The sequence below is a fragment of the uncultured Campylobacter sp. genome (assembly GCF_938045205.1).
In the GTDB taxonomy this organism is placed as follows: domain Bacteria; phylum Campylobacterota; class Campylobacteria; order Campylobacterales; family Campylobacteraceae; genus Campylobacter_B.
Genome location: NZ_CALIMY010000026.1, coordinates 1 through 41,716, shown reverse-complemented (window position 1 = coordinate 41,716; position 41,716 = coordinate 1). Strand labels below are relative to the sequence as shown.

Annotated in this window: 43 protein-coding genes; 14 read left to right on the top strand and 29 right to left on the bottom strand. The window is 46.6% G+C overall.

The genetic code is table 11. The annotated features are described in order from the left end of the window. Positions 1–181: hypothetical protein (locus tag Q0198_RS01555; RefSeq protein ID WP_297894234.1), on the top strand; the 181-nt coding region annotated here is incomplete at its 5' end. A gap of 41 nt (positions 182–222) precedes the next feature. Here the strand turns inward: Q0198_RS01555 and polA are convergent. Continuing rightward, the gene (polA, locus tag Q0198_RS01550; RefSeq protein ID WP_297894233.1) at positions 223–3,039 is read right to left on the bottom strand and encodes a DNA polymerase I; all 2,817 of its coding nucleotides are present in this window, start codon (positions 3,037–3,039) and stop codon (positions 223–225) included. Positions 3,040–3,183: 144 nt separating this feature from the next. On the opposite strand from polA, the gene Q0198_RS01545 reads away from it, so the two are divergent. From Q0198_RS01545 to Q0198_RS01530, 4 genes are all read left to right on the top strand, one after another. Continuing rightward, on the top strand, positions 3,184–3,528 hold the full coding sequence (locus tag Q0198_RS01545) for a hypothetical protein (protein WP_297894225.1): 345 nt from the start codon (positions 3,184–3,186) through the stop codon (positions 3,526–3,528). A gap of 17 nt (positions 3,529–3,545) precedes the next feature. Beyond that, complete coding sequence (locus Q0198_RS01540; RefSeq protein ID WP_297894223.1) at positions 3,546–4,721, top strand: peptidase M50; 1,176 nt, start codon at positions 3,546–3,548, stop codon at positions 4,719–4,721. Then, on the top strand, positions 4,718–5,023 hold the full coding sequence (locus Q0198_RS01535; RefSeq protein ID WP_297879927.1) for a metal-sulfur cluster assembly factor: 306 nt from the start codon (positions 4,718–4,720) through the stop codon (positions 5,021–5,023). Before Q0198_RS01540 ends, Q0198_RS01535 begins: the two co-directional genes overlap by 4 nt. 133 nt (positions 5,024–5,156) lie before the next feature. Next, complete coding sequence (locus Q0198_RS01530; protein WP_297894218.1) at positions 5,157–6,188, top strand: hypothetical protein; 1,032 nt, start codon at positions 5,157–5,159, stop codon at positions 6,186–6,188. A gap of 96 nt (positions 6,189–6,284) precedes the next feature. On the opposite strand, the gene Q0198_RS01525 is transcribed toward Q0198_RS01530, so the two are convergent. From Q0198_RS01525 to Q0198_RS01495, 7 genes are all read right to left on the bottom strand, one after another. Next, complete coding sequence (locus Q0198_RS01525; protein ID WP_297894216.1) at positions 6,285–7,727, bottom strand: Ppx/GppA phosphatase family protein; 1,443 nt, start codon at positions 7,725–7,727, stop codon at positions 6,285–6,287. Beyond that, positions 7,728–7,973: a YfhL family 4Fe-4S dicluster ferredoxin gene (locus tag Q0198_RS01520; protein ID WP_005871264.1), complete on the bottom strand. Its 246-nt coding sequence runs from the start codon at positions 7,971–7,973 to the stop codon at positions 7,728–7,730. Between the two features lie 49 nt (positions 7,974–8,022). Continuing rightward, the gene (locus tag Q0198_RS01515) at positions 8,023–9,270 is read right to left on the bottom strand and encodes a HAMP domain-containing sensor histidine kinase (protein WP_297894213.1); all 1,248 of its coding nucleotides are present in this window, start codon (positions 9,268–9,270) and stop codon (positions 8,023–8,025) included. Between the two features lie 38 nt (positions 9,271–9,308). Then, positions 9,309–9,980, bottom strand: a complete 672-nt coding sequence (gene hsrA / locus Q0198_RS01510) for a homeostatic response regulator transcription factor HsrA (protein WP_005871260.1) — start codon at positions 9,978–9,980, stop codon at positions 9,309–9,311. A gap of 76 nt (positions 9,981–10,056) precedes the next feature. Further along, positions 10,057–10,374 (bottom strand): dihydroneopterin aldolase, encoded by a 318-nt coding sequence (locus Q0198_RS01505; protein ID WP_297894211.1) that lies wholly within the window; start codon positions 10,372–10,374, stop codon positions 10,057–10,059. Continuing rightward, complete coding sequence (gene plsY / locus Q0198_RS01500) at positions 10,371–11,027, bottom strand: glycerol-3-phosphate 1-O-acyltransferase PlsY (protein ID WP_297894210.1); 657 nt, start codon at positions 11,025–11,027, stop codon at positions 10,371–10,373. The genes Q0198_RS01505 and plsY overlap by 4 nt, the downstream gene beginning before the upstream one ends. Positions 11,028–11,036: 9 nt before the next feature. Continuing rightward, positions 11,037–13,328, bottom strand: a complete 2,292-nt coding sequence (locus Q0198_RS01495; RefSeq protein WP_297894206.1) for a DUF87 domain-containing protein — start codon at positions 13,326–13,328, stop codon at positions 11,037–11,039. 94 nt (positions 13,329–13,422) lie between these two features. On the opposite strand from Q0198_RS01495, the gene Q0198_RS01490 reads away from it, so the two are divergent. Then, the gene (locus tag Q0198_RS01490) at positions 13,423–14,346 is read left to right on the top strand and encodes a methylenetetrahydrofolate reductase (RefSeq protein WP_297894203.1); all 924 of its coding nucleotides are present in this window, start codon (positions 13,423–13,425) and stop codon (positions 14,344–14,346) included. Positions 14,347–15,311: 965 nt separating this feature from the next. On the opposite strand, the gene Q0198_RS01485 is transcribed toward Q0198_RS01490, so the two are convergent. The 6 genes from Q0198_RS01485 to Q0198_RS01460 form a co-directional block, all read right to left on the bottom strand. Continuing rightward, positions 15,312–16,310 (bottom strand): beta-ketoacyl-ACP synthase III, encoded by a 999-nt coding sequence (locus Q0198_RS01485; RefSeq protein WP_297894200.1) that lies wholly within the window; start codon positions 16,308–16,310, stop codon positions 15,312–15,314. Continuing rightward, positions 16,307–17,305 carry a phosphate acyltransferase PlsX gene (plsX, locus tag Q0198_RS01480; RefSeq protein WP_297894197.1) on the bottom strand — a complete coding sequence of 333 codons (999 nt, stop codon included), beginning with the start codon at positions 17,303–17,305 and terminating at the stop codon, positions 16,307–16,309. Before plsX ends, Q0198_RS01485 begins: the two co-directional genes overlap by 4 nt. Before the next feature lie 4 nt (positions 17,306–17,309). Next, positions 17,310–17,456: a 50S ribosomal protein L32 gene (rpmF, locus tag Q0198_RS01475; protein WP_005871250.1), complete on the bottom strand. Its 147-nt coding sequence runs from the start codon at positions 17,454–17,456 to the stop codon at positions 17,310–17,312. An 18-nt stretch (positions 17,457–17,474) separates the two neighbouring features. Next, a complete protein-coding gene (locus tag Q0198_RS01470) occupies positions 17,475–17,828 on the bottom strand; it encodes a hypothetical protein (protein WP_297894195.1) in 354 nt (117 codons plus the stop codon). Between the two features lie 9 nt (positions 17,829–17,837). Further along, complete coding sequence (gene ndk / locus Q0198_RS01465) at positions 17,838–18,251, bottom strand: nucleoside-diphosphate kinase (RefSeq protein ID WP_297894192.1); 414 nt, start codon at positions 18,249–18,251, stop codon at positions 17,838–17,840. A 107-nt stretch (positions 18,252–18,358) separates the two neighbouring features. After that, positions 18,359–18,643: a 4Fe-4S dicluster domain-containing protein gene (locus Q0198_RS01460; RefSeq protein WP_005871245.1), complete on the bottom strand. Its 285-nt coding sequence runs from the start codon at positions 18,641–18,643 to the stop codon at positions 18,359–18,361. 181 nt (positions 18,644–18,824) lie between these two features. Here Q0198_RS01460 and Q0198_RS01455 point away from each other — a divergent pair, with 181 nt between their 5' ends. Continuing rightward, the gene (locus Q0198_RS01455) at positions 18,825–19,421 is read left to right on the top strand and encodes a peroxiredoxin (protein WP_297894189.1); all 597 of its coding nucleotides are present in this window, start codon (positions 18,825–18,827) and stop codon (positions 19,419–19,421) included. A 77-nt stretch (positions 19,422–19,498) separates the two neighbouring features. On the opposite strand, the gene Q0198_RS01450 is transcribed toward Q0198_RS01455, so the two are convergent. Then, positions 19,499–19,663 carry a hypothetical protein gene (locus tag Q0198_RS01450; RefSeq protein WP_297894184.1) on the bottom strand — a complete coding sequence of 55 codons (165 nt, stop codon included), beginning with the start codon at positions 19,661–19,663 and terminating at the stop codon, positions 19,499–19,501. Positions 19,664–19,735: 72 nt separating this feature from the next. On the opposite strand from Q0198_RS01450, the gene Q0198_RS01445 reads away from it, so the two are divergent. Then, positions 19,736–22,504, top strand: coding sequence for a M16 family metallopeptidase (locus tag Q0198_RS01445; protein ID WP_297894182.1), 2,769 nt, complete (start codon positions 19,736–19,738; stop codon positions 22,502–22,504). Positions 22,505–22,513: 9 nt separating this feature from the next. Further along, positions 22,514–23,482, top strand: coding sequence for a putative transporter (locus tag Q0198_RS01440; RefSeq protein ID WP_297894180.1), 969 nt, complete (start codon positions 22,514–22,516; stop codon positions 23,480–23,482). A 342-nt stretch (positions 23,483–23,824) separates the two neighbouring features. On the opposite strand, the gene cydB is transcribed toward Q0198_RS01440, so the two are convergent. From cydB to gatC, 11 genes are all read right to left on the bottom strand, one after another. Beyond that, positions 23,825–24,931 (bottom strand): cytochrome d ubiquinol oxidase subunit II, encoded by a 1,107-nt coding sequence (cydB, locus tag Q0198_RS01435; RefSeq protein WP_297894177.1) that lies wholly within the window; start codon positions 24,929–24,931, stop codon positions 23,825–23,827. 1 nt (position 24,932) lies between these two features. After that, complete coding sequence (locus Q0198_RS01430) at positions 24,933–26,456, bottom strand: cytochrome ubiquinol oxidase subunit I (protein WP_297894174.1); 1,524 nt, start codon at positions 26,454–26,456, stop codon at positions 24,933–24,935. A 2-nt stretch (positions 26,457–26,458) separates the two neighbouring features. Continuing rightward, positions 26,459–26,665, bottom strand: coding sequence for a DUF4492 domain-containing protein (locus Q0198_RS01425; RefSeq protein WP_297894172.1), 207 nt, complete (start codon positions 26,663–26,665; stop codon positions 26,459–26,461). Between the two features lie 479 nt (positions 26,666–27,144). Then, positions 27,145–27,930: a shikimate dehydrogenase gene (locus Q0198_RS01420; protein WP_297894169.1), complete on the bottom strand. Its 786-nt coding sequence runs from the start codon at positions 27,928–27,930 to the stop codon at positions 27,145–27,147. Further along, entirely contained in the window at positions 27,930–28,961 is a 1,032-nt protein-coding gene (locus tag Q0198_RS01415) for a hypothetical protein (RefSeq protein ID WP_297894167.1), read from the bottom strand. Before Q0198_RS01415 ends, Q0198_RS01420 begins: the two co-directional genes overlap by 1 nt. Positions 28,962–29,055: 94 nt before the next feature. Beyond that, a complete protein-coding gene (locus Q0198_RS01410; RefSeq protein ID WP_297894164.1) occupies positions 29,056–30,303 on the bottom strand; it encodes a serine hydroxymethyltransferase in 1,248 nt (415 codons plus the stop codon). 2 nt (positions 30,304–30,305) lie between these two features. Next, complete coding sequence (gene lysS / locus Q0198_RS01405) at positions 30,306–31,799, bottom strand: lysine--tRNA ligase (RefSeq protein ID WP_297894161.1); 1,494 nt, start codon at positions 31,797–31,799, stop codon at positions 30,306–30,308. A 1-nt stretch (position 31,800) separates the two neighbouring features. Continuing rightward, positions 31,801–32,268: a Fur family transcriptional regulator gene (locus Q0198_RS01400; RefSeq protein ID WP_005871221.1), complete on the bottom strand. Its 468-nt coding sequence runs from the start codon at positions 32,266–32,268 to the stop codon at positions 31,801–31,803. Continuing rightward, positions 32,265–32,942: a CvpA family protein gene (locus Q0198_RS01395; RefSeq protein ID WP_100067315.1), complete on the bottom strand. Its 678-nt coding sequence runs from the start codon at positions 32,940–32,942 to the stop codon at positions 32,265–32,267. Before Q0198_RS01395 ends, Q0198_RS01400 begins: the two co-directional genes overlap by 4 nt. Then, positions 32,942–34,024, bottom strand: a complete 1,083-nt coding sequence (locus tag Q0198_RS01390; protein ID WP_005871218.1) for a type IV pilus twitching motility protein PilT — start codon at positions 34,022–34,024, stop codon at positions 32,942–32,944. Before Q0198_RS01390 ends, Q0198_RS01395 begins: the two co-directional genes overlap by 1 nt. A gap of 10 nt (positions 34,025–34,034) precedes the next feature. After that, positions 34,035–34,322, bottom strand: a complete 288-nt coding sequence (gene gatC / locus Q0198_RS01385) for an Asp-tRNA(Asn)/Glu-tRNA(Gln) amidotransferase subunit GatC (protein ID WP_291939991.1) — start codon at positions 34,320–34,322, stop codon at positions 34,035–34,037. 116 nt (positions 34,323–34,438) lie between these two features. On the opposite strand from gatC, the gene Q0198_RS01380 reads away from it, so the two are divergent. Genes Q0198_RS01380 through hisG form a run of 5 tightly spaced genes read left to right on the top strand, consistent with a single transcriptional unit; the run spans position 34,439 to position 37,540 of the window. After that, on the top strand, positions 34,439–34,990 hold the full coding sequence (locus Q0198_RS01380) for a hypothetical protein (RefSeq protein ID WP_297894158.1): 552 nt from the start codon (positions 34,439–34,441) through the stop codon (positions 34,988–34,990). Next, positions 34,990–36,003, top strand: coding sequence for an L-seryl-tRNA selenium transferase (locus tag Q0198_RS01375; protein WP_297894156.1), 1,014 nt, complete (start codon positions 34,990–34,992; stop codon positions 36,001–36,003). Before Q0198_RS01380 ends, Q0198_RS01375 begins: the two co-directional genes overlap by 1 nt. Beyond that, positions 35,990–36,325 carry a hypothetical protein gene (locus tag Q0198_RS01370; RefSeq protein ID WP_297894154.1) on the top strand — a complete coding sequence of 112 codons (336 nt, stop codon included), beginning with the start codon at positions 35,990–35,992 and terminating at the stop codon, positions 36,323–36,325. Before Q0198_RS01375 ends, Q0198_RS01370 begins: the two co-directional genes overlap by 14 nt. Continuing rightward, a complete protein-coding gene (locus Q0198_RS01365) occupies positions 36,312–36,932 on the top strand; it encodes a type III pantothenate kinase (protein ID WP_297894153.1) in 621 nt (206 codons plus the stop codon). The genes Q0198_RS01370 and Q0198_RS01365 overlap by 14 nt, the downstream gene beginning before the upstream one ends. Next, the gene (gene hisG / locus Q0198_RS01360) at positions 36,929–37,540 is read left to right on the top strand and encodes an ATP phosphoribosyltransferase (protein ID WP_297894150.1); all 612 of its coding nucleotides are present in this window, start codon (positions 36,929–36,931) and stop codon (positions 37,538–37,540) included. The genes Q0198_RS01365 and hisG overlap by 4 nt, the downstream gene beginning before the upstream one ends. A 466-nt stretch (positions 37,541–38,006) precedes the next feature. Here the strand turns inward: hisG and Q0198_RS01355 are convergent, their stop codons facing one another. From Q0198_RS01355 to Q0198_RS01345, 3 genes are all read right to left on the bottom strand, one after another. After that, positions 38,007–38,237: a hypothetical protein gene (locus tag Q0198_RS01355; protein WP_297894147.1), complete on the bottom strand. Its 231-nt coding sequence runs from the start codon at positions 38,235–38,237 to the stop codon at positions 38,007–38,009. Between the two features lie 721 nt (positions 38,238–38,958). Beyond that, positions 38,959–41,352 carry a hypothetical protein gene (locus Q0198_RS01350; protein WP_297894144.1) on the bottom strand — a complete coding sequence of 798 codons (2,394 nt, stop codon included), beginning with the start codon at positions 41,350–41,352 and terminating at the stop codon, positions 38,959–38,961. Positions 41,353–41,436: 84 nt separating this feature from the next. After that, the coding region (locus Q0198_RS01345; protein ID WP_297894143.1) for a hypothetical protein at positions 41,437–41,716 on the bottom strand (280 nt) is incomplete at its 5' end.

The following is a 41,716-nucleotide window of genomic DNA, read 5'->3' as shown; positions in this document are numbered from 1 at the left end:
CCGTTTGATATTGCCGAGTGGGGAGCTTAAATTTAATCAAAATTTTAAAGACGGCGGCGGATCTGTGCCCCACCGCGCCAGCTATTTGCAATCGCTCGGTTTAAAATTTGATGAGCCAAATTTTAAACTGGACAAATTTAAGCCCCGTCCTGCTCAAAATTTAAAATTTCGCGCCGTTTAAATTTCGCTTAAAATTTTAGCCGCGTTTTAAATTTAGCGTAGCTACTTCAGCTCGCCCCAGCGCTTGGCGATGTTTAGGCTCGTCTTTAAGGGCACGTTCAGGCTCGCCGCACTTTGCATAATCTCTTGCGCGCGCTCGCCGAAGCTCTGCGCCGCCTCGTCCCGCACCTCGAAAATCAGCTCATCGTGGATCTGCAATATCAGCCGCGCTTCGCCACTTAGCAGCGGCGAAATCTCAACCATCGCCTTTTTGATGATGTCGGCGGCGGAGCCTTGAAATTTCGTATTCACCGCCTCGCGCTCGTAACTCGCATAGACCATGTTGTTGCGCGCGTTTGCGAAGTCGAAATAGCGCCTGCGCCCAAAAAGCGTGCTTACGTAGCCGTCCTCTTTCGCGTCTGATTTTATGCTTTGCAAAAAATCCTTGATCGTAGAAAACGCCGCGAAATAGCGCTCGATATAGCCCTTCGCCTCGGCGCGCGCGATGCCTAGGCTGTCGCTTAGCTTGCCCGCGCCCATGCCGTAGATGAGGCCGAAATTTATACTCTTTGCGATCGTGCGGTGCGCGGGCTGCGCGTCGCCGAAAATACTGATCGCGGTGCGCGCGTGAATGTCCTCATCCGCCCTAAACGCCGCCAAAAGCGCAGGATCGCGCGAAAAGTGCGCGAGCAGGCGCAGCTCGATCTGCGAGTAATCAAGCGAGATCAGCGAGTAGCCTTCGTCTGCTAGGAAGCAGTCTCGCACGTCCTTCGCAAAGGTGCCGCGCGCAGGGATATTTTGCAGGTTCGGATTTTTGCTCGCTAGCCGCCCGGTAGCCGTGCCGGTCTGCAAGAAATTCGATCTGACGCGGTTTTGCGGATCGGCAAGAGCAAGCTGTAGCAGCGGCTCGCAGTAGGTGCTTTGCAGCTTAAACAGCTCGCGGTAGTCTAAAATTTTATCCACCGCGGGATGTAGCGCGGTAAGATCCTTCAGCACGCTTTCGTCGGTGCTATAGCCCGTCTTTGTGCGCTTCGCCGCAGGAAGCCCGAGCCGCTCAAAAAGCACGACGCCGAGCTGAGCGGGAGAGTTGATATTAAACTGCTCGCCGCAAAGCTCATAAATTTCATCCGTGAGCGCTCGTAGGGACTTTTCGTTGCGCCCGATTAGGCGCTTTATCATCTCCGCGTCGATCTTGATGCCGCATCTTTGCATCTGCCAAAGCACCCGCACGAACGGAAACTCAAGCTCCTGCGCGAGCTTAAAAAGCGCGGGTTCGAGCAGCTGTTTGAGCTTAAAATACAACCTCAGCGTCACCCACGCATCCTCGCTCGCATAGATCGTAGCGGCGTCCAGCTCCACGGAGGCGAAGGTCTCGCCCTTTTTGACGACGTCGCCGAAATGCACGGTCTCATACCCAAGATACCGCGGCGAGATAGAGTCCATCCCCACGGCGTTTGCGGGATCGAGCAGCCACGCTAGCACCATCGTATCGGCAAAACGCGCAGGCGGTTCGATATTAAAATTATTTTTCACGATCTCAAAATCGTATTTTAAATTTTGCCCCACGACATATCCGCGAAACAGCGAGCCTATCGCAGCCTTTGCCGCGTCCGAAGAAATTTGAGCAGGAGCGCCCAAATAGCTGTGCGCGAGCGGGACATAATAAGCGCGCTCCTCATTAAACGCAAACGAAAAGCCCACGATCTTGGCGCTCTTGCTATCGACGCTAGTGGTTTCCGTATCGAAGCTCACCAAGGTCTCGGCGCTGACGCCTTCGCACAGCCTTGCAAGCTCCGCGGCATCGGTAATGCAAATGGGCTCAAAGGGCGTTTTAAAAGCGCTCTCGGAATTTTGTCCGATTGAAGAGGAGCCGCCTGAGATAGAATTTTGCCCGTCTAGCCCCCCTACTGCAGCGTCCAAGATAGAGCCGCCGCGAGACGGCTCTGCGCCGGAGCCTTTGCCGCCCGCGCCCAAAACGGAGCTTTTTGCGCCCATGCCTTTGCCCTCGCTCCAAAGATCAAGCCCGTTTTGCTCCTGCAAGCTTAACGCCGAAAGAAGCCTATTTAGCGCGTAGTCTTTTAAAATTTCGCGGATTTTAAAAAGCGGATTTTGCTGCGGAAATTTCGCATCATCCAAAGGCGGGATTTCCAGCTCGTCGTAAAGCGTAGCCAGGCGCTTGCTTATGTAGGCGCTCTGCTTACCTTCTATCAGATACTCGCGCTGTTTGTTCTGCGGCAGGCGATCTAAATTTGAATAGATCCCATCAAGCGAGCCCCATTCGTCTAAAAGCTTCTTCGCCCCCTTATCGCCGATGCCGCGCACGCCCGGGATATTATCGGCGCTATCGCCGCAGATCGCTAAGAAATCCACGATCTGCTCGGGATAGACGCCGTAGCGCTGCAAGCACTCCTCCCTTCCGTAAAGCATCTTTTTGCCGTGGCTGTAAATTTTAACGTTTTCGCCGATGAGCTGATACAAGTCCTTGTCGGAGGTAACGATGTTGATTTTATGCGTGGCGCCGTGCTTTTTGACGACGCTTGCGATGAGATCGTCCGCTTCGTAGCCCTCGCGTCCGAGCGAGTAAAGCCCCATCTTTTCGATCATCTCGATGCAGACCGGCAGCTGCTGCAAAAGCGCGGGCGGCGGGGCTTGGCGGTTGGTTTTGTAGTTGGGATCGATATCCGAGCGGAAGGTCTTACCCTTGCTATCCAGAGCGAAAATTATATAATCGCTCTTAAATTCTTTCGAAAGATTTGCGATGAAGCTCGCAAATCCGCTCACCATGCCGCTGGGTTTGCCGTCTTTGGTCTTAAGCCCGCTCATAGCGTAGTAGAGCCTGAAAAAAAAGCCGAACGTGTCGATGATCGTGATGGTCTGCATAATGGTCCTCGGATTTAGAATTTTAACGCGTAGTGTATTAAAATTCGGCTAAATTTACAAATTCCAAATAGGACTTGATCTGCCTCATTTCAAAATTTTAAAATTTGCTATATAATCGCGCGAAATTTTAAAAAAGGATCTAGTATGGATTTTTTCACAGACTGGCAAGAGTTCGACGCGGCGGGCGCTACGGTGAAATTTTATAAAAAATCGCAGGGCGGCGTAGAATACATCGGCTTTGATTCGCGCAAATGCGTTCCGCCAGAGCCTATGGTAAATGCGCTGGTGGCGCTAAATTTCGTAAAAGACGAAACCAAAAAGGTCGTCATGCTCAATCATAAATTCCCAATGGGGCTGATCCCAAAAATCGAGTCTAAATTTGACATAGCACGCGAAGATCTAGACGGCGATGCGGTCAAGCTCACCATTAGCCTAAAGCCTGGCGCAGTCAATGAGGGCTTCGATACCGACGCGAAGTGCCACGGCTAAAGGGCTTTAAAATTTAGATGAATATCACGACCTTTTCGCCGCCGTTTCGCATCGTAGGCGGCTATTTCATCTGCGGCTTTATCTTTTTGCTGCTAAGCGCGGCGAGCTTTTTAAAGGCGGATTTCGGCGCGATCCAGGCGCCGCAGACGGCGAGCTTTTTTCACGTATTTTTGCTGGGATTTGTAATCAGCATAATCATCGGAGCGCTCTATCAGCTCACCTCCGTCATTATCCAAAAGGAATTTTTCACCGTCAAATTTGCGTTTTTAAATCTCCTCGCCTACGGCGCGGGCGTGGCTCTGCTAAGCGCGGGATTGCTGCTTTCAAGCATCCCTTTGATGCACGCAGGCGGCGCCGTTTTGCTGCTTAGCCTATTTTATTTTACGATCTGCTACGCGCTAAGCTTCATCGGCACGCCCAAATGGAGCTTCCCCGCCGTAGCGCTTGCGATCTCGGCTGCGTTTTTAGCCGTAGGGATCAGCCTCGGCTTTGCGCTCGTGCTAGCGCTTAGCGGCGTGGAGATTTTCGGAGTGTATTTTTCAGAAATTTTATCCTATCACATATACTTCGTGCTGGGCTTCGTGTTTTTCGTCATCGTAGGCGCTGCGTGCGTGCTGCTGCCGATGTTTAGCCTGGCGCACGATCTAAGCTTCGCGCTAGCAAAAGCTTCGCTGGCGCTGTATCTGCTCGCGGGGCCGTTTTTACTAAAAGATTTTGGAATTTTCATCGCCTTTGCTGCGCTTGCGAGCTTTGCGGCTCAGGCGATCTATATCCTGGCTAGGCGCGTGCGAAAAGCGATTGATTATTGGAATTTAAACGTCTACATCTCGCTGGTGGCCTTGGGATTTAGCGCGGCGTTTTGGCTCGCAGGTCGCGCGGATTTGGCGGCGTTTTGGCTGCTATACGGCTTTTTGTTCGCCTTCATCGTCGCGCACCTTTATAAAATCGCACCCTTTCTCATCTGGTACCACTACGTCTCGCCCTTCGTCGGCAAGCGCAAAATCCCTATGCTCGAGGATATGATAATCAAAAAGATCGCCTACGCAGCCTGCGTACCAAATGTCTTAGCACTTGCGTGCGCGAGCCTTGGAACGCTAACGCCTGCGGTGATCTTGCAAGCGGCAAGCATAATTTTGGTGCTAATCAACATCGTAAATATCTTTAACTACATAAAATTCGGAGAGGAAAAATGAAAGTAACGAAGGAGCAAATTTACGACGCGCTTCGCGCCGTGGTGGACCCCGAGGTGGGCTTTGACGTCGTGTCGCTGGGGCTCATCTACGACGTAGCGGTAGATGAGGCAAACAACGCCAAAGTCACGATGACGCTATCGACTCAGTCGTGCCCGCTGCATGAGATGATGGTGGAATGGGTGCGCGCGGGTGCCGAGAGCGTGGAGGGCATCGGCGAGGTAGAGATTGATCTGGTTTTTGAGCCGATGTGGAATATCGATATGGCAGAGGATCACGTCAAAGAAGCGCTCGGTAGATTTTAAACAGCTTTGCCGCGCCCAGTAGTTTAAGCTTTGAAATTCTAAAATTAGATTTCAAATTTATACCTAGGGGCTGCTATGAAAAAAATTTACCGATGGCGAGAAAGAGATCCTGCTTCAAACACAAGGGCTTAGTTTGATTTCAAAGGCGCTACAAAACGGCAAAGAAAGGCTGAGCTCTAAAGAATTCGTAAACCACGATGCTCTGCAAAAAGCTTTCGTAAAAAAGCAAGTTAATGCCCTAAAAAAGGGCTTCATCTACGAAAACAAAAAAGCAAAATTCGGCGAAGCAATAGCGCATGCCTATATCGGCGGCGGATACAGCGGAGCGCTTGGATTTGCCGAGTTTGAGGATAAATTTTACGTCTATAAATGTAATTTTGACGAGCACGGCTGCGATTATTTAATCGTGCTGGACGGCGAACTAAGAACTCTTGCGCAAATTGAACTACCAAAAATTTTAGCGTGGAAAATGACCGCTACCAAAAAAGCCTTAGTGCTTGATTTGGATCACGAATTCTTTCTTTTTGACGGAGAGAAATTCAGCAGGCTTTTTGAAGCCTGGGGTATCATAGGAGGAGGCTTTAGTTCTGCTCTAAGCGGCAACGGCGAAATTCTAGCCTGCGGCACAGATGAAATTTTAGCTTTCGGAAGCGGCAAGAAGCTAAATTTTAAAACGGGATTTTCGGCAAAAGCAATAGGCTTCGGCAATAAAATTTGCGTAGCCTGTGGGGATGAAGGCGGCAAAAATATCGCCAGGCTCTACCGCCTAAAAGACTTCGCCGAGCTTTGCTGTATCGAATGCGACGTGGGCTATATCCACTCCCTAAACGTGGGGCTCATCAAAAATGACGCGATTTTGGTCGTAAATAACGGCTTTGATGAGCTGTATTTTTGGAACGTAGCAAGCAAAAAGCGTCTAAGCGCACCAAAAAGCTTGTCAAGAAGCGTAATGAGGTTTGCCGCAAACGATCAAATTTTTCTTGCGTATTTTTATGGCAGGTTTAAGGCATTCAGCTTGGAGGATTTTCGCCTCTTAGGCGAGTTTGAGTGCGAGCACTGCGTCAAAACAGCTGCTATTGAAATCGCAGGCGAGCGCCTTTACGTCCGCACCGACTACGGATTTTTTAGCATTTATTCTTTAGCCGAGAATGGAATTAAAATTTAAAAAGCGCTATTGATAGGGATTTATCGCCCGCTTCAAGCTCCTAAAATTAAACGAACTCCGCCCGCCTTAAACTTGCGCGACAAGTAGGGGCGCTATTTAAAGGAATTTTATCGCAAAAATTGCGGGTTTCGCGAGCTTTTTAAGGCTTCCTTTAAGCATTATCAAATTATCGGCGCCGGAGATTTTAAGAGTGGAATTTTCAAAGCTAAATTCTAAATTTTTCAGCGCGTTTTCGCTTAGGAGGCGTGCAAGCTCCAAAATATAGCTGAGCCACGCTAGCTTGGCGGCATCGGGCAAAATCGCGCTCAAAGGCGCGAACGTAGCGCCCAGCTCGCGCTTGCCGTGCATCGAGATGATCGCGGCTATGAGCGCTTTTTCTTTGTGCGTCGTGCGGTAGTTCAGCCCGCCGAGCACCATATCTGCACTGGTTTCATGCTTAGCGTAAAAGCCGATCGCACGCCCGATCTCGCAAAGCGATGCTGCAGTTTGCAGAATTTTAATATATTTTTCGCTCAGGCCGTGCATCGGCGATAGCGCGCAAAACAGCGCCTTCGCGAACTTCGGAGCCTCGCTCGGCTCGGAAGCGAAGCGATCTTTGAGGCTTCTTAGGCTCGGATTAAAGCTTCTAGGTAGGTTTGCGCCGCGCAGAATCGAGCTTAAAAACGCCCCCTCTCGCACCCCTACGCCGCTGGTGATGATCTTTTTCGCCCCCAGGCGCCTTACGATCTTATCAAAGATGATGGCGCCCTCTCTAATCGTGTCGTAGCGGTCCTTTTTGATCGGGAATTTCGCCAAATCAAGCGTCTTTGCGCTCATCAGCTTGGCAAAAAACGGTGCATATTTTTCATAATCGTAGCTGAAATTATGCACGATCTTTAGCGGGTGGTTTTGCAGGCTCATCACGGCGCCGGAAAGCGCTCGCGCGGAGCCGCCCATTACGATTAAATTTTGCGTACGAAACTCGGCGCCGAGCTGCGAGATTGCGCTGTTTATGTATTTCTCCAGCCCCTTCGTGTCGCCGCGGTCGAAAAACAGCTCCTTTAGCCGCACCGTGCCTAAATTTAGAGAAATTTTATTTTCTATCCTGCCGTTTTTTATGTAAGCAAGTTCGGTCGAGCCGCCGCCGATGTCCAGCGTAACGCCCTCGGAAAAGTCGCTAAGCAAATTCTGCGCCGCATAAGCGCCCAAATACGCCTCCGTCTGCCCGTCTATCTTGCGGATCGTAATGCCCGTTTGCTTGCGGACGAGATTTATAAACTCGGCACCGTTTGGCGCATCGCGAAGCGCGGATGTACCGATGCAAAGCACGCGCTTGGCCTTGTAATTGCATACGAGGGTTTTAAATTTTTTAAACGCGAGTAGGCATTTTTGCATCGCTTCGGAAGTTAAAATTCCGCCGTTTTCGTAAGTGCCTTCGCCTAGGCGGATCTTGATCTTGTGCTCGGCCAAAATGAAAAATCCGAGCCTGCTCGTGCGCTCGAAAATCACGGCTCTGGCGGAATTTGAGCCCAGATCTATGACGGTGACGCGCTTGGGCATTTAAATTTCCATATGGACGTGTTTGTATTTCAGCTCGTCCGCCGTCTCGATATTATCGGGATCGGTGATGATACACTCGACAGGACAAACCACGATGCAAGCGGGCTCAGAGTAATCATCTACGCACTCACAGCATCGATCGGCGTCTATGATGTATATCGGCTCATCCTCAAAAATCGCTTCATTAGGGCATTCCTCGCGGCAAGCGTCGCAACTGATGCATTCTTTTGTAATCAACAATGACATATAATTTTACCTTACGAAAAAATTTATGGCGTTTATACCATAAAAAGCTTCATTTTGTTTTAAAATAGCGGAATTTCGGGCTATTTCTTAAATTTTTTAGCGGAAGTTTGAAAATCGCGACAATTAGCGAGCGCCCTTTATCGTTTTTAAGATCCACTTGCGCGCCCATCGCTTGAGCAGCATTTTTGGCTAAAAATAGCCCGAGCCCGGCTCCCGGTTTGCCGCCATAGCGCTTAAAAGGGGCGAAATAATCGATCTCTTCGTTAAGCGGCTCGCCCTTATTTGCGACCCGCACGATGAAATTTCCGTCCGAAATTTCGCTCTCGATCAGTACCTTTTCGCCGTCCGGAGAAAATTTTATGGCGTTTTGGACGAAATTTTGAATCACGTGCATAAAAAGGCTTTTCTGCACCGAAATTTCAAGCTGTTCAGGCTTAAGATCCATCGTCAAGTCCTTGCCTGCCGTACGCGCTAAAATTTTAAAGCCCACGCATAGCTCCCGTAGATACGCGATCATATCGGTCTGCTCAGGCGCCTCAAACTGCGCCCCCTCCTGCCGCCCGATCTCTAGGATGGAGCTGATCATCTTATTCATACTATCGATCGAATCATTATTGTTTTTAAGCGCCTCGATATATTTCTCTCTCTCGCGCGGCTTGATGAGAGTAACTTCGTTTTTGGTTTTCATCACCGCCAGCGGAGTCTTAAGCTCGTGCGCGATGCCGATAAAAAGCTCTTTTTGATACAAAATGAAGGTTTCAATGCGCTCAAGCAGGCGGTTTATGCTGTTTGAAAGCATATTAAATTCGCTCGGGATTTCGGCCCCGTCAATCGGCTTTAGAAATTTTTCATCCACCGAAGCGAGCCTTTGGCTGATCAGCTTAATCGGCATCAGCAGCATGCGCGAGAGAAACATCGCGTAAAATACCACTAAAAATATCATAGTCAAATTTACCAAAATGATGTCGATGAGTATTTGATTTACGATGTTTGCATAGACGCTCACGTCGGCTCGGATACTTAAAATTTTATCCTTACCATAAGGGTAGTGCAGCTGTAAATAGCTCCTGCCGCCCTCGGAGCTTTCGATAAATTTAGGTTTATTGATACTTTCGTTTTCGATGATTTTGCTTTCGTATTCACCGGATGCGTCTTGTAAAAAAGATGAAATTTTCTCAGGCGCCACGGAGGCTTCTACGATTTTTTGTGCTCTTTGGATTAAATTTTGAACGGGAGTTTCGAAGATGGTAATTCTCATATAATTATAGAGCATTACCGAAAAAATGACAATTAGCATCAACGAAGCGGATGCTAATTGTATTACAAAGCGGACTCTTAGGCTTTTTGTGGAAAGCAAAATCTATATCCGCGTCTGCGAACGGTCTCGATCGTAGAGATATTTAGAGGCTTATCCATTTTCTGGCGAATTTGATTGATCGCGACTTCGATGACGTTTGGCGTAACAAGCTCAGGCTCCTCCCAGATGGCATCTAATAGCTGCTCTTTGCTTACGATCTGATCGCTGTGGCGCGCCAAGTGAGTTAGCACCTCAAACGGCTTACCCTTAAGCTCGATCTCTTGACCTAGATATGTGATCTTTTCCTCATCCGGATCGATGATAAGATCGTCGATTTTGATGATATTTGAGCCACCGAAGCGAAGTCTAGCCTCAAGGCGTGCTACTAAAACATCAAAGTCGAAAGGTTTTTTGATAAAATCGTCCGCGCCCGCACGAAGCGCTTTGATCTCGCTTTCTTTATCGTCTTTTGCAGATAGCACGACGACGGAGGTGCGCGCGGATTTTTGCTTAACTAATGCGATGAGATCGATGCCGTTGCCGTCAGCTAGCATCCAATCGGTTAGCACCAAATCATAATTTCTAATGCCGATATAATACTCTGCGTCCTTAAAACTCTCGGAAGTATCCGTCTGATAGCCGAACTCCATCAAGCCCTCCGCTATCGTCTTGTTTAAAGTCACCTCGTCCTCGACTATTAAAATTCTCATTTAATTTCCTTGCCTTAAAATTTTGCGGCGATTTTAACATATTTTAAGCAAAATTTCAAGATTTTTTAAAGAAATTTTAAAATTTTATCTCTATTTCTGCGCCGACGATCGCGTCTTGTAAAATTTCGGGCTTTAAAATTTTCATATAAAAATAATCCATCGATCGAAATTTTGAGTGAAACTCCTGCGCAAAGTATCTTAGCGCGTCCTCCACGAGGCGAAATTTTTTTTCGCGAAGCTCCGCTTTGATATATTCGCAAACCCGCGCATAGTCGATAAATTCCTCCGCTCCGAACTTCGCCCACACCCAGACGCGCTGCTCGCGCTTGCGCTCAAAATCCAGCGTCCCGATTATCGCGCCAAATTCCAGCTTTTCGATTAAAATTTTAATCATACTACGCGCTTTTCCTCGCCCTTAAGTAGCCTGGCGATATTCGGCGCGTGTTTGTAAAATACTATGAAAACTATCAGAAAGATCGGCGCATGAGTGTTGATCGCTGGCATCTGCGGATGGATCACGTAGCTAGCGATAACTAGCGCAAGCGCCGCTGCAAGCGATGCTACGGATGAAATTTTAACCGTCTTGCCGACTACAAACCAAACGGCAAGCGCGATGATAAGCTCGATAGGGATGAAGCAAGCAAGCACGCCGGCTCCCGTCGCAATGCCCTTGCCGCCGTTAAATTTCAGATACGGGCTGAAGCAGTGTCCTAGTACTGCAAAGACAGCCATGCTCCATAGCACGTTTTCATCAAAGCCTAAAGCCCGCGCGATCAGTATCGGCAGGACGCCCTTTAGCGCGTCGCAGGCAACCGTGAGGATCGCGAGCTTTTTTGCTTTTTGCGGATCGCGAGTTTTTAAGACGCGAAGGACGTTGGTGGCGCCTATGGAGCCGCTACCCTCGCTTTTGATATCCACGCCGCCTAGGTATCTGCCGATCAAAAGCCCAAAGGGGATCGCAGCAATCAGATACGCCGCGACGTAGCACCAAAAATTCGGCGCCGTAACGATGCTAAGTAAAAATTCTAAAATTCCCGATTTTTTCATAAAATCCCTTTAACTCTTCCAAAGTAGCGAAATTTTCTCGTCGTAGATGTCGGTTTTCTTCGGCGAGATTTCCTTTGTTTCAAGCTTGATATTTTTTAGATCCAGGCTCTGTTTTAGCGCGTCCACTTCAGCCTCAAATTTCTGCGTAAGCACCTCCAGCTCCTCTTGTAGCGCGCTTAGGCTATTTTCGGCATTTTTGGCTTCGCTTCGTTCGTTTAAAATTTTATGCGCGCTCTTTGCACCGCTGATCGCTTTGGAGATGGTACCGGCGCTACGCGAGCGGCCCAAAAACGCGCCCAAGATCGCTCCGCCTATGCTTAGTGCGGTATCTACGCCGCGGCTTAGCACGTCGCTTTTTTCCTTCTCATATTTTTCGCTAGCACGCGAAATTTTATCCTCAAGGCGCGCCTTTTCCTTCTCAAATTTAGCCGTAATCTCATCAGTTTTAGCCTCTAGAGCTTCATTTGCCTTATCGCCTAGGCGCACGAAAAATTCCTCCCTGCTCTCGCCCGGTTTTGAGAGCAGATCAAGCGCGCTAAAAAGTTCTAACTTTTCGTTGCGGTAGATCCACTCCTTAAAGCTTTTAAGCTGAGCGCTTAAATTTTTCGCTCCCGCGATGAAGCTAGGAAGCGCGCCGTAGAGCGAGCCTGCCTGCTCCTGTCCGCTTAAATTTGCGACCTCTCGCGTGCTAGCTTCGTTCCAATCTATTTCGTCCCCGTCCGAAAGCGACAGCAAAAAGGAGCGCTGCTGCGTAAAATCGACTCCCTTGTCGCAAAATCGCATCTTTGCGCTTGCATACAGATATGGGCTTAGCTCAAGGCTCGCGCCGTAGCTGTAAAGCTGCGAAATTTCAGCAGAAACTACGGGTTTGGCGGCACCAGCGGATTTGACGCCTTGCGCGGCGCCCGACACGGACGAAATTTCAGCCTTTTTGTCTTTCATTAAATTTGAAATTTGCTCGTTACTTAAAGGGCCTTTTAAATAGCTTAGTGCGAAGCGCGTCTCGATTACCCGCAGCACGTCCTCGTTGATGTTTTTTACCAAAAAATTTCGCTTTTTGAGATTTGAAATTTTCTCCATAAGCACGCTTTTGTCGATCGGATTTGAGCCGATACCGCTTAAGCCGCTGATGACGCGCTCCTTATCCTGCGCGGTCTGCAAGCGCCCGATAAACCACGTACCGATATTGCTAAGCCCCTTATAATCGAGATCGACCGGGTTTTGTGTCGATAGAACGCAGCCAAGTCCGAATGCGCGAGCCTGCTTTAGCAGCGTAAGCATTGGAGTTTTGCTCGGCGGATTGCCGTTTGGCGGGAAGAAGCCGTAAATTTCATCCATATAAAGTACTGCGCGCAAGGAACTCGTACCACTGGTGGTGCGCATCCATTTGATCATCTCGCCTAAAAGCAGCGTGACGAAAAACATCCTCTCATCGTCGTTTAGATGCGCGATAGAAAATATATTCGCTCTCGCCCTGCCGTTTTCATCAAAGAGCATCTTGGCGATATTTAGCCGCTCGCCCTCGCACCAAAGTTTAAAACTCGGGCTTGCGATGAGCGCGTTAATCTTCATCGCAAGCGCCATTCGCTTATCGCTCGGAAAAAAGGTATTAACATCGAAAACGCCGATTTTATCGAAAGGCGGGTTGCCGATCTGCGCGATGAGATCCACCACGCTCACCCCCTCGCCTTTGTTAAAATGATAGGTCAGAATTTGGCTGATCAGCAAAAATTCCGGTGAGCTGAGATTATCGCTGCTAATCCCCGCGAGGCTTAGCACGCTAGTGGCGATACCGCCGACGTAGTTATTCAAATCCTCTTCGTTTAAGCCTTTCGGCGCTTCAAAGTCGCTTAGTAGACTGATGCCAAGCCCTGCGCTTGATTTGGGCGTATAAATTCTAAAATCGGCGCTGTTTTTCAAAAGCTCCACCCGCGCCAGGTCTTGATATGAGCCCTCGATCCCCTCGCGCCAAGTATTTGCGGTCTGCTCGGCATACTCGCGCACGCTAAGGCCTTTGTTTTGCGCCTCGGTCTCGTCGATATAGGGCTCAAAATCCTCAGCCCTCATCTGAGGAAAGGTGAGAGCTAAATTTGTTAGATCGCCCTTTGGATCGATGATGATGGATGGGATATTATCGATCGCGGCTTCCTCTAGCAGCGTGATACCAAGTCCAGTTTTACCGCTGCCGGTCATTCCGATAATAAGCGCGTGGGTCGTCAGATCCTTGTTTTTATACAAAAACGGCTCGCTGTTTTCGAGCCCCAGATAAAAAAGCTTTAAATTTTCTTGAAGCGTTTTCATTGCGTTCCTTAAATTTGCAATTTGCTCGGCATTATATCATTTAAATTTTTAAATTTAAATTTGCTAAAATGCGCGAAAAATCAAGGAATGGCAAGTGTTAAAAGAAAAAATTAGAAACGGAAAAAGCGGAATTTTGCTCTATGGCATCGTTCCGCCTAAAATCACGTCCTCTCAAGACGAGCTCGAACGCCTAGGTACGGCGTGGTCGCAGCGCCTAGGCGAATGCGAATGCGACGGCATCGTCATCTACGATCTACAAGATGAAAGCGCGCGCACGAAAGATGAGCGGACCTTTCCTTTTGTGCATACGATCGATCCTGCGCGCTATTACACGCAGTATCTACACACTGATAAAGAAGCGATCATCTACCGCGCGGTAGGCAAATACGATGAAGCGGAATTTTGCGAAATTCTAAGACATGCCGCAAGCGGACTGGGTGTTTTCGTGGGGGCGAGCTCTAAAAACGAAGAATGCAAACTGCATCTAAGCCACGCCTATGAGATCAAGCGACTCGTGGCACCGCATCTTTGCCTAGGCGGCATCTGCATTCCTGAACGCCATGAAAAGAGCCGCGACGAGCACCTAAAAATCGCGGAGAAGACTGCGGACGGGTGCGAATTTTTTATCACTCAGGCGGTTTATAATGTACAAAACGCCAAAGATTTCATCGACGATTACGCTGCTTTGGAGTGCAAAAAGGTGCCGATAATCTTTACTTTTACGCCGTGCGGTAGCCTAAAGACGCTTGAGTTTATGAAATGGCTTGGCATCTCGGTGCCAGATTTTTTGCAGCAACGGCTGCAAAGCAGCGTCGATATCTTGCAAAGTTCAACAGCGCTGTGCGCAGAGATGTTTGATTTCATCTATAAATACGCCCTCGCAAAAGGTATAAGCGTAGGCGCAAACGTCGAGAGCGTAAGCACCCGCCGCGTCGAAATCGAAGCCTCGCTCAGCTTACTAAAAGAGATCAGAAAAATTATCCTTAAACACGAGAATTTGGGATTTTACGTTATTTAAAATTTTAAACCGAGCGCACGAGCAAAACTCTAGATAGTCCAAGCTAGCGGAGGAATTTTAGATAATTTCGGATCACTTTCTAAAAAATAATCGAAATTTTATCCGAACGGAATTTGAACTTAAAATTTATAAAAAATTGCCTTAATAATATGCTTTAATACTTGTCGTCCATCACTGCAAGATGATATTTCGTGCGAAATTTTTCAATGTTTACAATAGCATTAAGCTAGGCCTACCATCAAAACCTATAAACTGCTGTAGCTTTCGCACTAAAACTAAATGCATTGACCGTTTCAGTCTGCAGCTTACGCGACCGCACCTTCCGGCTCGCCGCTATCTATATAGAGATAACTAATTTCCTATCTCTTTTTTAGAGTATATTGTATAACGAGGGATAGCTGTAGAGGGCAAACGAAACCAATATTAGATACGACGCCTCTGCACTCATGGCATGGCATCCTTTATCGCCCCGTTTGTGGTATTTGATTAAATTTACTAGCGTTTATGCTAAATTTCAAATCTAAGGCAATTTGATGCTTGCTGTTGTGAGCATTTTGGTATTTGAATTTTATTCTACAGCCTATGTGTAGGTCACTCAAAAGATCCACATACGCCACCGTAAAAATACTTGTCGAGCTTTGCAGCTAATTACAAGCCGTTAATGTATAGAATCAGCTGAAATTAACACTCATTTAAGCTATTGCATATTTGATTTCTTTTATATTCTAAAAGCCCGTCACCAAAAAGCAGCAGACCTAAGACTAACGTCGTTTTACTATCTCACGCAGAAGCCGATATGCAAACTGCGCAAGATTATAATATGATTTCAATCGCAAACGCTTCATTTTAAAATTTTGAAACCTAACTCGGAATAAATATAAATTTGAAATTAGTTTTGTAAATAAGCTTGGAATTTTAACTCTTAAATATGGCGAAATTCAAAGATTAATGAAATTTAAAAAATGCTAGTTTATGCTCTTGCCGCCGAATTTCAAAAGCGCGCTACCCCACGTAAAGCCGCCGCCGAACGCATCCAAAAGCATAAGCGAGCCGTTTTTGAGCCTGCCGCTCTCATAAGCGTCATTTATCGCCATCGGGATAGACGCCGAGCTCGTGTTGCCGTATTTGCCGATCGTAAGCACGCACTGTTCGTCGCTAAATTCCAGTCTAGCCTTGACTGCCTCGATAATGCGTAAATTTGCCTGATGCGGGATAAAAAGATCGACCTGCTCGGGCGAAATTTTATTTTTCGCCAAAATCTCCACGACGTCGTTACTAAGCGTCGGTACTGCAATTTTAAAGACCTCGCGCCCCGCCATCTGCATGAAGCCTAGCTTTTCGTCGATGATTTTTTGGCTGAGTGGATTTACGCTACCCGGAGCGGGCGTGATGAGCAGGTTGCCCTTGCTGCCGTCGCTAGCGGTATGAATGTCGATGATTTCGTTTTCGTCTGCAGGCGCGATGACCGCAGCGCCTGCGCCGTCGCCGAAAAGTATGCACGTAGCGCGGTCGCTCCAATCGACTATCGAGCTTAGCTTTTCCGTGCCGATTATCAACACGTGTTTTTTGGCACCGCTTTCGATGAGAGATTTTGCGAGCTCCAAAAGATAGATGAAGCCCGTACAGGCGGCATTTATATCAAATGCCGTGATGCCGAAATTTAAGCCCAGTTTATCTGCGATGACGCACGCGGTCGAGGGCATACAGAAATAATCGGGCGAGATCGTGGCGCAAATTATCGCATTGATCTCGTTTTTTTGTAAGCCGCTACGCTCGATCGCCTTTAACGCCGCTTTCGCGCCTAGATCACTAGTACTCTCGCCCTTCGCGATACGGCGCTCATGAATGCCTGTTCGCTTGACGATCCATTCATCGCTCGTTTCAACCATTTTTTCAAGATCGAAATTGGTTAAAATTTGACTCGGCGCGTATGCTGCGATCGAGATCATCGAGGCTTTTTTCATTTTTGCTCGTTTGAAGAAATTTCGCTTTCTATCGCGGAGTTGATTTTAGAATCTGCAAATTTAAGCGCTTGAAAGATCGCGTTTTTAACGGCTTTCGGGGTACTTTTGCCGTGGCTTATGATGACGCACTCTTTGACGCCCAAAAGCGGCGCGCCGCCGTATTCGTCGTAGTCCGTGCTTTTTTTGATTATCCTAAAGACGCGCTTCATCAAAATGGAGCCAGCGATAGCAATCGGAGATTTTTTTGTTTCGTTTTTGATAAGTTTGCCGATAGCGCTTGCGACACCTTCGCTGGATTTTAGCATAATGTTGCCAATAAATCCATCGCACACGACCACGTCTACCGAGCCGTCAAAAATTTGATTGCCTTCGACATTACCAATAAAATTTTGCATCTTCTTAAGCATATGAAAGGTTTCTTTTGTTACCTCGTTGCCTTTACTATCCTCCTCGCCGTTGGATAATAAGCCGATGCGTGGTGCGTTTAAACCCATAATCTCCTTGGCATATGCTTCGCCCATAATCGCGAATTGAAACAAATTCTCAGGCTTACAATCCACATAAGCGCCCACATCCAGCACGAGCGTGCGACCGCCTATGGAATTTGGCATCAGCGTAGCAATCGCCGGGCGCAAGATACCTTTGAGCCTTCCTATGCGAAGCGTAGCAAGGCTCATCGTAGCGCCGCTATGTCCTGCTGATACCACGGCTTTGCAAGTGCCGTCTTTTACTAGATCGACCGCTTTAAAGATGCTACTCTCTTTGCGTTTAAGAGCGTCGGTTGCGCCCTCTTTCATCTCGAAAACTTCGCTTGCAGCTACGTAAGTGATATATTTCTCAAAGCCTTGATCTTGTGGAACAAAAGGCTTGATTTGCGCTTCGTCGCCTACCAAAAACGCATTAAATTTACGCTCTCGCAGCGCATCTACGACTCCGTTTATTATCGGCTCACAGCCGAAATCACCGCCCATCGCGTCTATAGCAACGGAAATCATCGGATTAATATTCGCCCGTAGTTTTGTTTATTCTATGCGGAATTTTCCAGCTTCCGTCTTTATCTTTGACGGGGATCGGAAGGGTCACTTTGTAGTGAGTGCGTCTTTTCGCCGCACGAGTTTTACTAACTCTTCGCTTTGGAACTGCCATTTTTTCTCCTTTATAAATTTAGTTCTTGCATTCTTCGCAATAAAAATAGTCGCTTTTAAAAGCTTCCGTTTCGCTTCTTAAAATTTCATCCACATCAACTTCGGCGCCGAAAAACTCCATAACATCCAAGCTTTCGTGCCTTTCGTCGTTAAAAACGCCCTCGCTTAAAAGCAAATTTATGCTCTCGTTTACGTCAAGATTAAATTCTTTGCCGCAGCGATCGCAAATGTATGGAATTTTACCCTTAATTTCGCCCTTGCACTCGATAAACTTAGAGTCTTTTCCTTTTAAATTTCCGCTAAACTTAAGTCCGTCTCGCGAAATTTCAAATGGCACGGGTGATGCGGAAATTTTAGCAAAAGCGATCTTCACGCGGCACTCTTAGCAAATTTCTCTTTTTGCAAAGAAAAATGCGATCTCGGTTTTTGCGTTTTCTAGGCTGTCGCTGCCGTGAACGGCGTTAGCGTCGATGCTATCCGCAAAGTCCGCTCTGATAGTGCCTTTATCTGCTTTTTTCGGATCGGTAGCGCCCATTAGCGCGCGATTTTTAGCTACGGCATCATCGCCTTCTAGCACCATTACGACCACCGGACCGCTAGTCATAAACTCAATCAGATCCTTATAAAAAGGGCGATCCTTGTGAATTTCATAAAATTTACCCGCATCTTCGACGCTTAGGCATAATTTTTTAGCCGCTGCGATTCTTAGTCCGTGGCTTTCGAAACGATCGATAATTTTGCCGATAACGCCCTTTTTAACGGCATCAGGCTTAATAATAGAAAGCGTTTGCTGCATATAATCTCCTTGAAATGAAAGGCGGATTGTATCGAAAAATAGGTTAAAATTTATTTAAGGATTGAATGAATTAAAATTCCGCGCATTTGATCGCGGAATTTTATCTGCTAAGCAAATACCGGGGTATCTCCGCTGCGTAGATCCGCGCCTATACTATCCCTGCTAGGTTGGCCAGCTACGATGTCGCTCCAGACGATACAGCCGTCGGTCGGACAGGCGCTAGCGCAAGCTGGCTCGTCGTTGTAACCCACGCATTCGACGCATTTATCCGCGTATACGTAGTAGCTATCCTCGCCGCTTGGGTTATCGCTATCGTCCACGATCGCATTTACCGGGCACTCGTCGATGCATGAGCCGCAGCTAATGCAAATATCGGTGATTTTTACAGCCATTTTTTCTCCTTTATCAAAAAATGTGGAGTAATGATAACATACTAAATTTAAAAAATGATAAAATCTAATATTATCAAGTAAATAAAATTTATTATATAAAAATTTTCATCAAATTTCAGCAAATCTAAAGGTTTAAAATGTATAATCGCCATCATAAATTTTATTAACAAGGAGAAATAACATGGTAGTAACCAATAAAGCCGTTGATTTTACGGCAAGCGCTGTTTTAGGCAACAACGAGATAGTCGAGGATTTCAACCTCTATAAAAATATCGGTGAAAAAGGCGCAGTAGTATTCTTTTATCCAAAAGATTTTACCTTCGTCTGCCCAAGCGAGATCATTGCATTCGATCACAGATATCAAGATTTCAAATCTAAAGGTATCGAAGTTATCGGCGTTAGCTGCGATAGCGAGTTTACCCACCTTGCATGGAAAAACACTCCGGTAAACACAGGTGGTATCGGCAAAGTGCAGTTCCCACTCGTCTCAGACATCACGAAGGACATCGCGCGCAGTTTCGACGTGCTGTTCGGCAACGCCGTAGCGCTTCGCGGCAGCTTCCTACTCGATAAAGACGGCACCGTCCGCCACGCCGTTATCAACGACCTACCGCTCGGCCGCAATATCGACGAGATGCTAAGAATGGTCGATACGATGCTATTTACAAACGAGCACGGCGAGGTCTGCCCTGCAGGCTGGCACAAAGGCGACGCAGGAATGAAAGCGGATCCTAAGGGCGTCGCAGAGTATCTAGACAAAAATGCGAGCAAACTATAAGTTGTAAAATTCTTCGCGCTGGCGTATAAATTCTAACTGCGTAAAGTTTAAATTTAGCCTTGCGCGGGCTATTAAAGCTAGTAAAGCTTTCTAAATTCCGCTGCCAAAATTTTGAGTCGCGGCGGCGGAATTCCAAAAATTCCAAAAATTCCAAAAATTCCAAAAATTCCAAAAATTCCAAAAATTCCGTTTCTTGAAATTTTGCAAGTAAAATCCCAAATCCTTGGCAAAATTTTACCCATAACAAAGCTCGTAAAATCATACTTTAAACTAGCTTTTGTTACAATCGCAAGTTTTTAAATCCAAGGACAATTATGAAAAAGCTTATATTTTTTATCTCCGCCCTGCTTTGCTCTTTGAGCCTTTACTCCGCAGATACCAACCCGGACGCGCCACTTAAGCTCGATCCTAGTGTAGTGCACGGAAAGCTGGCAAATGGCGTGAAATTTTATATCCTCAAAAACGACGTGCCAAAAAATAGCGCGCTTTTTTACCTCAACGTAGCCGCAGGTAGTGTTGATGAAAATGACGACGAGCAGGGCTTAGCGCACTTCGTTGAACACATGGCGTTCAACGGCAGCGAACATTTTGATAAAAATGAACTAGTCCACACTCTGCAGCGCCTAGGGGTGAAATTCGGCGCCGATCTCAATGCACAGACTGGCTTTGAAAACACCACCTACAACATCCAAGCCCAAGTGAGCGACGAGACGCTAAAGGACGTATTTTTGGTACTGCGCGATTATGCAGGCGGCGTAAAATTTGACGAGAACGAAACGCAAAAGGAAAAGGGCGTCATCTTAGAGGAAGCAAAAAAAGGCTTTGAGAGGCGTTTTTACGAAAAGCGCGCCACATATTTATACCCTAATTCCATATTTTCCAGACGCTTTCCGATCGGACAAAATGAAATCATCAAAGGCGCCACTGGCGAGCAACTAAAAAAATTCTACGCGCGCAACTACCTTCCTAGCGCCATTAGCATCATAGTCGTAGGCGACGTAAACATTGAGCAGATTAAAAACCTAATCAAGCAAAATTTTAACTCTCTTTCTGCGCACGGCGAAAAAATCCCGCGTGATCTTAGTCTGCGCCCATTTGAAGGCGGGCTAGCAAGCACCGTAGAGCCCGAGCTCGGCGCCAATGTCGCTAGCGTGCTTTACGCAGGCAAATATGAGCCGCTAAGAAGCTACGGCGCACTTAAAAATGAGTGGCTGCAAGCCTACGTATCGAGGCTGATGGAGCTTGGATACGACGCGATGAATGTGAATGCTAAAATTCCGCTTAAAGCCTATTTCGGCTCGGACGATCTGTTTAAAAACCGCAGACTATACAGCATAAGCGCAAATATTTTTAATTTCGACGCCAATACCACGCTAAGCAGTCTTTTTAGCGCGATCAAAGGGGTACGCGAACACGGATTTAACAATGACGATTTTGATAGCGTTAAAGCAGAATTTAAACATCAAGTGCAAGCCGATCTGCTTAAAAACGATACACAAAGTGCGCAAATAGGAGCACTACTTGATTTCGTACAAAACGGCAATGTAAAGCTTAGTAAGCAAGACGAGCATGATCTAAGCCTCAAGGCGTTAGAAGAAATAACGCTAGCAGATGTTAATAAATTTTTCTCTCAGATAACGGATGGAGCGAGATTTACGGAGATTATCTCGGCAAAGGATTTGGGCATTAGCCAAAAAGACGCGGAGCTGCTCTACGAAAAAGCGGTGCCGTTTAATTTCGCTGCTTCGAAGCTTGCTTCCAAGCAACTTGCGGGAGCAGATTTAAAAGAAGCGGAATTTAAAGCGCAAAAAGGCGCTAGCGGCACTGAAATTTTGGTGTTTAAAAACGGCGCTCGCGTAATTTTAAAACCCCTTAAAAGCGAGAAAAATAAAATCACCCTCGCAGCCGTTAAAAAAGGTGGCTACGCGCATTTTGGCAAGGCTCGTGGCGAAATTCTAACCGCGCTGCTAAACTCGGGCACCATAGGCGAGCTAAACGAATACGAGGCGGGACGCTTGACCTCAAAATTTGATTATAAGCTAAGATTTAGGATGGACGACGCAGACTGCGGTTTTAGAGGCGCAGGAGCGGATCTGGAGGCGATGACACACGAGCTTTACGCAAGATTTAGCGAGCCGCTAATTCATGCAAGCTCGCTTACAAAATACAAAACCGACGCGCTTTCGGCGATCGCGCTGCGAAACGAGACGGCGGAATTTAAATTCGGCGAGCAAATTTTAAAATCTCTATATTCGGGAGATATGGCTCGCAAGCAGCCGCTTAGTGCAGATGACGTAAAGAGCGCAAATCTTGCCGATTTACAGCGCGATGCGGATGAAATTTTTTCAGGTGCTGGAGATTTTATCTTCGTGCTTAGCGGCGATTTTGAGCCTGTGCGCGCGAAACAAATCCTAGCCAAATATATCGGCAATCTAAAGTCCGGCACAAGCAGCGCTACACCTAAAACTTTGATGCTAAATACTTCTAGCGGAGAGATTGTGCAAGATTACGGCGATAGTGATAAAAGCGAAGTTCGGATGATTTTTTCAAACTATGAGCTGCAAAATTTTGACTTTTCAGACACTTATAAATTTCAAGCGTTAAAAAGCGTGCTAAGCAATCGCATCGTCGAGCAGATCCGCGAGGCGCGCGGACAAATTTACTCGGCGATGGTGCATAGCGCCTATGTGCGTGAGCCACAAATCGTAGCGAGCTTGAACGTATCGTTTTCTACCGAGCCGAAAGATGCCCGTGCCGTTGCAGCAAGCGTGAGTGAAATTTTAAAACAGATCGAAAGCTCCGGTGCGAAAGATAGCGAGCTTTCAAATTTCAAAAAAGCGCAAATTTTATCGACCAAAAGAGCTGCGCAGACGAATGATTTTTGGCTTGCTAATATCACTGCGCACGAGCTTTACGGCTATCCGCTCTATGACGAAAAAAGCTATGCGGCAAGCATAAACGCAGTAAAAAGCGCGGATGTGCAAGAAGCGGCGCAGATGCTTCGCGAGCATCTATTTACGGCAATCTTAAATCCAAAACCAAGCAGCGATACAAAGCCGCAAGAAACACAACCGAAAGAATAAAGGAATTTAATGTTTTCATCGTTTTTTAAGAGCAAAAAATACGCATTCTTTGCTTATTCGGGTCTAATTTTTATTATTTTGGTGCAAATTTTTGAAGTGGATCTGATGGTGCAATACAATAAATGGAACCGCTCCTTTTACGATCTGGCTCAAGATGCCAAAAACCACACTATAGAAGATTTTTGGAACCAGATGTTTATATTTTTGTGGATCGCTATCCCTTTAGTTTTAGTGGGCGTTCTTGAGAGGTACGTCGTTAGGCTCTGGGTGTTTCAATGGCGCGAGGCAATTACGTTTTCATATTTTAAATATTGGAAAAATATCAAACGCGACGTAGAGGGAAGCTCGCAGCGTATCCAAGAGGACGCCCTTCGCTTTGCGCGCATCTTAGAAGATATCGGTTCGCGAGTGCTGTCTGCGATTTTAACGCTAATCGCGTTCATACCTGTGCTTTGGGAGCTTAGCGCAAAGGTCAAGATACCTTTTTTAAACGAAACACCGGGCTCTCTCGTATGGATCGCACTGGGGGTCAGCATCGGCGGACTTATTATTTCGTGGTTAGTGGGCTGGTACCTGCCGCGTCTGGAATACGATAACCAAAAGGTAGAAGCGGCTTTTCGTAAAGAGCTAGTCTTAGCCGAGGACGACAAGATCAACTATGGAGGGCAGGAGCAAGTTGAGGGGCTGTTTGCGAAGCTAAAGCATAACTATTACAAGTTATATTTGCATCTTTGTTATTTCGATCTATGGCTTCGCTCTTTTTCTCAAATTTTAATTTTAGTGCCTTACTTTTTGGTAGGTCCTGGTATCTTTACTCAGGCGATCACTTTGGGTGTGTTGGTTCAGGTAAGCAACGCTTTTAATCAGGTGCGCGGTAGTTTTAGTATTTTTATGAATAACTGGACGACGATCACGGAGCTTCGCTCAATCCATATGCGACTTAAAGAATTCGAAAAAAATATCGACTACAAGGGCTAGATAAAATTTCGCCCGTATCTTGCGGCTATAGATTTCGCTTTCTAAATTTAAAGCAAAATCCCGGACCGCAAGCTTTTAAAATTTCTACGCTTCTACTGCTCTCTTTTTTCTTGATGAGTAATATTTAGCTTTATAAATTTATAGCTTCCTACGAGCAAGATCATCCAAATAGCGATGAAAACTAAAGATTTGATCATTTTTAATCCTTAAAATTTTTATAATGCGGCGCGCAAAAAGCGCCGCCGATATGAAATTTAACTAAGCGCAAAAGCACGCAGTGCCGCGCACGTGAGCAGCTTCTCGCCGCCACACGGCGCGCGGAAGCCGCACTAGAGCGGGTGCCTAATAATGCTCGTTTGAAAGCCCCTCTTTATCGAGCTTTTTAGCATCCATCGCGCGCCAAACATAGCTGATATAACCCAGCACAAAAGGCACCAGAAACGACACGTAAAACATCGTCTTAAGCGTATAGAGGCTTGAGCTTGCATTTGCCAAAGTAAGAGAGCTTTGCAAATCAAAATTTGACGGATAAAACGCCGTGTGATTTAGTCCTAGGATTAAAAATACGCTCGTTACCGCGCATACGACGCCCACGCCGTAGGAAAATACTCCGCGCACGCTGCTTGTAAATGCGCCTTTGAATATCCCCACCAGCACCAGCACTACGCCCAGCAGCAGCAAGATTAGCGCTGCAGGTAGGCTTAGGTAATTGTGCAGATACTTAAAGCTCTCGAGGCTTACGACGCCGCCGGCGCCGACTGCATAGCCCTGCTTTAGCAAGACCCACGCCAAAAACGCGATGAAAAATATCAAAAACGCGCTAGCGTTAAATTTAAGCGAAGCTTTGAGCTTAGCGATCATTTCGGGCTCAGCAATATTATTCATTAAGTATAAATTTGCTCCCGTCCTAGCGCAGAAAAATAGCGCAACTCCCAAGATGTAATTAAACGGATTTGCTAGCGCCTCAAGTCCGCGAGCGGGATTTTTCCACTGCACGAAATTATTATCGCCCAGCGCAAACTCGCTGCCGCTAAAAAGCGTCGAGACGATGATGCCAAGCAGGATCGTGCCCAGCGAGCCGTTTATGAAAAGAAAGGCTTCATAAGTTTTAGCGCCCAAGAAATTATCGGGCTTTTTTCTGTATTCGTAAGCGACGGCTTGGATTATGAAACAAAAAAGCAGAGCCATCCACGCCCAATACGCCCCGCCGAAGCTGGTCGCATAAAATAGCGGAAACGCCGCAAAGCACGCTCCGCCGAACATAACGAGCGTAGTAAATGTAAGCTCCCATTTCTTGCCGATGGAATTTATTATAAAATCCTTCTCGGTCTCATTTTTCGCCAGCGTAAAAAGCAGCGTCTGACCGCCCTGCACGAAGAGCATAAAAACTAAAATTCCGCCCAGAAGCGAAACCACGCACCACCAATAAATTTGAAAAATTTCGTGCATCTTAAAATCCTATCTTTATCTGTTTTAGCATGATCTTTATCTCGGCTATGAATAAAACCGTAAATAAAACCGCAAAGAGCGCAAACGAGATCATTATGTTCGTTCCCGCCAGGCTCGTAGCCGCGACGCCCACCGGCATGAGATCTTGTATCGCCCACGGCTGGCGCCCTACTTCGGCCACGATCCAGCCCGCCTCGCACGCGACGTATCCCAGAGGAATGCTAAAGACGCAAAGCCATAGAATTTTCTTGTATTCGGCGAGATTCTTTCGCATCGCCAAAAATAGCGTTACGAAAAATAGCAAGATAAAATAGCTTCCCAGAGCCACCATCACGTGGAAACTATAAAATGTAAGCGCCACGGGAGGGACGATCTGCTTCGCATCGTCAAGGTAGCCGTAGCCTAGATTTTGCATATTTTGTTTGCCGAATAAAATTTCGCGCGCCTGCTGCATCGCAGCGGTGTCATTCGCGTCTTTGGCGAGCTTGTAATCCTTCAGTGCTTGCAGGGCGATTTTGCCTTTTTCGATCTTTTTATCGGCGCCCTCGATGCCGAATTTTTCATTTCCGAATACCAAATCATCGATGCCCGGCGTGAAATTATCAAGCCCTCTCGTAGCCATCAGCCCTAGCGCATAAGGCGCCTTGATCTCAAATAAAAACGGCTGTTTATCGTCTCCCGCGGTTTTGCTCGGATTTAAAACTCCCGCCGCGACGATGCCTGCATTTACTTCGCCCTTATACAGACCCTCCATCGCCGCAAGCTTCATCGGCTGCTTTTGCGCGACCTGATAGGCGCTCTCGTCGCCGCTAAATAGCACGAAAAGCGAGCTTAGCATACCGAAGCTTGCCGCTACGATGAAGCTTTTTTTAGCAAGCGCGAAGTCTTTGTTTTTTAACATATAAAACGCCGAAATTCCAAGTACGAAAAGCGCCGCGGTAATATAGCCGCCGCCGACGGTATGTAAAAATTTAGCCACTCCGAAGTGAGATAGCGCGATATCTAAAAAATTGCTCATCTCGTTGCGCATCGTATCAGGATTAAAGCTCGTGCCTACCGGATTTTGCATCCAGGCGTTTGCGATTAGGATCCAATATGCGCTTAAATTTGATCCGATCGCCACGAGCCAGGTCGAGAGAAGGTGAAATTTTTTACTTACGCGGTCCCATCCGAAGAACATTACCGCAAAAAAGGTAGCCTCCAAGAAAAACGCTAGCAAGCCCTCGATCGCAAGCGGCGCGCCGAAGATATCGCCCACGAACCAGCTGTAATTCGCCCAGTTGGTGCCGAACTCAAACTCCATTATGATGCCGGTCGCGACGCCGATGGCAAAATTTATACCGAAAAGGCACAGCCAAAATTTAGTGATCTTGAGCCACTCCTGCTTACCGGTCGCGATATATAGGCTCTCCATAAACGCCACGATAAAGCTAAGCCCCAGCGTTAGGGGCACGAAAAGAAAGTGATAAAGCGCCGTGAGCGCAAACTGCGCCCTCGACCAATCCACGCTAGCAAGCTCTTGCATTCCTACTCCTTAGTCAAATTTTTATAAATGAAATCAATTTTTTCTTGATCGGTTTCAAATTTAGAATCCAAGTTTTCGTCGAAAATGAAAAATTTAAGTAGCACAAAAATTATAAATAGCTTGATCAAAATTACCGCCCACAGCGTTTTGCCAAGCTTCATCGAAGCAAATCCGTGCGCGTAAAATTTTAAAATTTTGCCGAAAAACATCGAATTTTAACCTTTAGCAATTATTAGTTTATATTTTTTATTGTATAACAATTAATTAAAATTTAGCTTTAAATTTTGAAATTTTGGTAGCAATTTTATCTTTTTAATAAATGAGTTTTTGCGCCACCACACTTAAATAAAGTCTCTACCGCATAATTCGCAACCGATCGCATTTTACTTAAACTGCACAAAATTTTAGTTTAGATTCGTCGTAAAATTTTAAAATAGAACATATCAAGAAGCAAGTAGAAAAATATGCGAGGTTTTGCCAAGCATCTTTGTGCCTAATTCGTAGCGATTTTTAATAGAATTTTTTACAGGCAAATTAACACGGTTCAGCTGAAAGCAAACCGTAAGAATTTTAAAATCAAACGCCCAAAGCTACACGATATAAAATTTAAGAACGTATAATTAACTCGACGCAAAATTTAAAGCATTTCATTAGACTGGGCGGATAATTGAAAAGCCTAAGAGCCGATTTAGCGTAAATTTGCAGCACGGCTCATTAGCGCTACAATCTCTGCTAAGTCGAATTTGCCGCCGAAAAAGAGATTGAAAGCAAGCGCGCCCTGATTTATCAGCATCTCCTTGCCGTCTTTTGCAGGCAAATTTTTTGCGCGCGCGGCTTGCAAAAACGGAGTCTGCTTACCGTAGATAGCGTCAAAGGCAAATTTTGCGCGGGATAAAATTTCATCTATCACCCCCTCGGGCGCAGGCAGCGCATCATCTTTTAGCCCCGCGCCAGTGGCATTGACGATAAGATCGTAGTCTTTGGATCTGAAATTTTCATAGGTAAAAAATTCCTCGCAGCCGAAGTCAAAATCTTTTACGCTGCGATTTAGGATGTCAAATTTCACGCCGTTTTCGCCTAGCGCGTAGCCGATCGCTCGCGTCGTGCCGCCCGCACCTAAAATAAGCGCATTGCGAATCTCACCAAAGCCCAAGATAGCGCAGAAAAAGCCTTGCGCGTCGGTATTAAAGCCGTGCAGCGCACCGCCTTTTAGCACCAGCGTATTTACCGAGCCTATCTTCTGCGCCGCCTCGCTTAGGATGTCGCATGCTTTAAATGCGTCAAGTTTAAAAGGCACGGTTATGTTCGCACCCGCAAGCCCTAAAGTTTCAAATTTAGCTCGCAGCTCCTCGCCGCGCTGCAGCAAAACCCGCCCGTAGTAGGCGTCCAGCTTCAAAAATTTTATAGCGTAATTATGAAGTAGCGGCGAGAGTGAGTGGGCGATCGGGTTGCCGAAAACCGCGAATCTGTCCACTATTTCACTCGGTAGATATACGCTCCGCTATTGATGCTGCGCATATCGCTAAGTGCCTTTTGTAGCGCCTCGCCCTCAAAAGGTCCAACTAAAATTTTAGTCACGCTCTTGCTGCCGACGTGAGTTTGCAAAGCGATCGGATTATAGCCTTTTTTGGTAATTTTTTTGGTATCAGACCCGTTTGGATCGTAGGCATTGGATGCGAAAACCTGCACATAACTGCCGTTTGCCACGCTGGTGCTGGTGCTCTTTGCTGCAACGCCAGCCTTTACGCTCTCACTTTTAGACTCTGGCTTGCTAGCTTCTTTTTTAGACTCGGGCTTAGCGGGCTCTTTCTTGGTCTCAGCTTTAACATGTTCCTTTTTAGCTTCCGTTTTTGAAGACTCTTTTTTAACTTCTGCTTTTGCTTGTTTTTCGGGTTCTTTTTTAGGCTCTACTTTTTGCTCGACTTTTCTAATTTCGGTTTTAGAAGGCTCTTTTTTTACCTCGTCTTTTGCAGACTCTTTTTTAGGCTCGGACTTTTTTACGTCCGTTTTTTCAGACTTTTTGGCTTCGTCTTTAGGCTCAATCTTTTTACTTTCTATTTTAACTTCGGATTTTTTTGGCTCTTCTTTGATTTCGGGCTTTTGGATTTCTACTTTCTGTGCTTCAGACTGAGCGCTTGCAACAACCTTACTTTCGGAATTAGGCTCTTGGGTTTTTATCTCTACTTTGGTTGGAGCTGCAGATGCTGTATTGGGTTCTGATTTCACCTCTACAGGCTCAGGCTGCGAAGGCTCAGGTTTTTGAACTTGTACGGCAGGCTTTTGCTCCGCTTTGGCAAGCTCTTCTTCACTAGGCATAGTAAGACCTGCGTTAGTGTCAATATCGTCTTTATTAATAGCCTTCATTATGATTAAAATGATTAAGAATAAAACTACGACGCCGGCTGCGACGGTAAGACCCTTTTTTAAATTCGCGTTCTTATCGACATTGCCGCTATTGATCACTATGTCGTCTATGCTGCTCATATCGAAATTTTTGTCGTTCATACTCTCTCCTAAGATTATTATTTACTTTGTAAATTCTACCACGCAAAATTTACGAAATAAATAATTCGGGTAAGCTTACCCGAATTTATTAAATTTAATACATCGCGCGGTCGTAGATGATAAAACGGTGCGCCAAATCCCGCACTTCCTCTTTAACCTGCGCCTGAAGCTTAGAATTTGAGATATCGCTTAGCACGTCGGCGATTTTATTTCCGATAAACTCAAATTCTTTCTCCTTCATTCCGCGTGCCGTAAGTGCGGGGCTGCCGACGCGGATACCGCTGGTGACGAATGGGCTGCGCGTCTCGCCCGGCACGGTATTTTTGTTCGTCGTAATACCTGCGTTTTCAAGTGCGGCGCTAGCGTCCTTGCCGCTAAAATCTCTATTTAAAAAGCTCATTAAAATCAGATGGTTATCGGTGCCGCCACTAACAAGATCAAAGCCGCGCTTAACCAGCGTCTCGCCCAAAACTCTAGCGTTTGCCTTGACCTGCTTGGCATAGACCTTCCACTCGGGGCTTAGATTGTGTTTAAAGCCCACCGCCTTTGCGGCGATGACGTGCATTAACGGACCGCCTTGGATACCCGGAAAGATCGCCGAGTTGATCTTTTTAGCAAATTCCTCGTCGTTGGTCATTATGATGCCGCCGCGCGGACCGCGAAGCGTCTTGTGCGTAGTTGAGCTTACGACGTGGCAGTGCGGGAACGGATTAGTATGCTCTCCTGCGACGACTAGCCCTGCGACATGCGCTACGTCGGCGAAAAGAAACGCGCCCACGCTATCAGCGATCTGTCTAAATTTAGCAAAATCTATCTCGCGCGTATAGGCGCTCGCACCGCAAACGATCATCTTCGGCTTTACGATCTGAGCGATCTCAAGCACCTTATCATAGTTTATGCAGCCATCGAGCTCCACGCCGTATTCGAAGCTCTCATACATCTTTCCGCTGCTTGAAACCTTTGCGCCGTGCGTCAAATGTCCGCCGTGGCTAAGCGCCATGCCTAAAATTTTATCGCCAGGTTTCAAAAATGCGGCATAGACGCCTTGGTTGGCTTGGCTGCCGCTGTTTGGCTGGACGTTTGCAAACTCACAGCCGAAGAGCTTTTTGCAGCGGTCGATCGCGATCTGCTCGATCTCGTCTACGAACTCGCAGCCGCCGTAGTAGCGCTTGCCGGGGTAGCCCTCGGCGTATTTGTTCGTTAGCACCGAGCCCATCGCCTCCATCACCTCGGGATAGGTAAAATTTTCGCTCGCGATCATCTCCAAATAATCGCACTGGCGGGCAAGCTCTTTGTTGGTTAAACTAAAAATTTCATTATCGAATTTTTCTAAATTTGACACGTTCACTCCTTCTCTAAATTTAGCGGCCTCATCGCAGGGAACAAAATCACGTCGCGAATTGATTTTTTATTCAGCAAAATCATCGCCAAGCGATCGATTCCAAGCCCCCAGCCGGTAGTCGGCGGCATCGCGTAGCTAAGCGCGCGGACGTAATCCTCATCCATCTCGTGAGCCTCGTCGTCGCCTGCATTTTTGGCATCGATTTGCGCCTTAAATCTGGCGTATTGATCGAGCGGATCGTTCAGCTCGTTAAAGGCGTTGGCTAGCTCTTTACCTGCGATGTAAAGCTCAAATCTCTCGGCTATCTGCGGATTTTCGTCGCTTCTGCGCGAAAGTGGGCTGATCGAGATCGGAAAATCCACGATGAAGGTCGGATCTATGAGCTTAGCTTCTACGTAATTATCAAAAAGTTCGCTCTGCAAGTGGCCTAGATTTAGCTTTTCATTGACTTCAAATTTATCGGCTTTGAGTTTGGCGATGATCTTTTCGCGATCATTTACGATCTGCGGCTCGATGCCGCCTATCTGCGTAAGCGCGTCGAGATACTTTATGCGCGCAAAAGGCTTTGAAAAATCGATCTCGCGCTCATCGTAGGTTAAAATTTCGCCTAGCCCGAGCCTCTTAAATAGCGCTTTAAATAGCTCCTCGGTTAGGTTCATCGCGTCGTTATAATCATGCCACGCCCAGTAAAATTCTATGCTAGTAAATTCCGGATTGTGCGTCAGATCCATACCTTCGTTGCGGAAGTTTCGGTTGATCTCAAAGACCGCCTCCATGCCGCCTACGACGAGGCGCTTAAGATAGAGCTCCGGCGCGATACGCAGGTAGCGATCGACGTCTAGGGCATTGTGGTGAGTGATAAAAGGCTTAGCATTCGCGCCGCCCGCGATAGGGTGCATCATCGGCGTTTCGACTTCCAAAAATCCGTGCTTTTCAAAAAAGCTGCGGATCTCGCTAACGATAATCGAGCGCTTAATAAAATCCTCGCGGATCTCTGGGTTCATTATCATATCGAGGTATCTTTGGCGGTAGCGCATCTCGATGTCGGTTAGGCCGTGAAATTTCTCCGGAAGCGGGCAGATCGCTTTGGATGCAAGCGTTATTTTGCTAGCATGGATCGAAAACTCGCCCGTCTGGGTGACGAAAGCATATCCGCGCACCAAAATTATATCGCCCACTTCAAGATTTTTCTTAAATTTAGCGTAATCCTCCTCGCCTATGCTGTCGCGCGAGTAATAAATTTGAATATTGCCGCTTTGATCTTCTATGTTTGCAAAGGTGGATTTGCCCGCAACGCGCTTTAGCTTTAACCTTCCGGCAAGGCTTACCTCCTCGCTCGCTTTTTTATCCTCGGTATCTTTTATGAAGCCAAATTTTTCTTTAAACTCGGCTATGCTCATATCTTTTTTTAGAAAGTGCGGATAGGGATTAGCCCCCAAATTCCGAAGTTCCGACGCCTTGTCTATCCTTTGGATTTCTAACTGGCTATCAAACAATCTACTTCCTTTTTGCCGCGCATTCAGGGCAAATTCCATACAGCTGCATCATGTGCCCCGTAAGCGTAAATCCGTGCTCTTTGGCGACGGCAAGCTGTTTTCGCTCAATAGTGGCGTCTTGAAATTCTATGATCTTATTGCAGCTTTTGCAGATTAGATGGTCGTGGTGAGGCTTGTTGGCAAGCTCAAATTTCTTGCCCTGCGCGCCAAATGAGATCGACGTAGCCATGCCTGAATCCTCTAGTAAATTTAAGGTGCGATACACCGTCGCTATGCCTACGTTTAGCTCCGGAAATTTCGCTTTGATCTCGTTGTGAAGCGCCTCAGGCGTGAAGTGTTTGTTGTTGTTATAAAGCGTGCGGAGCAAAACCTCGCGCTGCTTGGTATATTTTAGACCGCTAGCGGCAAGTGCCTTTTTAAACTCAACAATTAGAGCGTCAAACTCTAAATTTTCGATTTTTGCATTCATAATTTTGTCCTTTCTGTAGAATTTACTTCTGAACTGGCGTTAAAATCGCTAGGTTCAGTGCTTTGATTTTGATCCGAGTTCATACGGGCGGTAGAATTTTGATCTTTTAAGAGTTTATCATCCATCTTAGAACCGATAGAATCTAAGCTTTGTTTGATCTTCGGATCGTCTTTGAGATTTAAAATCCAGTTTCCTATTTTTAAAAAAATCGGCGCAGTTTTGCTGCTTTCAAAATACTTTTTGGTCTGTTCGTTCATCGACATAGGACCGCTTGCAAGCGTAACAATAACGGCAAAAATCAAGAAAATTTTACTTACGCTAAACACAAAGCCGCCGATCTTATCGACAAATCCGAGTCCGCTCCATTTAAAGAATTTTGAAATGATTTCGCCTATAATCAGACACGAGATCCATACGCCAAAAAGCACAGCGATAAAGCCGATGAGAACCTGCGTCGTATCGCCTGAAAGCACGCCGTTTGCATTCTGTAAAGCTGGAATTTTTGCTGCAATCCACTCGCCCGCCATAGTTTTATAACGCATCGCGGCAAAAAGACCGCCGATGAGACCCAAAATTCCAAAAATTTCTTTTACAATGCCATTAGTGATGCCGCGCAATCCGAAGAGCACTACGAGTACTAAACAGCCGACGTCGAACCAATTAATACCTTCCATCAAGCACCCACCACGCCTATTAGCTCTTGTAGGTTAGTCGAATACCTAAATGCCGTGTCTTTTGAAATTTGATTTGCACGGATCGCTTTAACCATCGCTTGAGTTTGAGTTATCATACCGGTAGATTGCTGATTTAGCTGCATTTGAGAGTAAATCTGATGCACCTTGTTTTCGCGGATTAGATTCGCTACGGCATTGTTATTGAGCAAAATTTCATGGATCGCGATACGTCCACCGCCAAGCTTCGGCAAAAGTGATTGCGAAATGACCGCGGTAAGTGACACGGAGAGCATATTTCGTACTTGGAGCTGCTCGCCACCATCAAAGCTATCGATAATACGGTTGATCGTTTGCATCGCGGAGTTGGTGTGTAGCGTACCAAATACCAAGTGACCGGTCTCAGCCGCGGTAATGGCGATCGAGATAGTCTCTCTATCACGCATCTCGCCCACGAGGATAATGTCCGGGTCCTCACGCAAGGCAAATTTTAACGCATTAGCGTAGGAATGGGTATCGGTGCCGATATTTCTGTGAGAGAAAAGCGCTTTTTTATTGGTATGGACGAACTCGACCGGATCTTCAACGGTGATGATGTGCTTGCGCTCTTTTTCGTTGATCTCGTTTAGCATCGCGGCAAGAGTAGTTGATTTACCACTACCGGTAGGTCCGGTAACCAAAATCATACCTTTTTCGTGCTTAACTACCTCTTTAAAAATCGTAGGGGCTTTTAAATCGTCCAGACTAGGAATATCGATAGGAATAATACGAAATGCAGCAGCCAAATCACCGTTCATAGTGTAGTAGTAGTTACCACGGAAGCGCCCGATATTAGGAAGCTCGATCGCAAAGTCAAGCTCTTTATTTTCCTCGAGCGCACTTTTTTGAGCATCGGTAATGAGCGCGTAGCAGATATACTCGATATCCGTGCCCTTAAGCGGATCCATGGCAAGTGGGCGCAATGTTCCGTCGATACGTATTTGAGGCGCCGAGCGCGAAACTAAGTGGAGGTCGCTCGCTTTGTTAAAAACGACGGTTTTTAGTAGGGTTTCGATATCTACTAAATTTCTTTGAACTTCTTCCATAAAATTCCTTTCAATCTATGATTTTCGGTACTACGAAGTAGCCGCCTTCGGACTGCGGAGCATGCTTTAAGACGCTTTCTGCGACGTCGCTTTTGCGTGGGATATCTTTGCGAAACGGAGTACCGCCTTTCAGCGTAGTGATAGCCGCCTCGCCGCTTTGTAAATCCAGCTCATTTAGAATTTCCACAAAATCTACGATATTATTTAATTGCCCTTTAAATTCTTCTCGCTTAGCATCCGGAATTTTAAGAGCGGATAGCCTTTCCAGCTTACTTAGCAAGGCGTCATCTATTATCATAACTTTCCTTTTTCTGATAAATGCGACATTATATCATAAAAATTCTTTATCTTAGGCGGTATTTAAAATTTTTTATGCTACAATTACGCCGATTTTCTCAAACAAAGGACTGAATTTTGGCTTTAAAAGACGACATCGAAGGCGTGAAAAAAGAGATTGGCACAGAAGAGCAGTTTCTAGAAAGTGTCATAAAAAGTGAAATTTTCGTAAAAAAATACAAAAAGCCGCTGATATTTTTGGCTGCGGTTTTGATCGTAGCATTTATCGGATATTACGCAAATGAATTTCTAAGCGATCGCCGCATAGCAAGTGCTAATGCGATCTATGACGAACTGCTTAACAAGCGCGACGACACTAAGCTAGCCGAGCTTAAGCAAAAAGATATAAATCTATACGCTCTTTATATTTTACAAAATGGCTCTGCAGACGAGCGAGCGGCGCTAGAAAATACCCAAGGCATCGATGTTGTGCTAAAAGAGATAATAAATCTACAAAACGGCAAACAAGGCGGAGTGCTACTCGCCGATTACGATTCTTTGCTTAAGGGCTACGACCTGCTAAAAGAGGGCAAAATCGAGCAAGCTCACGCAGAGCTAGATAAAATTCCACTCAACTCACCCGTTCGTCAAATCGCACTTGCTTTGAAACACTATGGAGGCAATAAATAATGAAAAAAACACTAATATTTACGCTTTTACTATCGTTTTTATTTTTAGGCTGCTCGACGAAGCGCCAGTATTTCGAACCTAGCGACGAAAACATCACAGGCGATATGAAATTTAATGGCTCACTGCCATCGGAAATCGTAGCGGTTAGTAAAGATGGTGCTACGCTAAAAGACGGCGAAGTCATCTCTAAAAACGGATTGGTGAAAAATTTCAAAGTCCTAAAAAGTGAGAAATTTTTAGGTGAATATGATGGAAATTTCGTCGTAACCGACATCAATGGCACGCTTAAAGTGGTTAGTGGCACAGGCGCCGTAAAATTTGAAAAAGCCCTCGGCAGACAAGCGCTCAGTGCAAATATACGCGGCGATGATTTGGCTTTAGTAATGAGTGATGACTCGATCATGCTTATCAAGCTAAGCTCTGGCGCAGTGGTACTCGATCATAAAGTAGGTGATGCATTCGCAATCGATTCGCGCGTAGCGTCACCGCTATTTATCAACCAACTTATCGCTTATCCTGCGCTAGACGGACTAGTCAGCATCGCAGAAAACGTAGGTGGGCGCTCGGCACGCGATTTTGTCGTGAGTAACCAGCCGTTTTTTAACAACATTATCGCCTTGGAAAACAAGGGCGATAACCTTTATGCTGTGACCGCCACTAGGCTAATGCTGGTAAGTCCTGCGGGCAATAAAAACCATAACGTAGACATCAAAGACGTGATTTTTAGCGGCGATAGAATTTATCTTTTCTTAAAAGACGGCAGAGTCGAGCTACTGGATCGCGGGCTAAATTTGATCAAATCGCGCAAATTCATATTCGCACAATTTAGTGGCGCGCTGCTTAGCGGCGGCTATTTGTATATCATCGAGCGCAACGGCTACGTCATCCGCGTGGACGAAAATTTAGAGGGACAAGCGATCTACGAGCTAAATGGCGAGTTCGATGATAAGTCCTTTATCGCGGGTAGCTCGTTTTACTACGACGATAAAATTTTAAATTTTGATGCTAGATAAAATTTCAAAACTCTGCGTTCGCGAAGATCTTTTGCTTCAAAAATTCCAAACGCTAGATATTGCTAGCTTCACGCACTCGCGATCATACGGCGCGTATTTCGGCGTGGATCTAAAAAGCTACAACGTCCTTTTATTTATGCGCGACGCAAAATCTCGCTTTGTAATGCGCGACGCGGAATTTCTGCTCTCACTCGCAAGCGACATTAGCGCAAGCCTAGGCAAGGTCGTAAAAAAGCGCGTGCTGTTTTACAACTCGCAGATGTGCTCTAAAAGCGCGAAATTTTTAAAAGAAAACGGATTTAGCCTCTATGCTTTTGTGTGACGTAGGAAATTCCAGGGTTAAATTTTATAAAGGCGGCGTAAAGCAAAGTATGCCCGTAGCGGAGTTTATGCGGTACGAGCCGAAGGAGCGAATTTTTTTCATTAGCGTCAATGATAGTGTGAAAAAAAAGCTGAAAAACCCTCTGTTTGTCGATCTCGCGCCGCACTTTGAGCTAAAAACCGCCTACCGCGGGCTTGGGATCGACCGCATAGCGGCGTGCTCGGCGGTGACGACGGGCGTCGTCGTCGATGCGGGCAGCGCGATCACCGTGGATTTGATGTTTAAAAGCTCGCACCTAGGCGGATTTATAATGCCTGGTATCGGCACGCTTTTAAAGTCGTTCGCAAGCATCGCGCCCGTGCTGGACGTAACGCTTTCAACCAATATCGATCTGGATCCGCTGCCGCAAAAGACCGTAAGTGCCGTAAACTACGGGATTTTAAAGCCGATAGTGCTTACGATCGAAAACATCGCGGGCAATAATAAAATTTACTTCACGGGCGGCGATGGAGCTTATCTGATGCGGTATTTTCGCAACTCGATCTATGAAAAGGATCTGATCTTTAAATCGATGGTAAGCTTGATCGCAAAAAAGGGGCTCGCATGATAACCATAGCGCTACCGAAAGGCCGCATAGCCGACGATACGCTCAAAATTTTCAAAACCATCTTCGGGCTTGATTTTGCCTTCGAGGATCGCAAACTCATAATGCAAGAGGGGGATTTTAAATTCCTCTACGTCCGCAACCAAGATATCCCTACTTACGTTATGGGCGGTGCGGCGGATATCGGCGTAGTGGGGCTTGACGTGCTTGAGGAGCATCGCCCCGACGTGCTTACGCTGCTCGATCTTAAAATCGGAAAATGCCGCGTCTGCGTGGGCGTGCATGCGGGCACCCGGCTAAACTACGGCGCTCCGAGTCTAAAAATCGCTACGAAAATGCCCAACATCACTCGCGAATACTTCGCCTCCAAGGCCGTCGCCGTAAATATCATCAAACTCTACGGCTCGATCGAGCTAGCCCCGCTCATAGGGCTTGCCGACGCTATCGTCGATGTCGTGGAGACCGGCGCTACGATGAAGCAAAACGGGCTGCAACCCGCAGAAACCATAATGCAAAGCTCGGCGCACCTCATCGCCAACAAAAACAGCTTCGTGCTAAAGCGCGATGAAATTTTAAATTTAAGAGATAAACTAGCCTGCACGATCGCCTAAACGCTTGCTTGCCCTGCCACACGGTGCCTGCGGCCGGCGCGGCATATTTTGCGTGAGTAAATCATCACCGTCTTGGCGCGCTGTCGTTTAAAAAACTGCTGCGTATAGAATTTTACGGCGGCAACCGCACCGCTTAAATTTAAACAAACTCAGAAATTTGATTTATCAAGAAGTGGAGGCACTTTGCCGGGCCTCGCAGCGCAAAATTTTAAAATTCTATCGCTATAAATTTTAAAATTTAGCCTAAATTTACAGCTCGTAGAATTCCGAAATTCTAAAACTCCACGGCTCGGAATTTCAAAATTCTAAAATCTCGCTCCACAATTTCACGCCGTAAAATTTCAAAATTTTGCAAGTTCTAAATTTAGGCTCAAGTTCCCACGGCTTGGAAACGACAGAATTTCTGAATTTCAACTCGCTAAATTTCGCCGCTCAAAATCGCACGAAAATTAATCGGCGCTACTTTTTAAGCATAAAAAATAGCCCACGCCAAAATCAAGATGCTAGCCGACCACATCGCAGCGACGTAGAACTCCACAAGCCCCGCGTGCAAGACGATCGATCCCTGGCTGCAGCGACATTTGAAAAACTGCTTTATAAGACTTACAAAGCCCGCACAAGCAGCATTATCACCTATATTTTCGGGCAGGACAAACACGCTTAGCGCGAGCAATATATACAGCGCGAAAAATTTCAAATACAGCCGTTTAACAATTTTGATAAATTTTGGATTTAAGACAGGTTGCGTCCCGACGCCTGGCTCGGCTCGAGCCCAGTCCGCACTAGCTTGATTTTTCGGGCACCGTTTGCTTGGGCCAGCTTTGTTTCGGATTTCTTTCTGCGCATCTTGGGTCTGTTTTTGCGTGCTTTACTAAATTTGCTCGGCGGAATTTTACCGCGATAAAATTTTACGTAATAAAGCTATACCTAAAAATTTCAAATCCGCTAAAGTTTAAAATTTTAAAGCTGCGTGGAGATTCGCCAAAGCAAGGCTTCGTTCGCAAAAATTTAGCTCGAAATTTAAAAACGCTCATGCCGTTTATCATGCAACAGGTAGGCTAGTGCGACAATATAATTCATGCTCTACCGAGGTACGGCGAGCTGTATTGCGGCAACTCAAACGGCGCGCTATAAGCCTTGCCGACGCAATAAAGCAGAAGCAGTCTATGTGCCTGTAAATTTGTGGCAGATAAAATTCCACCGCGATGAACGCAATAAATTTAGATATCACAGACTATCTGCGTAATTACAATTCTTATGCGTCGCACAGTAAATTTTGCACGCGACAAATTTTGGAACAAACACGCAACCGCGCCAAAGTCTAGGCTCTCTGCGCGCTCAAATATCGCTTGCGTGCGGCACAACAAGCAAGAATAAATTTTAACCGACCTAGCGTGGCGATAGAGCGGCTACCCCGCCTACGCCGCGATGATTTCGCGCACCTTTTCGGTGAAATTATCGCTCACGATGTATTCGGTCGGATAAACGAGCACTTCGCTGCCGTTGCGGATCCGTAGAATCAGCCGCTTGGTGTTTTTTAGCGCCGTGTCGCAAAAGGCGAGGTGGTAAATTTTATAAATTTTCTCGCGACTAAGCTCGCCCAAGCTTAGCTCAAACTCGAAATCCTGCGCGTTTTTGCGCTGTGCCTCGCGCTCTTTGCGCGCCTTAAGAGCAGGATCTTCCGCAGCAAACCCGCCCCTTCGCTCCGCAAAATTCCCGCTGCCGTAGCCGCCGCCTCGTTCGCCACCAAAGTTTCTGCTGGAGCCAAAATTGCTGCCGCTAAAGCCCTCACGCTCCCCACCACCGAAGCCTCGCACCTTGCTAGGTGCGTAGCCGTCGATATTTTGCGCGGCATCTAGGGTTAAAATTTCATCCAAATAAATTTGAAATTTCCCGCCGTAAGGGCTCGTGTTTTTGCTAAGCCGTGCCCAAAACGCCATCGGGCGCTCCAGCTCCGCGTCCGTTAGCGCAGTGACCGCATCACAAATATCACCGAACGCGCTCATCTCGAAGCTGCCCGCAAGATCAAGCACCGTAAGATTTGCCATCTGCTTACCCGATTTGGTCGTGCGGGTGTGGACGTTTTCGATCTTGCCGACGCACAAAATTTTAACGCTCGCGCCCTCTTCGCCCACCAGTTCGTCAAATTCGTTCGATTTAGTATGTGCGATTGCTCCAAGCTGTGCGGCGTAAGCTTTGAGTGGATTCTCGCTCAAAAATACTCCCGCGCGCGGACGAAAGCTCGCATCTCGAGCGTTTTGCAGGCTCATCATCGAAAGAAACGACAGCTGATACGCCGCGCCGCCGACCGCGCTTTTTGAAATTTTAATCATAAAAGCATACGGTCGCTCCCGCTCCTGTGAGCTTAAGTTTTCGATCGCCTTTAGCGCGTTATCGAACACCGCAAGCTCAAAACTGCCGTGCAGATCAAGCACGTTTAAAATCCCCATTTTTTTGCCCGTTTTCGTCATGCGTGTGGACAGATCCTCGATCCGCCCCACACTAAGCACCTCGGCGCTATCGCCCTCGATCTCGCTAAACGCCGAAGATAGCGTATAGTCGATGCCTTCCATCTCCTCTTTGTAATCATCCAGCGGATGTCCCGAAAGATACACACCCACGGTCTGCTGCTCAAATTTTAAAATTTCGCCCTGCGGAAATTCCTTGTCGGTATCGACGAAGCTTACGCTCATGCCGCTCGTCATATCCTCATCCTCTCCAAAAAGCGAGCTCTCGGCGTCTTTTTTAATCTCGGTGATCTTTTTCATCACGTCTAGGATATTTTCCATATTTTGAATCATCGCTAATCGGCTCTTGCCCAGGCAATCCATCGCGCCTGCGTAGATCAGCGACTCGATGACCTTTTTATTGACGCGGAAATTGTCCACGCGCGAAGCAAAATCGTCGATGCTTTGAAATTTAGCCTCGCTCTGAAGCTCTAAGATATTCTCGATCGCGGCGCCGCCCACCCCCTTGATCGCGCCGAGGCCGTAGATGATGGAGGTGCCCGATTTGGAATTTTCGTCGTCCACGACGCTAAAGCCTCTTAAGCTTTGATTGATCGACGGCGGCAAAAGCCCGATACCTAGGCGGCTAGCCTCGTCGATATACTTTGAAATTTTATCGGTATTGCCCTCCTCCGAAGTAAGCAGCGCCGCCATAAACTCCGCCGGATAGTAGGTCTTAAGATAGGCCGTTTGAAAGGTGATCATCGAATACGCCGCGGCATGGGATTTGTTAAAGCCGTAGGAGGCAAATTTCATAATCAGATCAAATAGCTCATCCGCCTTAGCTACGTCAAAGCCCAGCTCTTTGGCACCGCTTAGATACTGCTCTCGCATGTGGGCAAGCTTCTTCTCATCCTTTTTACCCATCGCGCGGCGCACCAGATCGGCATCGCCCAAGTTAAAGCCGCCCACCTTCTGCACGATCTGCATGACCTGCTCTTGATAGACGATGATGCCATATGTTGGCTCTAAAATTTCTTTTATCTCGTAGCTTTCACCCGATTGCGACGAACAAACTAAGAGCGTGGGACGATGAAGCAGGTTTAGATTGTAATGCAACAACTCACTTGTATTGATATACATGGCGGGAATGCCCAACTGATTGAACAGGTTGGCTGCAGCAAACGAAATAAAAAACGAACTGCCCATACCTGTGAAAATCACGTGTTCGATGGAATGTTGTGCAATGGTCTCTTTGATTTTTGCGAGTAATGTCATGCCCGCTTCGCCAGAATAGAACTCAATAATATTTTGGATGGCAGCGGGTTGCTCCATGATTTCTGTAAGAAATTGATTCTTTTTCATATTCATAGTTTATTTGTAATGATAGGGTTGAATGAAAGGCCACCCATGTCTATTGACACAGGCAGCCACATTATATAATAGTGTTTATTTTGCTTTCATCATTCGCAACACCCATTGTCCCTTTGACAAATCTATACAATGTGAATAGGTTACATAGAGATGATTGTCAAGCACATATTGGAATGCGCAGGCATCATTCTTATATAACACGGGATTGTTGGTCACACGCTTGTAGCCTTTGTCAACATCTTTTGAAGCAAAAGCATTGGTAACCCATTTGGTATGGGTATCGTCACTGAACTCTTCTACCAATAAATAATAGGTGTTATTGTAGTAAGCCACAGATGGAGCAGCCAATGTTTTG

What these genes read in the sequence shown, in the direction of transcription:
- Q0198_RS01545 (WP_297894225.1), top strand. Translation starts at nt 3,184, where the DNA reads ATGGATTTTTTCACAGACTGGCAAGAGTTCGACGCGGCGGGCGCTACG.
- Q0198_RS01415 (WP_297894167.1), bottom strand. Translation starts at nt 28,961, where the DNA reads ATGAACGACAAAAATTTCGATATGAGCAGCATAGACGACATAGTGATC.
- Q0198_RS01395 (WP_100067315.1), bottom strand. Translation starts at nt 32,942, where the DNA reads ATGGAAGGTATTAATTGGTTCGACGTCGGCTGTTTAGTACTCGTAGTG.
- Q0198_RS01455 (WP_297894189.1), top strand. Translation starts at nt 18,825, where the DNA reads ATGGTAGTAACCAATAAAGCCGTTGATTTTACGGCAAGCGCTGTTTTA.
- Q0198_RS01350 (WP_297894144.1), bottom strand. Translation starts at nt 41,352, where the DNA reads ATGAAAAAGAATCAATTTCTTACAGAAATCATGGAGCAACCCGCTGCC.
- Q0198_RS01525 (WP_297894216.1), bottom strand. Translation starts at nt 7,727, where the DNA reads ATGCCCAAGCGCGTCACCGTCATAGATCTGGGCTCAAATTCCGCCAGA.
- Q0198_RS01400 (WP_005871221.1), bottom strand. Translation starts at nt 32,268, where the DNA reads ATGAATGCAAAAATCGAAAATTTAGAGTTTGACGCTCTAATTGTTGAG.
- Q0198_RS01520 (WP_005871264.1), bottom strand. Translation starts at nt 7,973, where the DNA reads ATGTCATTGTTGATTACAAAAGAATGCATCAGTTGCGACGCTTGCCGC.
- Q0198_RS01485 (WP_297894200.1), bottom strand. Translation starts at nt 16,310, where the DNA reads ATGAAAAAAGCCTCGATGATCTCGATCGCAGCATACGCGCCGAGTCAA.
- ndk (WP_297894192.1), bottom strand. Translation starts at nt 18,251, where the DNA reads ATGCAGCAAACGCTTTCTATTATTAAGCCTGATGCCGTTAAAAAGGGC.
- Q0198_RS01460 (WP_005871245.1), bottom strand. Translation starts at nt 18,643, where the DNA reads ATGGCTGTAAAAATCACCGATATTTGCATTAGCTGCGGCTCATGCATC.
- rpmF (WP_005871250.1), bottom strand. Translation starts at nt 17,456, where the DNA reads ATGGCAGTTCCAAAGCGAAGAGTTAGTAAAACTCGTGCGGCGAAAAGA.
- Q0198_RS01430 (WP_297894174.1), bottom strand. Translation starts at nt 26,456, where the DNA reads ATGCAAGAGCTTGCTAGCGTGGATTGGTCGAGGGCGCAGTTTGCGCTC.
- hisG (WP_297894150.1), top strand. Translation starts at nt 36,929, where the DNA reads ATGATAACCATAGCGCTACCGAAAGGCCGCATAGCCGACGATACGCTC.
- Q0198_RS01505 (WP_297894211.1), bottom strand. Translation starts at nt 10,374, where the DNA reads ATGATTAAAATTTTAATCGAAAAGCTGGAATTTGGCGCGATAATCGGG.
- plsY (WP_297894210.1), bottom strand. Translation starts at nt 11,027, where the DNA reads ATGAAAAAATCGGGAATTTTAGAATTTTTACTTAGCATCGTTACGGCG.
- polA (WP_297894233.1), bottom strand. Translation starts at nt 3,039, where the DNA reads ATGCAGACCATCACGATCATCGACACGTTCGGCTTTTTTTTCAGGCTC.
- gatC (WP_291939991.1), bottom strand. Translation starts at nt 34,322, where the DNA reads ATGATAATAGATGACGCCTTGCTAAGTAAGCTGGAAAGGCTATCCGCT.
- Q0198_RS01540 (WP_297894223.1), top strand. Translation starts at nt 3,546, where the DNA reads ATGAATATCACGACCTTTTCGCCGCCGTTTCGCATCGTAGGCGGCTAT.
- Q0198_RS01515 (WP_297894213.1), bottom strand. Translation starts at nt 9,270, where the DNA reads ATGCTAATTGTCATTTTTTCGGTAATGCTCTATAATTATATGAGAATT.
- Q0198_RS01495 (WP_297894206.1), bottom strand. Translation starts at nt 13,328, where the DNA reads ATGAAAACGCTTCAAGAAAATTTAAAGCTTTTTTATCTGGGGCTCGAA.
- cydB (WP_297894177.1), bottom strand. Translation starts at nt 24,931, where the DNA reads ATGCACGAAATTTTTCAAATTTATTGGTGGTGCGTGGTTTCGCTTCTG.
- Q0198_RS01375 (WP_297894156.1), top strand. Translation starts at nt 34,990, where the DNA reads ATGAAAAAAACACTAATATTTACGCTTTTACTATCGTTTTTATTTTTA.
- Q0198_RS01425 (WP_297894172.1), bottom strand. Translation starts at nt 26,665, where the DNA reads ATGTTTTTCGGCAAAATTTTAAAATTTTACGCGCACGGATTTGCTTCG.
- plsX (WP_297894197.1), bottom strand. Translation starts at nt 17,305, where the DNA reads ATGATTTCCGTTGCTATAGACGCGATGGGCGGTGATTTCGGCTGTGAG.
- Q0198_RS01365 (WP_297894153.1), top strand. Translation starts at nt 36,312, where the DNA reads ATGCTTTTGTGTGACGTAGGAAATTCCAGGGTTAAATTTTATAAAGGC.
- Q0198_RS01390 (WP_005871218.1), bottom strand. Translation starts at nt 34,024, where the DNA reads ATGGAAGAAGTTCAAAGAAATTTAGTAGATATCGAAACCCTACTAAAA.
- Q0198_RS01440 (WP_297894180.1), top strand. Translation starts at nt 22,514, where the DNA reads ATGTTTTCATCGTTTTTTAAGAGCAAAAAATACGCATTCTTTGCTTAT.
- Q0198_RS01445 (WP_297894182.1), top strand. Translation starts at nt 19,736, where the DNA reads ATGAAAAAGCTTATATTTTTTATCTCCGCCCTGCTTTGCTCTTTGAGC.
- Q0198_RS01535 (WP_297879927.1), top strand. Translation starts at nt 4,718, where the DNA reads ATGAAAGTAACGAAGGAGCAAATTTACGACGCGCTTCGCGCCGTGGTG.
- Q0198_RS01450 (WP_297894184.1), bottom strand. Translation starts at nt 19,663, where the DNA reads ATGGGTAAAATTTTGCCAAGGATTTGGGATTTTACTTGCAAAATTTCA.
- hsrA (WP_005871260.1), bottom strand. Translation starts at nt 9,980, where the DNA reads ATGAGAATTTTAATAGTCGAGGACGAGGTGACTTTAAACAAGACGATA.